This window comes from Curtobacterium sp. PhB170, assembly GCF_003752345.1.
Classification (GTDB): domain Bacteria; phylum Actinomycetota; class Actinomycetes; order Actinomycetales; family Microbacteriaceae; genus Curtobacterium.
Genome location: NZ_RJUM01000008.1, coordinates 684,223 through 741,893, shown reverse-complemented (window position 1 = coordinate 741,893; position 57,671 = coordinate 684,223). Strand labels below are relative to the sequence as shown.

51 protein-coding genes and 2 tRNA genes (2 of these 53 only partly in view) are annotated in these 57,671 nt (G+C 71.5%); 24 read left to right on the top strand and 29 right to left on the bottom strand.

Features of this window, described 5'->3' with window-relative positions:
- Positions 1 to 1,506, bottom strand: the 5' portion of a protein-coding gene (gene ligA / locus EDF40_RS03990) for an NAD-dependent DNA ligase LigA (RefSeq protein WP_123340735.1). It extends 828 nt beyond the left edge of the window; the window shows 1,506 of its 2,334 coding nt (coding positions 1-1,506); it begins with the start codon at positions 1,504 to 1,506; the stop codon falls past the left edge of the window.
- A gap of 66 nt (positions 1,507 to 1,572) precedes the next feature.
- Positions 1,573 to 2,679, bottom strand: coding sequence for a tRNA 2-thiouridine(34) synthase MnmA (mnmA, locus tag EDF40_RS03985; RefSeq protein WP_123340734.1), 1,107 nt, complete (start codon positions 2,677 to 2,679; stop codon positions 1,573 to 1,575).
- 56 nt (positions 2,680 to 2,735) lie between these two features.
- On the opposite strand from mnmA, the gene EDF40_RS03980 reads away from it, so the two are divergent.
- From EDF40_RS03980 to EDF40_RS03970, 3 genes are all read left to right on the top strand, one after another.
- Complete coding sequence (locus EDF40_RS03980; protein ID WP_123294070.1) at positions 2,736 to 4,028, top strand: MFS transporter; 1,293 nt, start codon at positions 2,736 to 2,738, stop codon at positions 4,026 to 4,028.
- 538 nt (positions 4,029 to 4,566) lie between these two features.
- A tRNA-Leu gene (locus EDF40_RS03975) sits at positions 4,567 to 4,647 on the top strand.
- Positions 4,648 to 4,765: 118 nt separating this feature from the next.
- Positions 4,766 to 5,467 carry a DedA family protein gene (locus EDF40_RS03970; protein WP_123294071.1) on the top strand — a complete coding sequence of 234 codons (702 nt, stop codon included), beginning with the start codon at positions 4,766 to 4,768 and terminating at the stop codon, positions 5,465 to 5,467.
- Between the two features lie 71 nt (positions 5,468 to 5,538).
- Here the strand turns inward: EDF40_RS03970 and rdgB are convergent, their stop codons facing one another.
- From rdgB to murI, 3 genes are all read right to left on the bottom strand, one after another.
- Positions 5,539 to 6,129, bottom strand: a complete 591-nt coding sequence (gene rdgB / locus EDF40_RS03965) for an RdgB/HAM1 family non-canonical purine NTP pyrophosphatase (RefSeq protein WP_123340733.1) — start codon at positions 6,127 to 6,129, stop codon at positions 5,539 to 5,541.
- Complete coding sequence (gene rph, locus EDF40_RS03960) at positions 6,126 to 6,857, bottom strand: ribonuclease PH (RefSeq protein ID WP_123340732.1); 732 nt, start codon at positions 6,855 to 6,857, stop codon at positions 6,126 to 6,128. The genes rdgB and rph overlap by 4 nt, the downstream gene beginning before the upstream one ends.
- Positions 6,858 to 6,931: 74 nt before the next feature.
- Positions 6,932 to 7,771 (bottom strand): glutamate racemase, encoded by an 840-nt coding sequence (murI, locus tag EDF40_RS03955; RefSeq protein ID WP_123340801.1) that lies wholly within the window; start codon positions 7,769 to 7,771, stop codon positions 6,932 to 6,934.
- A 78-nt stretch (positions 7,772 to 7,849) separates the two neighbouring features.
- On the opposite strand from murI, the gene EDF40_RS03950 reads away from it, so the two are divergent.
- Positions 7,850 to 9,100: a nicotinate phosphoribosyltransferase gene (locus EDF40_RS03950; RefSeq protein WP_395861795.1), complete on the top strand. Its 1,251-nt coding sequence runs from the start codon at positions 7,850 to 7,852 to the stop codon at positions 9,098 to 9,100.
- A gap of 114 nt (positions 9,101 to 9,214) precedes the next feature.
- Here the strand turns inward: EDF40_RS03950 and EDF40_RS03945 are convergent, their stop codons facing one another.
- The 3 genes from EDF40_RS03945 to EDF40_RS03935 form a co-directional block, all read right to left on the bottom strand.
- Positions 9,215 to 9,475, bottom strand: coding sequence for a DUF3039 domain-containing protein (locus EDF40_RS03945; protein WP_123340731.1), 261 nt, complete (start codon positions 9,473 to 9,475; stop codon positions 9,215 to 9,217).
- Between the two features lie 75 nt (positions 9,476 to 9,550).
- Positions 9,551 to 11,122, bottom strand: a complete 1,572-nt coding sequence (locus EDF40_RS03940) for an ABC transporter permease (protein ID WP_123340730.1) — start codon at positions 11,120 to 11,122, stop codon at positions 9,551 to 9,553.
- Positions 11,098 to 12,423 (bottom strand): ABC transporter ATP-binding protein, encoded by a 1,326-nt coding sequence (locus EDF40_RS03935; protein ID WP_260213510.1) that lies wholly within the window; start codon positions 12,421 to 12,423, stop codon positions 11,098 to 11,100. Before EDF40_RS03935 ends, EDF40_RS03940 begins: the two co-directional genes overlap by 25 nt.
- A gap of 298 nt (positions 12,424 to 12,721) precedes the next feature.
- On the opposite strand from EDF40_RS03935, the gene EDF40_RS03930 reads away from it, so the two are divergent.
- From EDF40_RS03930 to EDF40_RS03915, 4 genes are all read left to right on the top strand, one after another.
- A complete protein-coding gene (locus EDF40_RS03930) occupies positions 12,722 to 13,417 on the top strand; it encodes an NTP transferase domain-containing protein (RefSeq protein WP_111085011.1) in 696 nt (231 codons plus the stop codon).
- 44 nt (positions 13,418 to 13,461) lie between these two features.
- Positions 13,462 to 14,286, top strand: coding sequence for an ABC transporter permease (locus tag EDF40_RS03925; protein ID WP_395861451.1), 825 nt, complete (start codon positions 13,462 to 13,464; stop codon positions 14,284 to 14,286).
- Positions 14,286 to 15,056: an ABC transporter ATP-binding protein gene (locus tag EDF40_RS03920; protein WP_111085010.1), complete on the top strand. Its 771-nt coding sequence runs from the start codon at positions 14,286 to 14,288 to the stop codon at positions 15,054 to 15,056. Before EDF40_RS03925 ends, EDF40_RS03920 begins: the two co-directional genes overlap by 1 nt.
- Before the next feature lie 116 nt (positions 15,057 to 15,172).
- The gene (locus EDF40_RS03915) at positions 15,173 to 15,475 is read left to right on the top strand and encodes a hypothetical protein (RefSeq protein WP_111085009.1); all 303 of its coding nucleotides are present in this window, start codon (positions 15,173 to 15,175) and stop codon (positions 15,473 to 15,475) included.
- A gap of 17 nt (positions 15,476 to 15,492) precedes the next feature.
- On the opposite strand, the gene EDF40_RS03910 is transcribed toward EDF40_RS03915, so the two are convergent.
- The 5 genes from EDF40_RS03910 to EDF40_RS03890 form a co-directional block, all read right to left on the bottom strand.
- On the bottom strand, positions 15,493 to 16,725 hold the full coding sequence (locus EDF40_RS03910) for a hypothetical protein (protein WP_123340729.1): 1,233 nt from the start codon (positions 16,723 to 16,725) through the stop codon (positions 15,493 to 15,495).
- Between the two features lie 42 nt (positions 16,726 to 16,767).
- The gene (locus EDF40_RS03905) at positions 16,768 to 17,676 is read right to left on the bottom strand and encodes a glycosyltransferase family 2 protein (RefSeq protein WP_123340797.1); all 909 of its coding nucleotides are present in this window, start codon (positions 17,674 to 17,676) and stop codon (positions 16,768 to 16,770) included.
- 56 nt (positions 17,677 to 17,732) lie between these two features.
- Entirely contained in the window at positions 17,733 to 18,554 is an 822-nt protein-coding gene (locus EDF40_RS03900) for a CDP-alcohol phosphatidyltransferase family protein (protein ID WP_123340728.1), read from the bottom strand.
- 4 nt (positions 18,555 to 18,558) lie between these two features.
- Positions 18,559 to 19,602 carry a glycosyltransferase family 2 protein gene (locus tag EDF40_RS03895; RefSeq protein WP_123340727.1) on the bottom strand — a complete coding sequence of 348 codons (1,044 nt, stop codon included), beginning with the start codon at positions 19,600 to 19,602 and terminating at the stop codon, positions 18,559 to 18,561.
- Between the two features lie 183 nt (positions 19,603 to 19,785).
- Entirely contained in the window at positions 19,786 to 21,855 is a 2,070-nt protein-coding gene (locus EDF40_RS03890; RefSeq protein ID WP_260213509.1) for a S1C family serine protease, read from the bottom strand.
- A gap of 191 nt (positions 21,856 to 22,046) precedes the next feature.
- Between EDF40_RS03890 and EDF40_RS03885 the strand changes: the two genes are divergently transcribed.
- Positions 22,047 to 23,249, top strand: a complete 1,203-nt coding sequence (locus EDF40_RS03885; RefSeq protein ID WP_123340726.1) for an aminotransferase class I/II-fold pyridoxal phosphate-dependent enzyme — start codon at positions 22,047 to 22,049, stop codon at positions 23,247 to 23,249.
- A 54-nt stretch (positions 23,250 to 23,303) separates the two neighbouring features.
- Here EDF40_RS03885 and EDF40_RS03880 read toward each other — a convergent pair whose 3' ends face one another.
- The 4 genes from EDF40_RS03880 to EDF40_RS03865 form a co-directional block, all read right to left on the bottom strand.
- The gene (locus tag EDF40_RS03880; RefSeq protein ID WP_123340725.1) at positions 23,304 to 24,188 is read right to left on the bottom strand and encodes a carbon-nitrogen hydrolase family protein; all 885 of its coding nucleotides are present in this window, start codon (positions 24,186 to 24,188) and stop codon (positions 23,304 to 23,306) included.
- A gap of 123 nt (positions 24,189 to 24,311) precedes the next feature.
- Positions 24,312 to 24,388: transfer RNA gene (locus tag EDF40_RS03875), tRNA-Met, on the bottom strand.
- A 63-nt stretch (positions 24,389 to 24,451) separates the two neighbouring features.
- Positions 24,452 to 27,418 carry a UPF0182 family protein gene (locus EDF40_RS03870; protein ID WP_185002726.1) on the bottom strand — a complete coding sequence of 989 codons (2,967 nt, stop codon included), beginning with the start codon at positions 27,416 to 27,418 and terminating at the stop codon, positions 24,452 to 24,454.
- Positions 27,419 to 27,583: 165 nt separating this feature from the next.
- Positions 27,584 to 28,693, bottom strand: a complete 1,110-nt coding sequence (locus tag EDF40_RS03865; protein WP_260213508.1) for a PDZ domain-containing protein — start codon at positions 28,691 to 28,693, stop codon at positions 27,584 to 27,586.
- Between the two features lie 152 nt (positions 28,694 to 28,845).
- On the opposite strand from EDF40_RS03865, the gene EDF40_RS03860 reads away from it, so the two are divergent.
- Complete coding sequence (locus EDF40_RS03860) at positions 28,846 to 30,327, top strand: zinc-dependent metalloprotease (RefSeq protein ID WP_260213507.1); 1,482 nt, start codon at positions 28,846 to 28,848, stop codon at positions 30,325 to 30,327.
- Between the two features lie 75 nt (positions 30,328 to 30,402).
- Positions 30,403 to 31,260, top strand: coding sequence for a hypothetical protein (locus EDF40_RS18800; RefSeq protein WP_123674718.1), 858 nt, complete (start codon positions 30,403 to 30,405; stop codon positions 31,258 to 31,260).
- Here EDF40_RS18800 and EDF40_RS03850 read toward each other — a convergent pair.
- Together EDF40_RS03850 and nudC are read right to left on the bottom strand one after the other, a co-directional pair.
- Positions 31,151 to 32,974 (bottom strand): ATP-dependent helicase, encoded by a 1,824-nt coding sequence (locus tag EDF40_RS03850; protein WP_260213506.1) that lies wholly within the window; start codon positions 32,972 to 32,974, stop codon positions 31,151 to 31,153. The two genes, EDF40_RS18800 and EDF40_RS03850, sit on opposite strands and share 110 nt — an antisense overlap.
- Positions 32,971 to 33,906 (bottom strand): NAD(+) diphosphatase, encoded by a 936-nt coding sequence (gene nudC, locus EDF40_RS03845; RefSeq protein ID WP_123340722.1) that lies wholly within the window; start codon positions 33,904 to 33,906, stop codon positions 32,971 to 32,973. The genes EDF40_RS03850 and nudC overlap by 4 nt, the downstream gene beginning before the upstream one ends.
- A 142-nt stretch (positions 33,907 to 34,048) precedes the next feature.
- On the opposite strand from nudC, the gene EDF40_RS03840 reads away from it, so the two are divergent.
- The gene (locus EDF40_RS03840) at positions 34,049 to 35,047 is read left to right on the top strand and encodes a phosphotransferase (RefSeq protein ID WP_123294087.1); all 999 of its coding nucleotides are present in this window, start codon (positions 34,049 to 34,051) and stop codon (positions 35,045 to 35,047) included.
- Positions 35,048 to 35,264: 217 nt separating this feature from the next.
- Here the strand turns inward: EDF40_RS03840 and EDF40_RS03835 are convergent, their stop codons facing one another.
- On the bottom strand, positions 35,265 to 38,522 hold the full coding sequence (locus EDF40_RS03835; RefSeq protein WP_260213505.1) for an ATP-dependent DNA helicase: 3,258 nt from the start codon (positions 38,520 to 38,522) through the stop codon (positions 35,265 to 35,267).
- A complete protein-coding gene (locus EDF40_RS03830) occupies positions 38,519 to 41,674 on the bottom strand; it encodes a UrvD/REP family ATP-dependent DNA helicase (RefSeq protein ID WP_185002724.1) in 3,156 nt (1,051 codons plus the stop codon). The genes EDF40_RS03835 and EDF40_RS03830 overlap by 4 nt, the downstream gene beginning before the upstream one ends.
- Positions 41,675 to 41,801: 127 nt before the next feature.
- Between EDF40_RS03830 and EDF40_RS03825 the strand changes: the two genes are divergently transcribed.
- Together EDF40_RS03825 and EDF40_RS03820 are read left to right on the top strand one after the other, a co-directional pair.
- On the top strand, positions 41,802 to 42,026 hold the full coding sequence (locus EDF40_RS03825) for a DUF3107 domain-containing protein (protein WP_111084998.1): 225 nt from the start codon (positions 41,802 to 41,804) through the stop codon (positions 42,024 to 42,026).
- A 4-nt stretch (positions 42,027 to 42,030) separates the two neighbouring features.
- Positions 42,031 to 42,327 (top strand): hypothetical protein, encoded by a 297-nt coding sequence (locus EDF40_RS03820; RefSeq protein ID WP_123340720.1) that lies wholly within the window; start codon positions 42,031 to 42,033, stop codon positions 42,325 to 42,327.
- Between the two features lie 22 nt (positions 42,328 to 42,349).
- On the opposite strand, the gene EDF40_RS03815 is transcribed toward EDF40_RS03820, so the two are convergent.
- Complete coding sequence (locus tag EDF40_RS03815; protein ID WP_260213504.1) at positions 42,350 to 43,066, bottom strand: ferritin-like domain-containing protein; 717 nt, start codon at positions 43,064 to 43,066, stop codon at positions 42,350 to 42,352.
- A 90-nt stretch (positions 43,067 to 43,156) separates the two neighbouring features.
- Between EDF40_RS03815 and EDF40_RS03810 the strand changes: the two genes are divergently transcribed.
- Entirely contained in the window at positions 43,157 to 44,659 is a 1,503-nt protein-coding gene (locus tag EDF40_RS03810; protein WP_123340719.1) for a DEAD/DEAH box helicase, read from the top strand.
- 177 nt (positions 44,660 to 44,836) lie between these two features.
- Here EDF40_RS03810 and EDF40_RS03805 read toward each other — a convergent pair whose 3' ends face one another.
- Complete coding sequence (locus tag EDF40_RS03805) at positions 44,837 to 45,709, bottom strand: PHP domain-containing protein (RefSeq protein ID WP_123340718.1); 873 nt, start codon at positions 45,707 to 45,709, stop codon at positions 44,837 to 44,839.
- A 69-nt stretch (positions 45,710 to 45,778) separates the two neighbouring features.
- On the opposite strand from EDF40_RS03805, the gene EDF40_RS03800 reads away from it, so the two are divergent.
- Together EDF40_RS03800 and EDF40_RS03795 are read left to right on the top strand one after the other, a co-directional pair.
- The gene (locus EDF40_RS03800; protein ID WP_123340717.1) at positions 45,779 to 47,263 is read left to right on the top strand and encodes an aminopeptidase P family protein; all 1,485 of its coding nucleotides are present in this window, start codon (positions 45,779 to 45,781) and stop codon (positions 47,261 to 47,263) included.
- Positions 47,264 to 47,272: 9 nt separating this feature from the next.
- Positions 47,273 to 47,761: a GNAT family N-acetyltransferase gene (locus EDF40_RS03795; protein ID WP_123340716.1), complete on the top strand. Its 489-nt coding sequence runs from the start codon at positions 47,273 to 47,275 to the stop codon at positions 47,759 to 47,761.
- Between the two features lie 31 nt (positions 47,762 to 47,792).
- Here EDF40_RS03795 and EDF40_RS03790 read toward each other — a convergent pair whose 3' ends face one another.
- Positions 47,793 to 48,719: a general stress protein gene (locus EDF40_RS03790; protein ID WP_123340715.1), complete on the bottom strand. Its 927-nt coding sequence runs from the start codon at positions 48,717 to 48,719 to the stop codon at positions 47,793 to 47,795.
- Between the two features lie 83 nt (positions 48,720 to 48,802).
- On the opposite strand from EDF40_RS03790, the gene EDF40_RS03785 reads away from it, so the two are divergent.
- The 5 genes from EDF40_RS03785 (at position 48,803) to EDF40_RS03765 (ending at position 54,142) form a co-directional block, all read left to right on the top strand.
- On the top strand, positions 48,803 to 50,122 hold the full coding sequence (locus EDF40_RS03785) for a magnesium transporter MgtE N-terminal domain-containing protein (protein ID WP_111084991.1): 1,320 nt from the start codon (positions 48,803 to 48,805) through the stop codon (positions 50,120 to 50,122).
- Positions 50,123 to 50,174: 52 nt separating this feature from the next.
- Entirely contained in the window at positions 50,175 to 50,675 is a 501-nt protein-coding gene (locus EDF40_RS03780) for a DUF1003 domain-containing protein (protein WP_111085044.1), read from the top strand.
- Positions 50,668 to 51,828 (top strand): Mrp/NBP35 family ATP-binding protein, encoded by a 1,161-nt coding sequence (locus EDF40_RS03775; protein WP_123340714.1) that lies wholly within the window; start codon positions 50,668 to 50,670, stop codon positions 51,826 to 51,828. The genes EDF40_RS03780 and EDF40_RS03775 overlap by 8 nt, the downstream gene beginning before the upstream one ends.
- Positions 51,829 to 51,838: 10 nt before the next feature.
- Entirely contained in the window at positions 51,839 to 52,687 is an 849-nt protein-coding gene (locus EDF40_RS03770; RefSeq protein ID WP_123340713.1) for a bifunctional 2-polyprenyl-6-hydroxyphenol methylase/3-demethylubiquinol 3-O-methyltransferase UbiG, read from the top strand.
- Between the two features lie 168 nt (positions 52,688 to 52,855).
- Positions 52,856 to 54,142, top strand: coding sequence for a carbohydrate-binding protein (locus EDF40_RS03765; protein ID WP_185002721.1), 1,287 nt, complete (start codon positions 52,856 to 52,858; stop codon positions 54,140 to 54,142).
- 80 nt (positions 54,143 to 54,222) lie between these two features.
- On the opposite strand, the gene EDF40_RS03760 is transcribed toward EDF40_RS03765, so the two are convergent.
- Positions 54,223 to 54,597, bottom strand: a complete 375-nt coding sequence (locus tag EDF40_RS03760; RefSeq protein WP_123340711.1) for a twin-arginine translocase TatA/TatE family subunit — start codon at positions 54,595 to 54,597, stop codon at positions 54,223 to 54,225.
- Positions 54,598 to 54,661: 64 nt separating this feature from the next.
- Here EDF40_RS03760 and EDF40_RS03755 point away from each other — a divergent pair, with 64 nt between their 5' ends.
- The gene (locus EDF40_RS03755; protein ID WP_123294100.1) at positions 54,662 to 55,294 is read left to right on the top strand and encodes an O-methyltransferase; all 633 of its coding nucleotides are present in this window, start codon (positions 54,662 to 54,664) and stop codon (positions 55,292 to 55,294) included.
- A gap of 2 nt (positions 55,295 to 55,296) precedes the next feature.
- Here EDF40_RS03755 and EDF40_RS03750 read toward each other — a convergent pair whose 3' ends face one another.
- From EDF40_RS03750 to EDF40_RS03735, 4 genes are all read right to left on the bottom strand, one after another.
- Complete coding sequence (locus EDF40_RS03750) at positions 55,297 to 55,845, bottom strand: PIN domain-containing protein (protein WP_123340710.1); 549 nt, start codon at positions 55,843 to 55,845, stop codon at positions 55,297 to 55,299.
- A 2-nt stretch (positions 55,846 to 55,847) separates the two neighbouring features.
- Entirely contained in the window at positions 55,848 to 56,348 is a 501-nt protein-coding gene (locus tag EDF40_RS03745; protein ID WP_123340709.1) for a helix-turn-helix domain-containing protein, read from the bottom strand.
- Positions 56,349 to 56,390: 42 nt separating this feature from the next.
- Positions 56,391 to 57,119 (bottom strand): AAA family ATPase, encoded by a 729-nt coding sequence (locus EDF40_RS03740; protein ID WP_123294101.1) that lies wholly within the window; start codon positions 57,117 to 57,119, stop codon positions 56,391 to 56,393.
- Between the two features lie 127 nt (positions 57,120 to 57,246).
- Positions 57,247 to 57,417, bottom strand: coding sequence for a DUF3117 domain-containing protein (locus tag EDF40_RS03735; protein ID WP_017887054.1), 171 nt, complete (start codon positions 57,415 to 57,417; stop codon positions 57,247 to 57,249).
- Between the two features lie 127 nt (positions 57,418 to 57,544).
- Between EDF40_RS03735 and EDF40_RS03730 the strand changes: the two genes are divergently transcribed.
- Positions 57,545 to 57,671, top strand: partial view of an AI-2E family transporter gene (locus EDF40_RS03730; protein ID WP_243692372.1) — the 5' end (the start) only. It continues 1,109 nt past the right edge of the window; 127 of the gene's 1,236 nt are visible here — the first part of the coding sequence; the start codon lies at positions 57,545 to 57,547; the stop codon falls past the right edge of the window.

The window sequence follows — 57,671 nt, the reverse complement described above, 5'->3', positions numbered from 1 at the left end:
CTCCGGGTGCAGCGGCTGCGTGAGCGCTGCGGCTGCGACCTCGCCGAGGCCCTCGATGTCGAGGGAACCGCGCGATGCGATGTGCTCGACACGACCGCGGACCTGCGCGGGGCAGCTCTTCGCGTTCGGGCAGCGGAGGTCGATGTCGCCTTCCTTCGCGGGGGCGAGCTCGGTGCCGCACTCCGGGCAGTGCGTCGGCATCACGAACTCGCGCTCCGTGCCGTCGCGCAGGTCGACGACCGGCCCCAGGACCTCGGGGATGACGTCGCCGGCCTTCCGCAGCACGACGGTGTCGCCGATCAGGACGCCCTTCGCCTTGACCACCTGCTGGTTGTGCAGGGTGGCCTGGCGGACGACCGACCCGGCGACCTCGGCCGGGGCCATCACCGCGAACGGGGTCGCACGCCCGGTCCGCCCGACGCTGACGACGATGTCGACGAGCTTGGTGTGGACTTCTTCCGGCGGGTACTTGTACGCGATCGCCCACCGGGGTGCACGAGACGTCGAGCCGAGTTCTTCGTGCAGGGCGAGGTCGTCGACCTTGATGACGACGCCGTCGATCTGGTGCTCGACCGAGGCACGGCGGTCGCCCGTGGAGCGGACGAAGGCGTTCACCTCGTCGATGGTGTCGAAGACCCGGTAGTGGCTGCTCGTCGGCAAGCCCCAGGTCTCGAGCAGCTCGTACACCTCGGACTGCGAGCGGACGTCGGTCTCCTGCTCGAGCTCGCGCACGGGCCACGCGCCGATGCCGTGCACGAGCATCCGCAACCGCCGGAGCCGGTCGATCATGAGTGCGCGCTTCGCCTCGGACTTGCCCTCTTCCTTCTGGCGGAGGGACCCGGCGGCGGCGTTGCGCGGGTTGGCGAAGACGCGCTCCCCCGCCTCGCGCTGGTTCGCGTTGAGCTCGTCGAACTCGGCGACCGGGAAGAAGATCTCGCCGCGGACCTCGACCAGGGGCGGGTGGCCCGTCCCCGACAGCCGGTCCGGGATCGTGCCCATCGTGCGGACGTTGCCGGTGACGTCCTCGCCCACGACGCCGTCACCACGGGTCGCCGCCGACACCAACCGGCCGTGCTCGTAACGCAGGTTGATCGCGAGGCCGTCGATCTTCAGCTCGGTCAGGAACCGGACGCGCTCGGCACCGGCGTCGCGCTGCACCTTGACGGCCCACTCGGTGAGCTCGTCCGGGCTGAACACGTTGTCGAGCGAGAGCATCCGTTCAGCGTGCTCGACCGGCGCGAACTGCGTCGTCTGCGCCTGGCCGCCGACGGTCTGGGTCGGGCTGTCCTCGGTCAGGAGCTCCGGGAACCGCTGCTCGATCGCGTCGAGCCGGCGGACCAGCACGTCGTAGTCGGCATCGGCTTCCGGTGAGCCGTTGTCGCCCTGGTAGTACGCCTGTCGCAGCTCGTTGATGCGGGCCCGCAGCCGGTCGACCTCGCGCCCGGCCTGGGCGGCGTCGAGCCCGTCGGGGTCGATGGTCTCGAACGTGGCGTCGGTCTCGCTCATGCCATCAGTTGTACCGTGTGCCACCGACGGCGCGTGCAGCGGACCCACCGCCCGGGAGCGGCGGTCTCAGGCGTCGACGGGGACGGCGCTGACGGTGCTGTCGATCGTGCACTGTCCGAGCACCCGGGTGCCGACGTAGACCACGGCCGTCTGGCCTGGTGCGACCCCGTGCAGCGGCTCGTCGACGTCGATGACGAGCACGTCGTCCTGCACCCGCGCGGTCGCCGGCACCGGGTCGGCGTGCGCCCGGATCTGCACGTCGCACGCGAACGGCGTCTGCGGGTCGGCGGGTGCGGTGCCGGCCCACGTGAAGCGGGAACCCGACATCGACGACACGGCCAGGGCCTCCTTCGGACCGACCACGACGGTGTTGTCCTTCGGGCGGATCTCGAGCACGAACCGGGGCTTGCCGTCGGCGGCGGGGCGCCCGAGCGACAGTCCGCGGCGCTGCCCGACCGTGTAGCCGTGCGCGCCGTCGTGCGAACCGACGACGGTGCCGTCGCGCTCGACGACGTCACCGGTCTCGCTGCCGACACGGTCGGCGAGCCAGCCGCGGGTGTCGCCGTCCGGGATGAAGCAGATGTCGTAGGAGTCGGGCTTCTGCGCGACCGTCAGCCCACGCTCGGCGGCCTCGGCCCGGACCTCGTCCTTCGACGGGGTCGCCCCGAGCGGGAACATCGCGTGCTGCAGCTGCTCGGCGGTCAGGACCCCGAGCACGTAGGACTGGTCCTTCGCCCACGCGGCCGATCGGTGGAGTTCGCGGGAGCCGTCCGGGCCGGTGACGATCGAGGCGTAGTGCCCCGTCGCGACGGCGTCGAAGCCCAGGGCCAGCGCCTTCTCGAGCAGCGCCGCGAACTTGATCCGCTCGTTGCACCGCATGCAGGGGTTCGGGGTGCGGCCGGCCTGGTACTCGGCGACGAAGTCGTCGACGACGTCCTCCTTGAACCGGGCCGAGAAGTCCCACACGTAGTAGGGGATGCCGAGGGCGGACGCGGCGCGCTGGGCGTCCATCGAGTCCTCGATCGTGCAGCACCCGCGACTGCCGGTGCGGAGCGTGCCCGGCATCCGGCTCAACGCCAGGTGCACACCGACCACGTCGTGCCCGGCGTCGACCGCCCGGGCAGCAGCCACCGCCGAGTCGACCCCACCGCTCATCGCCGCCAGAACACGCATACCTCCAGGGTAACCCGCCGACGAACCCGTACCGCTGGCGTACCGTTGTCCCTGCGATGGCCACGACGGGGAACGACTCATTCGACTTCCGGTCCGTCCTGTTGTCCGGGTTCCTGCCCGCGGCACTGTTCGCCATCGGCGAGGGCGCGATCATCCCGATCATCCCGATCGCCGCGGACTCCCTCGGCGCGACCCTGGCGTTCGCGGGCTTCGTCGCGTCGCTGATCCTGGTCGGCGAACTCATAGGCGACGTGCCGTCCGGCATCGTCGTCGCGCGGATCGGCGAGCGGAACGCGATGATCGGCGCCGCCCTGGTGTCGGTCGGCGGCCTCGTCGTCTGCACGACCGCGGCGAACGCGTGGGTGCTCGCCCTCGGGGTGTTCCTGGTCGGCGTCTCGACCGCGGTGTTCGCCCTGGCACGGCACGCCTACATGACCACCGCGATCCCCGTCCGCATCCGAGCCCGGGCGCTGTCGAGCCTCGGCGGGGTGTTCCGCTTCGGGTACTTCGTCGGACCGTTCCTCGCCGCCGGCGTGATCCACCTGACCGGCACCACCGCGAGCGCCTTCTGGATCCACGTCGTGTGCTGCCTGGCGGCGGCGACCGTGCTCCTGGTGCTGCGCGACCCGGCGACGGGCGCACGCGGTCTGCGGTTGCCGCCACGGGCCTCCCGGTCGGGGTCGGACGCGACCGGCGTGACCGAGCCGTCCACCGACACCGGAGCGGTCTTCGTCGGCAAGGAGGCGCACGGCCTCTTCCGCACCCTGCGCACGAACCGGGCCGTGCTGCTGCGGCTCGGTAGCGGCGCCGCGCTCATCGGCGCGATGCGCGCCGGACGCCAGGTGATCCTGCCGCTGTGGGCGGTCAGTGTCGGGCTGAACGACTCGACGGCCGCGTTGATCATCGGCATCGCCGGTGCCGTCGACTTCGCGCTGTTCTACACGAGCGGCCAGATCATGGACCGCTGGGGGCGGTTGGCGAGCGCACTCCCCTGCATGCTCGGGCTGAGCATCAGCTACTTCCTGCTCGCCTGGAGCGGGCACCTCGACGCGCGGGTCGGCTGGTTCGTCGGGATCGCGATGGGGATGTCGCTCGCCAACGGCGTCGGCTCCGGCATCCTCATGACGCTCGGCGCCGACCTCGCCCCGCGCGACGACCCGGCGCCGTTCCTCGGAGCCTGGCGCTTCACCGGCGACTTCGGGTCCGCTGCTGCGCCGCTCGTGATCTCCGGGGTGACGGCCGTCGCGACGATCGCGGTGGCCAGCGGCGTGATGGGCGTGCTCGGCCTGATCGGTGCCGGTGTGCTGCTGCGGTACGTGCCGCGGTACCTGCCGCGCCAGCTGCGCTGACGCGCGCGCCGCGCGCTGCGCGCTGCGTGCTGCGCGGCCGGCGCACGGTGCGCGTCCCGCCGCTCCGTGCGAGGTTCCCCGCTCCGTGCGCACCTGCTGCGGCGCACGGAGCTGCCAAACCCGCACCACGTGACGTCCGGCGCACCGTGCGCACGGGCGCACCACCACCGCCCGGGAGGCCCGGCGCACCCCCGCCACGAACACCGCACCGTGTCGACACGGTCACCCACAACGCCGCTGGCCGCTCCGTGCGCACCTGCTGCGGCGCACGAAGCAGCCAAACCCGCACCACGTGACGTCCGGCGCACCGTGCGCACGGGCGCACCACCACCGCCCGGGAGGCCCGGCGCACCCCCGCCACGAACACCGCACCGTGTCGACACGGTCACCCACAACGCCGCTGGCCGCTCCGTGCGCACCTGCTGCGGCGCACGAAGCAGCCAAACCCGCACCAGGTGACGTCCGGCGCACCGTGCGCACGCACCGACGTCCGCCGACGTCGGCCGACCAGGCGCCGCTCGGTAGACTGCCGCTGCTCGCGGGAGTGGTGGAATCGGTAGACACGCAGGATTTAGGTTCCTGTGCCCCAGGCGTGAGGGTTCGAGTCCCTCCTTCCGCACCGACCGTTGCGCGCTCGCGCATCTCATACCACCGAGGGACGTTCCGGTCACGCGCGGACGGTACCCTCGTCGTGCGGGTGACCCTCCCGTCACCGCATCTGCACGACCGGAAGAGACATGCACTCCGTCGCACTCGCCCTGATCCCATGGCTGGATCCGCAGTACATCCTCGACCACTTCGGGGCGGTCGCAGTGCTCGTCGTCTGTGCGATCGTCTTCGCCGAGACCGGTCTGCTGATCGGCTTCATCTTCCCGGGCGACAGCCTGCTCGTCATCACCGGCCTGTTCGCGTTCGACCGCGGCGGCGAGATCGGCGGCATCCCGATCTGGGTCGCTGCCCTGATGATCGGCGCTGCGGCGTTCCTCGGTGGGGAGCTCGGCTACTACATCGGCAAGAAGGCCGGCCCGCCGATCTTCGAGCGCAAGGAGAGCGGTCTGTTCTCCAAGGCGAACGTCGAGCGGACCAACGCGTTCTTCCACCGGTTCGGCCCGCTCGCGGTGATCCTGGCGCGCTTCGTGCCGGTCGTCCGCACCTTCGCGCCGATCGCCGCCGGCGTCGGCCGCATGGACTACAAGAAGTACTCGCTCTACAACGCGATCGGCGCCGTCGTCTGGGGTGTCGGTGTGACGTTCCTCGGGTACTTCATCGGGCACATCCCGTTCGTCGCCCACATCGTGCGCGAGTACATCGACATCATCCTGCTCGCCGCAGTCCTGGTCACCGTCGTGCCGATGGCGCTGACGTACATCCGGAACGCCCGCAAGGCGAAGAAGCGCGAGCACCAGGCCGAGTCGACGGCCGTCGACCCGCAGCTGTAGCGGTACGCCGGACCGGATGCGACAGGCCCACACCGTTCGGTGTGGGCCTGTCGTCGTCGCAGGTGGGCAGTTCAGAGGCCGAAGTGCTCCCGCACGACCGGCGCGATGCCCCGGAACGCCTTGCTGCGGTGCGACAGCGCGTTCTTCTCGTCGCGGGTGAGCTCGGCCGACGAGCGGTCGGCGTCGTCCGGCCGGAACACCGGGTCGTAGCCGTGTCCGCCGTCGCCGACCGGCGCGGTCAGCACCTCGCCGTTCCACACCGCTTCGACCACGTGCTCGAACCCGTCGGGCGTGACGAACGCGGCCGCGCACACGAAGGCGGCGGTCCGCTCCACGACGCCGTCGAGGTTCTGCAGCAGCAGCGCGATGTTGTCGGCGTCCGACCGGGTGCCCGCGTACCGCGCCGAGTGGATGCCCGGGGCACCGTCGAGCGCGTCGACCGCGATGCCGGAGTCGTCGGCGAGCGCCGGCAGTCCGGTGTGGGCGACCGCGGCACGGGCCTTGATCAGGGCGTTCGCGGCGTAGGTGTCGCCGTCCTCGACCGGCTCGGGGCCGTCGTACCCGACCAGCTCGACACCCTCGCCCAGCGCCGACCCGAGGATCTCGCGGAGCTCGACGACCTTGCCCTGGTTGTGGGTGGCCAGGACGACGGTGCCGGTCACGCCAGCCCCAGCACGGTCTTCTGGATCGCCGCGAGCGACTGGTTGCCGGCCAGCCCCAGGTCGAGCAGGACGTTCAGCTCGTCGCGGTCGAAGGGCGCGTGCTCGGCGGTCCCCTGCACCTCGATGAACTTGCCCGACCCGGTCGTGACGATGTTCATGTCGGTGTCGGCGGCGGAGTCCTCGGTGTACGCCAGGTCGAGCATCGGTTCCCCCTTGACGATGCCGACCGAGATCGCCTGCACGCTGTCGGTGAGCGGGGTGGCCTTCTTGCCGATGAAGCCCTTGCCCCGGCCCCACTCGATCGCGTCGACCATGGCCACGTAGGCGCCGGTGATCGACGCCGTGCGGGTGCCGCCGTCGGCCTGCAGCACGTCGCAGTCGATGACCAGGGTGTTCTCCCCGAGGGCCTTCGTGTCGACCACGGCGCGGAGCGAACGCCCGATCAGCCGGGAGATCTCGTGGGTGCGGCCGCCGACCTTGCCCTTGATCGACTCGCGCTGCATGCGCTCGTTCGTCGACCGCGGCAGCATCGAGTACTCGGCGGTGACCCAGCCGGTGCCCTTGCCGGCGAGCCAACGGGGCACGCCGTTCGTGAACGAGGCGGTGCAGAGCACCTTGGTGTTGCCGAACGAGATGAGCGCGCTGCCCTCGGCCTGCGTGCTCCACCCCCGCTCGATGGTGACGGGACGGTGTTCCTCGGCCTGGCGGCCGTCGATGCGGGTGGTCATGGTGTCCTTTCGGTCCGGCCTGGAGGCGCGGTGCGGGTCATCGGGGCGGGCGGCGGCTGGCGGCTGGTCGCCGCTCAGGCCCGCCCACGGGGCAGCGTGATGGCGCCGGTCTCGAGGTGGCCGACGCGGACGATCTCGGGGCCGAGGAACCGGCGGGCGAGCCGCAGGAACCCGTCCTCGTCGTCGCCGGTCGACTCGAACGAGTACGTCGGGGCGGTGGTGGAGGTGCGTTCGAGGCCGTGCTCGACGAGCCGGCGGTACACGTCACTGGCGGTCTCCTCGGCACTCGACACCAGGGTGACGTCCGGGCCCATCACGTACTGGATGGCAGCGGACATCAGCGGGTAGTGGGTGCAGCCGAGCACGAGGGTGTCCACGTCGGCGGCGCGGATCGGGTCGAGGTACCCGGCGGCGACCTCGCGCAGCTCCGGCGACGAGGTGTCCCCCGCCTCGACGAACTCGACGAAGCGCGGGCACGCCGCCAGGGTCAGGCTGACGTCCGAGGCCACGGCGAAGGCGTCCTCGTAGGCGCGCGAGGTGATGGTGCCGACCGTGCCGATGACGCCGATGCGCCCGGTCCTGGTCTGCTTCACGGCGGCGCGGGCGGCGGGCTGGATGACCTCGACCACCGGGATGCCGTACGCCTGCTCGTACCGTTCGCGGGCATCGCGGAGCACGGCCGACGACGCGGTGTTGCAGGCGATGACGAGTGCCTTGACGCCGAGTTCCACCAGGTCGTCCATGACCTCGAGCGCGTAGCGGCGGACGTCCGCGATGGGCTTCGGGCCGTACGGCGAGTGCACGGTGTCGCCGACGTACCGGATGCTCTCGCGCGGCAGTTGGTCGATGATCGCGCGGGCCACCGTGAGCCCGCCGACCCCGCTGTCGAAGACTCCGATCGGTGCATCCGTCACGGTGACCAGCGTACCGACGCTCGCAGTAGTGTCGGGGAGGTGACCAGCGCGCTCCTGACGGACCAGTACGAACTCACCATGGTCGACGCGGCCCTGAAGGACGGGACCGCCCACCGGCGCTGCGTCTTCGAGGTGTTCGCCCGGCGACTGCCCGACGGTCGTCGCTACGGCGTCGCGGCCGGCCTCGGCCGGTTCCTGACCGCCCTCGGCGACTTCCGCTTCGGCGACGACGAGATCGGGTTCCTGCGCGACCGCGGGGTCATCGACGAGGGCACCGCAGCCTTCCTCGCCGACTACCGGTTCACCGGGGACGTCCGGGCGTACCGCGAGGGCGAGGTCTACTTCCCCAACTCCCCGATCCTGCAGGTCGAGGGCACGTTCGCCGAGGCCGTCGTGCTCGAGACGCTCGCCCTGTCGGTCTTCAACGCCGACTCCGCCATCGCCTCGGCCGCCGCGCGCATGGTCTCCGCCGCCGACGGTCGTCCGCTCGCCGAGATGGGCTCGCGCCGCACCGGCGAGTGGAACGCCGTCGCCGCAGCACGGGCCGCGTACATCGCCGGGTTCGGCGCGACGAGCAACCTCGAGGCCGGCCGCACCTGGGGCATCCCGACGATGGGCACCGCGGCGCACGCCTTCACCCTGCTGCACGACTCCGAGGAAGAGGCGTTCCGGTCGCAGCTCGACGCCCTCGGCAACGGCACGACGCTGCTCGTCGACACCTACGACATCGAGCAGGCCGTCGAGACCGCCGTCCGGCTGACCGACGGCAAGCTCGGCGGTGTCCGCATCGACAGCGGAGACCTGCCCTCGGTCGTCGCGGCCGTCCGGGCGCAGCTCGACCGGCTCGGCGCGACCGACACGAAGATCACGGTCACGAACGACCTGGACGAGTACACGATCGCGGCCCTCCGTGCGGCCCCGGTCGACTCGTACGGCGTCGGCACCTCGGTCGTCTCCGGCTCGGGGCACCCGGCCGCCGGCATGGTCTTCAAGCTCGTGGCGCACCAGTCCGCCGACGGCGACGACTGGGTCGCCGTGGCGAAGAAGTCAGCGGACAAGGCCTCGATCGGCGGGCGCAAGGAAGCCGGCCGACGCCTGCGCAACGGTGTCGCCACGGCCGAGGTCGTGCTCACCGCCGGACAGGTCGGCCCCGACGAGCGCCCCCTGCTCGTGCCCGTGGTCACCGGCGGCGTGGTCGATCCGGCGTTCCTCGGAGCACAGGGCGTCGAGGCCGCGCGGGCGCACCACAAGCGGGCGAAGGCCGAGCTGCCGGCGGACGCCGCGCGCATCGGTCGCGGCGACCCCGCGATCCCCACCCTGGTGATCTAGCGCGCCGCTGCGCGCCGCTGCGCCGCAGCGCCGCTGCGCATCGCTTGGTGAGCAGAAATGGTCGGGTCCCCGAAGGCGACCCGACCATTTCTGCTCACGATGCGCAGGCTGCGCCTACTCGGACTTCATCTTCTCGTAGATGGCCTTGCAGTCCGGGCACACCGGGAACTTCTCCGGGTCGCGGCCCGGGATCCACTTCTTGCCGCACAGCGCCTTGACCGGATTGCCGGACAGGGCGGACTGCAGGATCTTGTCCTTCTTGACGTAGTGCGAGAACCGCTCGTGGTCGCCGGGTTCGATCGCTTCGTCTTCGAGGAGCTTCTCGAGCTCCCGGTCCATCACGTCGAGGCCGCCGCCTGGTTCCGTCATGCTCATGGGTCCAGGGTACGACGGTCTGCGCACGTTGGTCTGCGCACGTTGGTCTGCGCACCTCGCGCTCGTTCCGGAACGCTAGTTGCGCTGCGCCGCGGCCAGCAGGTCCGGGCCGCGCCGGTCGAACAGCCGCCCGCCCGCGAAGATCCCGATGACGAGCACGACCACGCCGATCCCGATGCCCACCGCGAGCGTCAGCATCGACCACGGCTCGGCGCCGCGGACGAAGGCCAGCACCGCGAGCCACGCCGCCGGGACGGTGCAGAGCACGATGCCGATCACCATCATCGACTGCGCGACCGTCGCCGTCACTCCCGCGGCCTGTGGCTGCTGGAACGGGTGGTCACCCGGCCGCACGGTCGGGTAGGGCAGCAGGACGGACACGACGCTCGACAGCCCGAGTCCGGACAGCAGGGCACTGGCGCTCACGCCGATCAGCAGCGGGAACACCGTCCAGTCGTCGAACAACCAGGCGGACACCGCCGAGCCAGCCACGATCGCCGGCGCACCGACGACGAGCACCGGGACGACACGGCCGAGACGGTCGCTCCACCCGGGAGCCCCGGAGGCGACGTGCAGCCACACCGCGGTGTTGTCGTACGAGACGTCGTTGTGCGGCAGGAACCCGGCGATCAGCGCCATGAGCGGCAACGGCACGAGCGCGGTCCAGTGCCACGGCACCCCGGCGACCCCGAGCGGGATGACGACGAGCGGGACGAACAGGATGATCAGGTACGAGGTGCGGTACCGCGGGTCGCGCATCCAGTAGGTCAGGGCGCGGGCGGCGACGGCGGCGACCGGCGTCGAGCCGAGCCGGTCGAACCAGCCGAGCCCCTGGTAGCGCCGGGTCCGGGTGCGACCGTCGACGGTGTCGAGCGCCCGACCGACGAGCGCCCACCACGCCCAGGTCAGCAGGGCGACGACGGCGATCGCGACGAGCAGCTTGAGGAACCCGGTGCCGCCGTGGCCGCTGGCGACCTCGGCGGGCACGGCCCAGGCAGCGCCCCACGGCGTCCACCCCGCGACGTCCGCGATGCGTTGCATCTCGGTGCCCTCGGGGTCGAGCCAATCGACGCGGAGCAGCAGCGAGACCGCCGGGATCGCGAGCACGATGATCACGAGCGCGACGAGCCACCCGGCGTCGCGGGACCGGTGCGGACCGATCAGCCGCGAGCCGACGGTGCAGCACACGCGGACCAGGAGCGCGCAGGTGGCGATCGCGAGCAGGCCGCCGATCACCGCGAGCACACCGGTGCCGGCGTCACGCGCCCAGGCGATCGACTGGGCGACGGCCACGACGACGACCCCGATCACCGGGACGCCGATCAGGCCTGCGACGACGAGGCCGATCGCGAGCCCGCGACGGCCGATGCCGAACACCGCGAAGCGCCGCGGGTCGAGCTGGTCACTCCGTCCGACGACGAGCGGGACGACGGTGAACGCGAACGCGATGAGCGTGCCCACCGGCACGGTGACCGCGCGGGCCGTGTCGGGGTCGGCGGAGCGCAGCGCGACCGTCTGCGTCGCGACGAACACGGCGGCGAGGAGCCCGACGAGGCTGCCGAGCACGACGAACACGGACCGGCGGGCGCTGCCGCGGACCTCGCCCGCGAGCAGGTCGGCCCTCAGCCGGAGAAGCTGTGCAACCATTCCATGCTCTCTGCCACGACGCGGCCGCCCGCGAGTTCGACGAACTTGTCCTCGAGGCTCTTGCGACCGCGCACCTGGGCCATGGTCCCCGAGGCGAGGACCTTGCCGCCGACGATGATGGCGACGGAGTCGCAGGTGCGCTGGACGAGCTCCATGGAGTGGCTGGAGAGCACGACGGTGCCACCCCCGCGCGTGTAGCGGCGCAGGATGTCGGTGATGGTCGCAGCGCTCACGGGGTCGACCGACTCGAACGGTTCGTCGAGCACGAGGACCCGCGGCGAGTGGATGAGCGTGGCGGCCAGGGCGATCTTCTTCGCCATGCCCACCGAGTAGTCGGCGACCTGGCGACCGAGCGCCTCGCCGAGCCCGAACGCCTCGGCCAGGTCGGTGCTGCGCTCACGGGCCGTGGCACCGTCGAGGCCGCGCAGGGTGGCCGAGTAGTAGAGCAGCTGCGCACCGGTGAGGCGGTCGAACAGCCGCAGGCGGTCCGGCAGCACGCCGAGGCTGCGCTTGGCGGCCGTGGGGTCGGCCCAGACGTCGTGGTCGAGGACCGTCACGGATCCGGCGTCGGGACGCAGCAGACCGGTGATCATCGACAGGGTGGTCGTCTTGCCGGCGCCGTTGGGGCCGACCACGCCGAAGATCGAGCCCTGGCGGATCTCGAGGTCGACCTCGTCGACGGCGAGGGTCTGTCCGTACCGCTTGACGAGGCCGTCGGCGGCGAGCACGACGGGCTGCAGCTTCTGCGGGGTCTTGGGCGCCGTGGCCCGGGGGGCACGCTTCTTCGCGGCGGGGCTCGACGCGGTGTCGTTCTCCGGTGCGTCCGCCTCCGGTGCGCCCTGGGCCGTGTGCGCGGTCGCGTCCGTCGCGGACGTCGCGTCGCTCGCCGTGGGGCCGGGAGGCACGGTGCCGGACGTACCGGCAGCGTTCGCCGGTCGCTTGGTGCGTTGCTTCGTGGTGCGCGCCTTGGCGGGTCGGGCGCCGGTGGTCGTCGTCGGGGCCGCTGCCGCGGCACGTGCCGCGGGACCGGGTGCTGCGTCCGACTGCGGCTCGGTGACCGGATCGGTGGCGGCGGCCGTGGTGTCGGCGGCCGTGGTGTCGTCGGTCATCTCGTCATCAACGGAGGCGTCGCGCGCATCCGGTTCCCCCATGTCGTCGTCGTCGGCGTCGTCCCCCGCCGCGGCGTCCACCCGGTCGGCGGCACGCTCGTCGGCGTCCTGCTCGTCGGTGTCACTCGCTTCGGTCATCCAGGCAGCGTCGGTCGTGGCGTACACGTCCTCGTTCTCTGCTCTGGCGGCCATCGCCCAACCGTACCAACGGTCTCCGGACAGCGGGGAACCGCCCGCTCCAGTGTCACGAAATGAGTACGAAGCGCGGCAGACCTACCCCTTGAGCGGGTGTTTCCGTATCATTCACCAGGGCACGAAGGAGTGTTCACCACTTGGAAACCTGCTCCGGCGGGCTCTCCGACACCGCGCAGCAGCCGGCCCCCGTGGCCAGCGGCGTCCGGTTCTCGGCGAACTCGGACGTTCCGCGAGCAGACTCGACGAGGCCCGCCCGTGCCCCAGGGCGCGCGGGCGGACACCAGAAGGGACCAGCATGACCACGCAGATCGTGATCCTCGCAGCGGGGATGGGCAGCCGGCTCGGCCGCAGCCTGCCGAAGCCGCTCACGGAGCTCAGTGACGGCCGAACCATCATGCAGCAGCAGTTCGACAACATCCGCGCCGCGTTCGGTTCGAGCGCCCGCGTGACGATCGTCGTCGGCTACAAGTCGGAGCACATCGTCGAGGCCTTCCCCGACGCGTCCTTCGTCTACAACGAGTCCTACGACTCCACCAACACCTCGAAGAGCCTGCTGCGCGCCCTCAAGGCGACCGGCAAGAGCGGTGTCCTCTGGATGAACGGCGACGTGGTCTTCGACCCGATGGCCCTCGTCCGTGCGGCCGACATGATCGACGAGGACCACTCGTTCGTCAGCGTCAACACCGACAAGGTCTCCGACGAAGAGGTCAAGTACACCGTCGACGCCGAGGGCTTCATCCACAAGCTCTCCAAGCAGGTCGTCGGCGGGCTCGGCGAAGCCGTCGGCATCAACTACGTGTCGGCGAACGACAAGCAGGCCCTCATCCGCCAGCTCGGTCGCGTCGACGACCAGGAGTACTTCGAGGGCGGCATCGAGGCTGCCATCGCCGAGGACGGGCTACGCTGGTCCCCGATCGACATCTCCGACCTGTACGCGGTCGAGATCGACTTCGCCGAGGACCTCGAGCGCGCGAACAACCTGTTCGCCTGAACCTCCGTCAGGACCCCTTCGGCGGTTCCGCCCGAAGGGAAACCGTGACCACAGCGAGCGCGCCGACCGTGCCCGCGGCTGCCGCACCACCGCCGACCCGGAGCGCCGGTCGGCGCTATCGTCATGCCCTCTGGCTGCTGACCGTCCGTGACCTCCGGGTCCGGTACTCGACGTCGGCGCTCGGGTACGTCTGGTCGATCCTCGACCCGCTCGTGATGTCGGCGATCTACTGGTTCGTCTTCACCCAGGTGTTCCACCGCGGCTCGGTCGGTGAAGACCCGTACATCGTCTTCCTGCTCTCCGCGCTGCTGCCGTGGATGTGGTTCACCGGAGGCGTCTCGGACTCCACCCGGGCGTTCATCAAGGAGTCGAAGCTCATCCGCTCGACGACGATCCCCCGCACCATCTGGGTCGCGCGGATCGACGCGTCGAAGGGCATCGAGTTCCTGCTGAGCCTGCCGGTGCTGGCGGCCTTCGCGATCGCGACGGGTGCGCACCTGCACTGGCAGGTCGTCTTCTTCCCGCTGGCGATCGTGCTGCAGTGCGCGCTGGTGTACGGCCTCGGCCTGATCGTCGCGCCGCTCGTCGTCTTCTTCCGGGACCTCGAGCGGGCGACCAAGCTCGTCCTGCGCTTCCTGTTCTACGCATCGCCGATCATCTACGGCACGCACGCGCTGCCCGACGCCCTGCGCCCCATCGCCGCGGTCAACCCGCTCACCGGCATCTTCGGGATGTACCGCGCCGCGCTCTTCCCGAGCCAGCTCGACTGGCTCGAGGTCGGGGCGTCGGTGGTCATCACGGGCATCGTCCTGGCGATCGGCTTCGCGGTGTTCCGACGCAGCGAGCACCGCGTGCTGAAGGAGCTGTGATGACCGCCACCGACCAGACCCGACGTACCGAGACCGTCGCGCCGGTGATCTCCGTGCGCGACGCCGGCATCTGCTTCAAGCGCAACCGACGGGCGAGCCGCAACTTCAAGGACCTCTTCGCCGGACGCGGCCGCCGCAAGCGTGCCGACGAGTTCTGGGCGCTCCGCAACGTGTCGTTCGACGTCCGTCCGGGCGAGGCGATCGGCGTCGTCGGTCGCAACGGTCAGGGCAAGTCCACGCTCCTGAAGCTCGTGGCGCAGGTGATGCTGCCGGACGAGGGCCGGATCGACGTCGGGGCCGGTGTCGCGCCGCTCATCGAGATCACCGGTGGGTTCGTCGGCGACCTGTCCGTCCGCGACAACGTCTACCTGACCGCCGGCCTGCACGGCATGTCGCGCGCCGAGATCCGTGCCGCCTTCGACGAGATCATCGACTTCGCCGAGATCGCGGACTTCGTCGACACCCCGTACAAGCACCTGTCGAGCGGCATGAAGGTGCGCATCGCGTTCGCGGTGATCTCGCGGCTCGACGAGCCCGTCATCCTGGTGGACGAGGTCCTCGCCGTCGGCGACAAGGCCTTCCGCGAGAAGTGCTACAAGCGGATCGAGGAGCTCCTGGCCGGCGGTCGGACGCTCTTCTTCGTGTCCCACAGCGACAAGGACCTGCGCCGCTTCTGCGACCGCGGTCTGTACCTCGACAAGGGCCGACTGCAGCTCGACGGCACCATCGAGGAAGCGCTGGCGCAGTACTCCGCCGACTACGGCGTCTGACCGGGCGGGTACTCCCCCTCCACAACCAGGGCGCCACGGTGCCCCCTCCACAGCGATGGGTTCCCGGGTGCTGCGCCGGGGCCCCACCGTCGGACCCTCCCCCTAACGTTCCCCCCATGCACCACCCAGCACCCGCGTACGCCGTCCCGTTCACCATCGACCGCTCGCAGGCCCCGCGCCGGTACGACCTCGTCAACACCGGGGACGAACCGGTCGACGGTCTGACCCTCACCCACCTCGGCAACGGCTACAGCCCGCCGCTGGCGGTGCACCGGCTCGAACCGGGTCGACGTCTGTCCGTCGCCGTGTTCGGCGCGGATCCGCAGGACACCGGCGTCGTGATCGTCCGCTGGCGCCGTCCGGACCGCTCCGAGTACGTGTGGCGGATGTCACTTGTCGGTCAGGGGCTGCACCCGTGACCGGCTCCAGACGCGGCTCAGCGTTCGCCGCGCTCGGCAGCGACGGTGCGCCAGCGCTCCAGCAGCCACTCGACGGCGGCGTGGAACCTGGCCGTCGCGGCACCGGGCGTGGTGTCGCCGAAGTAGCGCGCCACCCACTGCTGCAGCTTGGCGAGCTCGGCGGCGTCCCCCACGGCGGCATCGATCCGCGCGAGCACCGACGGCGCGTCGGCCGCGGTCAGCCAGTTGGCATCGCTCAGGTAGCCGCGTTCGTCCACGTCGGCCTCCGGCGACACCGGGCGGGTCACGATCAGGGGCTTCCCGACCGCCAGGCGGTCGTAGATCATCGCGCTGATGTCGGTGATCGCCACGTCGGCGTCGGCCAGCTGCCAGCCGAGCTCCCCGCCCTCGTCGTGGACGTGGTGCGCAGTGGGGTCGGCCGCGTTCGCCGCCGTGATCGCCGCGACGATCCGCTCGTGTGCCGTTCGGTACGCCGGGTCGAGCACACCGCTCCGCGGGTGCGGTCGGTACACCAGGCGGTGTCGGGGCGACGCGAGCACCTGCTCGGCGATGGTGATGCCGTGGGACGCGATCGAGCCGTACGCAGCGGCGCCGCGGTCGCCCTCCCACGTCGGTGCGTACAGCACGACGGTCCGGTCGTCGGCGGGGTACGGTGCCGCGCCGGCGAAGTGGTCGGCCTGTGGGCGGCCGATCGCGATGGTCCTGGCGTCGAGGTCGTAGTCCCACAGCGCCTCGGCGAGCCTCCCACGCGCGGCGTCCCCGGCGATCAACGCGTAGTCGTACGCCTTGAACTGGTTCGTCGTCATGTACATCTTGTCGCTCTCGCCGTGGTTGACGAAGACGTGCCACATGCGCCCGTACCGCATCATCTGGAAGTTGCGGGCGTTCTGGTTGACGTACAACACCACCTTCGGCGCCTGGGTCTCGACGAACTGCTCCAGGTCGACGACCTGACGGGCGTACACGGCGGGGACGGGCGACTCGTCGATGAGCGTGGTCATCGTGCCCGGGCTGCGCGCGATGATCACGACCGGGTGCGTCTTCGCCAGTTCAGCGAGCGGCGCGTACCACTGGCGCACCTGGTACATGTTCACGGGGCCGTCGGCGAAGTACACCGCGATCTCGATCGTGCCGGGCGCCGGCACCGCGACCGAGGGCAGGCGACGGGCGAGCGCCCGGCGGCTCCGGCGCGAGGCGAGCAGGCGCTGGGCCAGGCGCACGGCGGTCCGCACGTCACTGGTGATCGGCATGGACTGTCTCCCGTTCTGCGGTGGCGGTGGGGTTCGGGGTGGTCAGACGACGGGCGGGCGCCCAGCGAGCGTCATCCGGGCGACGGTCAGCCAGCTCATCGGTCGGGCCGGTCCGCAGTCGGTGGTCCGTCCTTCGCGGATGCCGGCGAACCACGTCGTCAGGCGCCGCGGGTGTCGCCACCAGCGCGCGACCTGGATCGCGGCCCACGAGCCGACGTAGAGCGGCCGGAGCGGTGCCGGCAGGTTCCGTCGGGCCAGCCACACCCGGTTGCGGGCGTTCAGGCGGTAGTACTCGGTGTGCCGCGCCGGGTCGATGGCCGGGTGGTGGGCGACCAGGTCGCCGGCGTACCAGGCACGTCGACCGGCGTCCCACACGCGCCACGCGAGTTCGATGCCCTCGTGCGCGTAGAAGTACTCCGCGCCCCAGCCCCCGACCACCCGGTACACGTCCATCGGCAGCACGACGGCGCCCTCCCACACCGAGAACACCGGCGACGAGTGGTCCGGCTCGCCCTTGCGGATGCGCGGTACCCAGCGCCGTGGGTTCGCGGCGCCGGTCGGGTCGACCACGCGGGGCTGGACCAGGCCGAGCGACGGGTCGCGTTCGAAGCGGCCGACGGCGTCCTGCAGGAACGTCACCGAGGGGATCGAGGCGTCGTCGTCCAGGAAGAACACGTAGTCCCCGTCGACGACCTCGGCACCGGCGTTGCGGCCGGCCGGGATCCCGAGGTTCTCCGGCAGCGCCAGCGTCCGCACTCCGTCGGGCAGGCCGGTCGGCTCCCAGCCGTTGCCGACGCAGACCACGTCGAGTTCGACGCCCTGCTGCGCGAGCACGCTGTCGAGCCCACGGCGCAGGTCGTCGGGCCGGGTGCCCTGCGACAGGCTCACGACGGCGACTCGGGGTCGCTTCGGGTGCGCGACCGCGTGGCGGCGGACGGTGCTCGGGGTCACGGTGCCATCGGTCACCGTGTCGTCGGCCACCGCGTCGTCGGTCACCGCGTCGTCGGTCACGCCTTGACCCGCTTGGACGCGATGATCGCCAGGAAGTGTCCGACGGCCGCCAGCACGGCCAGCGGCAGCAGCGCCCCGACCAGGATCCGGCTGGCGAGCGTGTCGCCGATCGCCAGTCCGATGAGCGCGAACAGGAACGCGAGCATGCTCAGCTCGACCGAGTGGTACAGGCGGTGGAACGGCAGGAACCGGGCCAGGCGGCGGAGCGAGGCGAGCTTCCGGCCGGACGGCGCGGTCGAGGCGTCGCGTCGGTCGACGAGCTTGTCGAGCCCCGCGTTCGCCCGGGCGACGTGCACCATGTCGTTGAGGGCCTTGTTCAGCACGATCACCAGGCCGAGGGCGCAGCCGATCGTGGTCCACATCCAGTCGGCACCGTGGATCGGCCATGTGGCGGCCCGGATGCCCAGCGCGACCGGGATCAGTCCCTCGGTCGTGTAGTGCCCGACCTTGTCCAGGAACACCCCGGCGGGCGAGCGGGTGCCACGCCACCGTGCGACCTCGCCGTCGCAGCAGTCCACGAGCATCTGCAGCTGTCCGAGCACCAGGGCGAGCGCTGCGCCCCAGATGCCGGGGATGAGCAGGGCCGCGGCGATGCTCCACCCGACCAGGATCATCAGGCCGGTCACCTGGTTGGCGCTGACGCGGGTCTTCAGCAGCACCCAGGTCAGGTACGGCGAGACGTCGCGCAGGTACAGCGACGCCGTCCAGTGCTCGGCATTGGCGCGGGCGCGGACCTCGTCCGGCTGGGCGACGGCCCGCAGCTCGGCGATCGACGTCGGGCGTGCGGATCCGCGGCCGTGGGTGGCGTGGTCGGTCATGGGGTCACCGTCCGGTGTGGGTGGTCAGCTCAGAGGTACGGGTGAGGAACCCGATGATGAAACCGAGCCCCCATCCCACGTGGATGCAGGGCAGCACCACGAGCAACCAGAGGAAGGTCGCCACCCCGGACCGGCGCGCGACGGCGACCGACCCGAGGACGACGAAGAGCAGGTACACGGCGGGCACGGCGAACCCGAGGAGCGCCCAGGCGATCGGGCTGCCGAGGGCTGCGCCGACGACACCGACGACGCCGGCGAGGATCCCGACGGCCATGGCGGCGACCATCGCCGGCGGCACGAAGTACCGCAGGCCGTTGTTCGCGGGGAACCGACGGGCGAGCTCGCCCCGCCACAATCCGGTGGCGACGAACTGCCGGACCAGGCGTTTCAGGCTCGGTCGCGGGCGGTACGTGACGACCAGCTCGGGCGTGAACCACACGGTGCCGCCGGTCTGGCGCAGGCGTCGGTTGAGCTCCCAGTCCTGGCCGCGCTTGATGCCCTCGTCGAACAGGCCGACCTCGAACAGGCGGTCGCGGCGGAAGACGCCGAGGTACGCGGTCTCGGCGGGGCCGGCGGTCCCACCGACGTGGTGCGGGGTGCCGCCGAGTCCGACGCGGCTGCCGTACGCCAGCGCGACGGCCCGCTCGAACGGGCTGCGGCCCTCGGCGCGCATGATGCCACCGACGTTGTCCGCACCCGACTCGAGCAGGGTCCGGACGGCGATGCGCGTGTAGTCCGGGGGCAGCACCGAGTGCGCGTCGACGCGGACCACGACGGGGTGCACCGACGCCGTGATCGCGACGTTCAGTCCGGCCGGCGTGGACCCGGCCGGGTTGTCGATCGCCCGGATGCGGGGATCGGCGGCGCTCATCTCGGCGACGAGCTCGTTCGTGCCGTCGATCGACGGCCCGAGCGCGAGGATGACCTCGAACACGCCGGCGTAGTCCTGATCGAGCAGGCTAGCGACCGCAGCGCGGACCTCGGTGACCTCGTTGAGCACGGGCATCACGTACGAGACGCCCGGCAGGGGCTGTCCGTCTGTCTGCATGCGTACCTCGGGGTGCTGGCTGGGTGCACGGGACGCACCGGGGCGGTGCCGCCCCGCAGAGCGACCATGAGCCTATCAAGACCCGAACCCGGAACCTGCGGGGCGCCCGCGACGCGACCCGCAGACGGACGGGAGGCCCGGCGCACGTCGTGCACCGGGCCTCCCGTCTTGTCCGTGGTGGCGTCAGCCCTTGCTGTCGTACGTGCCCAGGGTCACGTCCGCCTCGCGGGACTGCCCGTTCCGGAGGTAGCTGATCGTCGTCGACGCGCCGCCCGCGAAGTACCGGACCTGTGCCGTCAGGTCGGTGGCGTCCGAGACGGTCGCCGAACCGATCTTCGTGACGACGTCACCCTTCTGCAGACCGGCCTTCGCCGCCGCACCGCCGGACGAGACCGACTTGATGAGCGCACCCATCTGGGTCGCGCTCGCGTTCTCCGAGGCGTCGCCGACGGTGGCACCGAGCAGGCCGTGCGTGGCCGAGCCCTTGTCCTTGATCTCGTTCGCGACGCGCTTCACCAGGTTCGACGGGATCGAGAAGCCCACGCCGATGCTGCCGGCCGCCGAGTCCGACGACGACGAGCTGCCGGCCGAGGCGATGGCCACGTTGATGCCGATCAGCTTGCCCTTCGCGTCGAGCAGGGCGCCACCGGAGTTGCCCGGGTTGATCGATGCGTCGGTCTGGATGACGGGCAGCGAGACCGTGGTGTTCGCGGACGAACTGCTGCCGTTGTCGCCGTTGCCCCAGAAGTCGAACGGGCCGCTGCCGCCGTTGCCGCCCTCGTTCGAGTCGCCGCCCTCGCTGGGAGCGCTCGACGTGACCTGGATGCTGCGGTTCAGGGTCGAGACGATGCCGTCCGTGACCGTGTTCGACAGGCCCAGGGGCGCACCGATCGCGACCGCGGTGTCACCGACGTTGAGCTTCGTGGAGTCGGCGAACTCCATCGGCTTGAGGTCGGTCGCGTCGATCTTGATGACCGCGAGGTCCACCGTCGGGTCGGTGCCGATGAGCTTGCCCTCGTAGATCTTGCCGTTCGAGGTCGTCACGGTGATCGAACCGTTCGAGCTGTCGCCGTCGAGCGTCACCACGTGGGTGTTCGTGACGATGTAGCCGTCCTTGCTCATCACGACGCCCGAACCGGTGCCGGCCTCGTTGCTGGACGAGACGTTGATCGTCACGACCGACGGCGTCGCCTGAGCAGCGACCGCGGTGACGACGGTCGCGGAGTCGTAGTCGTTGACCGTGAGGTTGCCGCCCTGCGACGAACCGGACGACGACGTGACGGTGCCGCCCTGCGACGACCCGGCGAGCCACCCGGCGCCGCCGCCGACCAGACCCGCGACGACCAGTCCGGCGATGATCGGCAGGACGAGCTTGCTGCGCCCGGAGCGGGTGGTGGTCGTGGTGGCCGCTGCACCCGCCGTTCCGTCGGCGAAGTAGTGGCCGTTGCGCTGGTTCGCGCCGTCCACGTCGCCGAAGGCGCTCGTGGCGGACTGCGGCGCCTGCGCCGACGCCGTCGCGTACTCCGACGAGGACGCGGGGGCAGCGGCGGAGGCTGGCTGGGCGTACTCGCCGTACCGCGGCTGGCCCGCGGTCGGCTGCTGGCCGGACTGCGGCTGCTGGGCCTGGCCGTACTGGCTCTGCTGGCCGTACTGGCTCTGCTGGCCGTACTGGCTCTGCTGGCCGTACTGCGACTGCTGACCGTACTGGGACTGCTGGTTCGGCTGGTTCTGGCCGTACTGGGGCTGCTGGCCGTACGGGCTCTGCTGGGCCTGCCCGTACTGCGGCTGCTGGGCCTGCCCGTACTGGCTCGTCTGGGCCTGCCCGTACTGGCTCGTCTGGTCGGCGGCGGGCTGCTGGCCGGACTGGGACGCCTGCCCGTACGGGGAGGTCTGCTGGCCGTACCCGGCCGGCTGCTGGCCGGCATCGCGCTGCTGGCCGGTATCGCGCTGCTGGTCGCCCGAGAGCGTCGGGTACGGCGCCGTGTAGCGGTCCGTGGGGTGGTCGGTCGCCGACGGGATCACGTCGGTGTGGTCGGCGCTCGTGGCGTCGTCGGACGGAGCCGCGTGCTGCGCGGAGTCGGCGGACCGCTCGGCGTTGTCGGGCTGCTCGGCGTCGTTGAACTGCTCGGAGTCGTTCGGCATCGACGTGGTCCCCTTCGTGGCCGCTACGGCGGCGTCCTCACTGGCGGCAGGCGATGCCGCATCGTCCGGACGGCGGTCGTCGCCCTGCCCGTTGGGCGTGGTGTCGGTCATGCTGGACGTGCTCCTTTCAAGCTCGTGCAGTCTGTCGCAACCACCTGAGCGGTGCTTCTGGCGACGCTGGAAGCATCCTCTGCCGATCTTATGCGTGGGCTGTGGGTCCGTCCCCGGATCACCGTCGGACGGCCAGCTAGGTTGGGGTCCGTTCAGCGCGACACGTCGTCGCCGTCACCGGAGGGAACCACATGCGGCACGCAGGACCCTGGTTGCGAGCAGCCGAGGGAGCGATGCTCCTGGGACCCGACGGCGTCCCCGCGCCCACCGTCTTCGCCGAGATGAGCGCCCTCGCCGCGAGCACCGGCGCGATCAACCTCGGGCAGGGCTTCCCCGACCAGGACGGCCCGGCCGAGGTGCTCGAGGCCGCGGTCCGCGCCGTCCAGGACGGCGTCAACCAGTACCCGCCCGGACGCGGGACGGCCGACCTCCGCACCGCCGTGGCCGAACACCAGCAGCGGTGGTACGGCCTCGAGGTCGATCCCGACCGGCAGGTCCTGGTCACCGCCGGCGCCACCGAAGCCCTCGCCGCGACGCTCCTCGCCCTGGTCGAACCGGGCGACGAGGTCATCACGTTCGAACCGTTCTACGACGCCTACGGTGCACTCGTCCGGCTCGCCGGCGGCACCCACGTCACCGTGCCCCTCACCGCTCCGGACTTCCTGCCGGACGAGGACACCCTGCGCGCGGCGTTCACCGACCGCACCCGCGTCGTGCTCGTCAACACGCCGCACAACCCGACCGGCCGGGTCCTGCCCGACGAGGTCCTGCGCACGATCGTGGAACTCGCGACGCGGTACGACGCCCTCATCGTCACCGACGAGGTCTACGAGCACCTGACGTTCACCGTCCCGCACACGCCGATCGCGACACTGCCCGGAGCCGCCGAGCGGACGGTGTCGATCTCGAGCGCGGGCAAGACCTTCAGCACCACCGGCTGGAAGATCGGCTGGCTCACCGCTCCCCCGACGCTCGTCGACGCGATCACGACGGTGAAGCAGTACCTGACCTTCGTCAACGGCGCACCGTTCCAGCCGGCCGTCGCCGTCGGACTGCGGTTGCCCGACGCCGTCTTCGCCGGGATCGCCGCCGAACTCGCCGCCAAGCACGAACTGCTCGCCTCAGGGCTCCGGTCAGCGGGCTTCGACGTCATGCGCCCGGACGGCGGGTACTTCGTCATCGCCGACACCGCGCCGCTCGGGTACGACGACGCCCGGGCCTTCTGCCTCGAACTGCCCGCCCTGGCCGGGGTCGTCGGCGTGCCGGTGTCGGCCTTCGTCCGGCCGGACCACGCCGCGGGCTACCGGTCCCTCGTGCGCTTCGCGTTCTGCAAGCGGCGTTCCGTCCTCGAGGACGCCGCCGGCCGCCTGGCACGCCTCCACGCGCCGTCCTGAGCCCGGTCCCGCCACCGGCGCAGTCGCGACCACGGATCGGGCGGGAGGTGCCGGTCAGTGGCGAGCCGCGCCTCCAGGCCGGGCGCGCATCGCGACGTCGTACCGGCGGAGTGCCAGCGACGGGTTGACCTGCCGGACCGCCTCGGTCACGGCGGTGTCGACGGTCGCGACGAGCGTGCCGGGCGTGGAGCCAGCTGACGCCACGGCGACACCGGAGGGGTCGAGCACCACCGAGGCGCCGATGCCGATCGGCGGCGTCTGGCCGACACCGACGACCCACACGGTGTTCTCGATCGCCCGCGCGGTGAGCAGGATCCGCCAGTGGTGCTCCTTGCCGGGGCCGCGCACCCACTCGGCCGGCAGCACGACGACGTCGGCCGCACCGTGCTCGGGTGCCGCCAGCCGCCGGGTGACCTCGGGGAAGCGCAGGTCGTAACAGGTCTCGAGCCCGATCCGGAGGCCTTCGAACTCGAAGACCGGCAGCTGCTCCGGGTCGCCGGACTCGATGCGGTCGGACTCTCGCGAGCCGAAGGCGTCGTAGAGGTGCACCTTCCGGTAGATCGCCGCGAGCTCGCCGGTGGGGAGCACCGCCACCAGGGTGTTGCGGAAGCGCGTGGGGCCTGCCGGGGTCGCCGCGTCGGTCGTCTCGGCGTCGGTCGTCTCGGCGTCGGTCGTCTCGGCGATCCCGACGATCAGTGCGACACCGGTGTCGCGGGCGATGTCGCGGAGCCCGGAAACGAACGGGCCGTCCAGCGGTTGCGCTGCGGCGACGAACCGGTCGTCGATGTCGGCGGTGAAGTACGACGAGTACTCCGGCGTGACGAGCAGGGCCGCTCCCCGCGCCGCTGCGTCGGCTGCCGCGGCCCGGACGGTCTCGAGGTTGGCTGCCGGGTCGTCCACGGGAGCGAACTGTGCGGCGGCGATCGTGAGGGTGCCCATCCGCCGAGCGTACTCGGCGGGATCCGACGCCCTTGGGCGCGCTCCGGCATGCACGAGTCCAGGGATGCGTCCACAAACGAGGAAAGCCCCGGTCCTTTCGGACCGGGGCTTTCGTGTGACGCTTGGTTGCGGGGGCAGGATTTGAACCTACGACCTCTGGGTTATGAGCCCAGCGAGCTACCGAACTGCTCCACCCCGCGGCACATTGAATAGCCTACACACGGCCGTGGCGGGGCACAAATCGTGTGCCCCGCCACGGCGTGTCAGCTGCCGTCTTCGGCCGCGGTCGCGGCCTCGATCGCGTCCTGCAGGCGCTTGTCGGCCTCGGCTGCGGCCACCAGATCGTTGTCGGCGTAGGCGTCCTGACGGTCCTGCAGTGCGGCCTTCGCGTCGGACAGCGCCTTCTGGAGCGCGTCGTTGTCGACGGTGCCCGAGCCGGTCGAGCCACCGGTCGAACCGGAACCCGAGTCGGAGCCGGAGCCGGCGTCGGACGAGCCCGAACCGGAGTCGCTCCCCGAACCACTGGCATCGGAGTCTCCGGCAGCAGCACCCGAGTCACCGCCGAACAGCGAGTTGAGCGCCTCGTCGAGGGTGTCCTCGAACGCGATCTTGTCGCCGAACGCGACGAGCACCTTCTGCAGGAGCGGGTACGAACCGCTCGACGTCGACTGGACGTACACGGGCTGCACGTACAGGAAGCCGCCGCCGACCGGCAGGGTGAGCAGGTTGCCCTGCTTCACCGTCGAGTTGCCGCGCTTCAGGATGTTCAGCTCCTGCGACACCGTGGTGTCCGAGTTGAACAGGTTCTGCACCTGCGCCGGGCCCGGGATGTTGTCGGTCTTCGGCATCGTCAACAAGGTGAGCTTGCCGTAGCCCGACGCCTTCTTGCCCTTGCCCGCACCTCCCGCGTCGGAGTCGGCGGCCAGGTACCCGGTCAGCACGTTGCGGTTGTTCGCCCCGGCGGACTGCTGGGGGATGTAGGTCGTGTACAGGTTGTACGCGGTCTCCTGCCCCGGCACCTTCATCGTCAGGTAGTACGGATCCTGCAGGTTCGCCTTGCTCGCGGTGGTCGTCGTCTGCGCGCCCAGGGCGTTCGTGGTCGTCGACGTGTCCGCGGCGCTCGCATCCGTGTCGGTCGACCCAGTGGTTGTGGGCTCCTGTGGCGTGTTCCACGCGTCGTCACCCGAGTAGAACGAGTTCGCGTTCGTCACGTGGTACGTGCCGAGGATCGACCGCTGCACCTTGAACAGGTCCGTCGGGTACCGGACGTGGTCCAGCAGCTCGGCGCTCATGCTCGACACCGACTTCACCGACGTCGGGAAGATCTTCTCCCACGTCTTCAGCACCGGGTCCTTGGTGTCCCACGCGTAGAGGGTCACCTTGCCCGTGTAGGCGTCGACCGTGGCCTTCACCGAGTTGCGGATGTAGTTGACCTGGTCGGTGCGGTACGCCGAGGACTCCGAACCGGCGATGCTGTCCGACAGGCTCTGGCTCTGCGAGTACGGGTAGGCGTCGCTCGTCGTGTAGCCGTCGACGACCCACTGGATGCGGTGGTCGACGATCGCCGGGTAGGCGTCGCTGTCGACCGTCAGGTACGGAGCGACCTTCTGAACGCGCGTGATCGGGTCGCGGTCGTAGAGGATCTGCGAGTCCTTGTTGACCGCGTCCGACAGCAGGACCTGCTCCGACTGGAACTTCGCCGCGTAGACGAGTCGGTTGAAGAAGTTGCCCACACTCGGTCCGCCGTCGCCGGAGTACGTCGTGGTGGCGTTGCCGCCGTTGTCGTCGTCGGAGCCGGACGGGTAGTCGAGCTCGACGTCCTTCGACCCCTTCGGCGCGCCGACGATCGAGTACGCCGGCGAGGTCTCGCCGAAGTACACGCGCTGCTGGAAGTCACCCAGCGCACCGTTCGAGGGGATGCCCGACTCGAGGAAGACCGGCTTGCCGTCGCTCGCGCGCTGGTTGCCGAAGGCCGCGGTCACGCCGTAGCCGTGGGTGTACACGAACGCCCGGTTGTACTGGGTGTTCGCAGCCGAGCTCAAGCCGTCGAGGTCGATGTCGCGCACCGCGATGACGGTGTCCTCGGTCTCGCCCTTGACGTCGTACCGGTCGACGTCGAGCTCGTCCGGGAACTGGTAGTACTGCCGGTACTGCTGGAGCTGGCTGAAGGTGTCGGAGACGATCTTCGGGTCGATGAGGCGGATGTTCGCCGTCGTCTGGGCGTCCTGCGCGAGGGCGCCGGAGCTGGCCTCGGTCGTGGCGTCGTAGTTCTGTTCCTTGACGTCGGAGACACCGTAGGCGTCACGCGTGGCCTTGATGTTCCGCTCGATGTACGCGGACTCGTACGTACGCTCCGAGGGCTTGACCTGCAGGCGCTGGACGATCCAGGGGTAGATGCCACCGATGACGATCGCGGCGACGAGCAGCAGGCCGGTGCCGACGATCGAGATGCGCCAGCGGCCGATCACCGCGGTGACGATGAACAGGATCGCGACGATCGCCGCGATGCCCGCCATGATCTCGCGACCCGGGATGACCGCGTTGACCTCGGTGTACTGGGCACCGGTGATGAGCGAGTTCGACTTGGTGAGCGCCGCGTACTGGTCGAGCCACAGGCTCACGGCCTGCAGCGCGATGTAGAGCGCGGCAGTGACGGCGAGCTGGATGCGCGCTGCTCGGGAGATCCGGACTTCACGTCCCCCGAAGCGCAGCGCGCCGTACAGGTAGCAGGCAGCGAGGGCGGCGAGCCCCGCGATCAGCACCACGGCCGACGAGTACGCCACGATCGAGCGCCAGAACGGCAGCTCGAAGACGTAGAAGCCGATGTCCAGGCCGAACTGCGGGTCCGTCTTGCCGAACGGGGTCCGGTTGAAGTACTCGAGCACCATGCTCCAGCGCCCCGAGGTCGACAGCCCGGCGAAGATGCCGAGCACCACCGGGATGCCGATCATGACGGCGCGGCGCAGTGGTTCGATGACCTGCTGGTACCGGTCCAGCTGCGAGTTGAGCTTCGCGTAGACCGGGCGGTACCGGAAGGCCAGTCCGATGCTCAGGAAGACCGGGATCGCCATTCCCAGGAAGCCCGCGAGGAACATCAGGGTCCCCGCGATCCACCGCGTCGTGAGGACCTGCTGGAACCCGAGCTGCGCGAACCACGCGTAGTCGGTGTACAGGCTGGCGAAGATGAAGAAGCCGATCACCAGTGCGGCCAGCACGATGATCGTGACCACGATCGGGACCCGCGGCGAACGCCGCCCCGAGGTGGACGAGGTTGTCGTCACTTGATGTGCTCCAGACGTGTCGGACCGGCGGGCCCGGCTCGCGGCGGGCCGTCAGTGCACTGATCCTATTGGACCGGGCGGACTGTGAAACTGTGCGAGGACTCAGGAACCCGGTCAGGAACCGCAGCGGGCGAGCTTCGCGGTGCTCTTCCCGTCGGCGATGGTCTGCAGGTCGGTGACGGCCTGGTCGAGCGTCGACACCTTGTAGACGTCGAGCCCGTCCGGCACGTGCCCGACGACCTCGCCGCAGTTGTCTGCCGGGGCGAGGAACACCGTCGCTCCCGCTTCCCGCGCCCCGTAGAGCTTCTGCCGGATGCCGCCGATGGCTCCGACCTCGCCGTCGGCGGTGATCGTGCCCGTGCCCGCGACGTGCTTGCCACCGTTCAGCTTGCCTGGTGTGATCTCGTCGATGATCCCGAGCGCGAACATCATGCCGGCCGAGGGGCCGCCGACGTCCTGCAGCTTGATCGAGACGTCGAACGGGAAGTCGTACTTCTCCGTGACGCCGACGCCCAGGAGCGCGGTGCCCTGCTCGTCGCGCGGGGTCACCCGGACGTCCTTCGTCGCACCGTCGCGCTCGATGGTGACGGTGGCCGGGGTCGAGGTGCCGTGCTTCGCGACGAGCTCCCGCAGCGAGGTGGCGTCGGCGTTCGTCGTGAGCGAGGTGCCGTCGAAGGCCGTGATGACGTCGCCCTTCTCGATCGGGCCGTCAGCAGCCGAACCCTTCTGCACGGTGCCGACCTCGAGCTCCGTCGGCAGGTCGTTGCCCTGCTGGATGAGTGCTGCGGCCACGGCGGACTGCTGCGACGCCTGCATGTCGGCGGAGTCCTGCTGGTTGACCTGCTCGGTGGTGGTGCCGGTCGGGTAGATCGCCTCGACCGGGATCACGGCCTCGGACTTCGTGAAGATCGCCCGGACGACGCTGGTCCACGACGGACGGTTCGTCGCGTCGCCCTGGATGCCGACCGTCAGCATGTCGAGCGCCCCGGCGGTGGGGTAGGTCTCGTGTCCGGAGACCTGGATCAGCTTGACGTCCTTCGCGTCCTTGCCCGTGCCCTGCTTCTGCGTCCCGATGGTGTTGTAGACCGGTCCGGGGACCTCGATCAGGTACGGGCTCGGCAACACGCTCGCCAGGATCCCCAGCACGACGGCGCCGATCACGAACGCCCACCCGACGGTCCTGGCACGCGAGCGACGACGGGGCGCGGGGGTGAAGAGGGTCACGCGGGGTCCTTCCAGGGGCGGTCGCCGGGCCTGACGGCGGGGCGGTCGTCCGCGCCGTGTGGCGGGACTGTTCGCCCTCGGCGCAGCGGTTCGGGCGTTCCCACGGGGGCATCCCAGGTGCGGCCCCGTGAGCAGCGATTAGCGTAGTCGGCATGCCTGATGAACCACAGCCGGGGCCGGACGACGACTTCCAGGAGATGCTGCGCAAGCTGCTCTCGGGCGAGGGCCAGATCGACCCGTCGCAGCTCGCCGGTGCAGCCGGCCTGCCGAACGACCCGGCCTTCGTCGCGAACCTGATGAGCCAGCTGCAGCGGGCCGCGCAGTCCGGCGGCGACGGCATCGACTTCTCCGCGACCGCCGAGCGCGCCACCGCGATCGCCCGCGAGGGTGGGCACGCCGTCGACCCGGTGGCCTCGCAGGCGGCCGACCAGGCGTTCCAGGTCGCCGCGCTGTGGCTGGACGAGGTCACCACCGTGGCCGAGCTCACCGCCACGCCGAGCCTGTACACGCGCGAGCAGTGGGCGAAGGCGACGGTGCCGGTGTGGACCCAGATCGCCGAGCCCGTCGCGTTCAGCATCGCCGATGCGCTGACCGAGGCCATCGACCAGCGTGCTCCCGAAGAACTCAAGGCGATGCTCGGCGACGTCTCGAAGGCGATGCGCGGCGTCGGCGGGGCCCTCTTCGCCATCCAGCTCGGCCAGGTGGTCGGCCAGCTGTCGAAGGAGGTCGTGTCCGGCGGCGACGTCGGTGTCCCGCTGCTGGACGAGCAGGTGGCCGCACTCCTGCCGCAGAACGTGGCCGAGTTCGCCGAGGGGCTCGACGTCTCCGAGGACGAGGTCCGCATCTACCTGGCGGTCCGCGAACTCGCCCACGCACGGCTCTTCCGCTCGGCCCGGTGGCTGCGACTGCACATCATCTCGTCGATCACGGACTACGCGCGGGGCATCCACATCCCCTTCGACCGCGTCGAGGAGCTCGCTGCGGACATCGACCCGACCAACCAGGAGCAGCTGCGGGACGCGCTCGCCTCGGGTGCGCTCATCCCGCCGCGCACGCCCGAGCAGGACGCTGCGCTGGCACGTCTCGAGACCATGCTCGCGCTCGTCGAGGGCTGGGTCGACACGGTGACCGCCGCCGCAACCGTCCGGCTGCCGAAGAGCGGTGCCATCGCCGAGATGGTCCGCCGTCGCCGGGCAGCCGGAGGACCCGCCGAGTCCGCGTTCGCGACGCTCGTCGGCCTCGAACTGCGACCCCGCCGTCTGCGCGAGGCCGCCGCGATGTGGCAGCGGGTGACGGACGAGCTCGGTGCCGAGCAGCGTGACGCGCTCTGGTCGCACTTCGACCTGGTCCCCACGTCCGACGACGTCGACGCGCCGGACGCCCTGGTCGCCCGACTCCGGAACCCCGCGCAGACGGAGGAGGACGACGCGTTCGACAAGGCGCTCGAGGACCTGCTCAACGACGCCACCGGCGCCCGTCCGCACGAGGACGAGTCCGGCCGGATCGACGACGGCGCCCCGGGCACCGACGGAACGGGCACCGGCGAGAGCGGCCCCGACGGAACGGGCACCGGCGAGAGCGGCTCCGACGGAACAGGCACCGACGAGGACCGCCCCGGCGACCAGCCCCGCTGAGTCCGGCCCCGCCGAGTTCTCCACAGATCCGCCACCCGGCCCCACGCGTGCCCCCGACTCGGGCACCGTGGGGTCATGGGCATCCGCATCGATCCGACACTCGAGTTCGTCTGGCGCGACCCGACGACGGTGCAGCTCGGGGTCGATCCGCCTCGTGCCGTCGTCGACGTCCCGACCACGGGCGAGGAACGGTTCCTCAGTGCCCTGCGGCGTGAGACGGGGCGCGAGGCGCTGAGCGGCCTCGCCGTCAGCTCGGGCTGCCCACCGGACGTCGCCGCGCGCGTGCTCGGGGCGGCGTCCCCCGCGGTGATCGACGTCCTGCCTGAACCGCTCGAACGGGTCGAGGTGCACGGGGCCGGCGGGTTGGCGGACACGATCGCGGCGCACCTGTCCGGCGAGGGCGTGACCGTCGCTCGGACCTCGTCCCCGCGGGGCGGCCCCGTCGACCTGCCGGAGCACGAACCCCGGATCGCCGTGGTGGTCGCCGACCACGTCGTCGACCCGGCGCTCCGCGCCGCCTGGACCCGCAGGGGCGTGCCGCACCTGGCGGTCGTGGTGGGCGACGGACGCATCCGCCTCGGGCCGTTCGTGGTCCCGGGGGCCGGCCCGTGCCTCCAGTGCGCGGAGCTCACACGCGTGGACGACGACCCGGCGTGGCCCGCGATCGCGTCGCAGCTGTGGGGACGACCACCGGCGCCACTGTCACCGTGGCGGTCCGCCGCGGTGGCCGCGGCCACCACCCGGCTGCTCGTGCAGCGCCTGCCGCTCCGGTCGCAACGTGCCGACCCGGACCAGGTGGTGTTCGACCGCGACGACCTGGCCGTCAGCCGCTGGTCGGTGCCGTTCCATCCGCGGTGCGCGTGCCGAGCGCTGCCAGGAACCGACTCGGAGCACGGGCTCCCCCACGCGTGGAACCCTGTCTCGACCACGTGATCGTCACGGTCCGCCGGGCACGGGTCAGGCCGACGTAGAACAGGCGCCGTTCCTCGTCCACCTCGGTGTCGGTGGTGGCGTGCGAGATCGGCAAGAGGCCCTCGGCGGCACCGGCGATGACCACGTTCGGCCACTCGAGGCCCTTGGACGAGTGCAGGGTCGCCAGGGTGACGGCGTCGACCTCGGGCTCGTGGTGGGTCGCGGCACGGTCCACCAGGTCCTGTGTGAACTGCTGCATGGTCGTCCCGGCGGGGGCGTCCTCGGCCAGGCCCATGATCGCCTGCAGCGCTTCCCACTGCTCGCGGACGGCGCCGGTGCCCTCGGGGGCGGTCGACGTCCACCCACTGACCTGCAGCACGAGGCGGACACGGCGGGTCAGTTCGTCGTCGGTCTGCCGGATCGCCTCGCCGCGCATGTGGTGCACCGCGAGCTTGACCTCGGGCCGGTTGAAGAAGCGTGTGCCGCCCTGCACCCGGTAGGGGATGCCGTTGCGGCCGAGCGCGGACTCGAGGGCCGCGGACTGGGCGCCGACGCGGAACAGCACCGCGCAGTCGCCGTACGACGCTCCGCCGGCGACGAGTTCCGCGATCCGTCGGGCGATGGTCTGCGCCTCGTCGCCGTCGTGCACGCACGGCACCACGACGGGGTCGGGACCGGACTCGTCCGTCTGGGCGACCAGGTCGAGCGCGCCCGGTTGCCCGCGCATCAGGGAGTTGGCGGCGTGCACGACCTCGCGGGTGGAGCGGTAGTTCCGCTCGAGTCGCACGACCGATCCGCGGGGGAACTCCGAGCCGAAGCCGAGCAGGTAGTCGCTCGACGCACCGGCGAACGAGTAGATCGTCTGGCTGGCGTCGCCGACGACGCACAGGTCGTCGCGGCCGCCGAGCCAGGCCCGCAGCAGGTCGTGCTGCACGGGCGAGACGTCCTGGTACTCGTCGACGACGAAGAACCGGTACTGCTGCCGCACGTAGGACGCCACCCGCGGCTCCGACTCGACCATGCCGAGCGTGGCGAGCAGGACGTCCTCGAAGTCGAGCTGTCGGCGGTCGTCCTTCAGGCGCTCGTAGGCCTTCATCAGGTCGATCACCCGGCGCGGTGAGGTGTCGCGCGGCATCACGCGCCCGGCGGCAGCGGCCTCGTACTCCTCGAGCGAGAGCATCTGCACCTTGCGCCACTCGACCTCGGCGGCCAGGTCGCGCAGCACCGGGGTGTCGACCGACATCCCGACGGTGTCCGCGGCGTGCGCGATCATCCGGCCCTTGGACTCGACGATCTTCGGTGCGTGCCCGCCGACGGTGTCCGGCCAGAAGTAGCTGAGCTGCGCCATCGCCGCGGCGTGGAAGGTCCGAGCCTGCACCGTGCCGGCGCCGAGCGAGCGGAGCCGCGACCGCAGTTCCCCGGCGGCGCGGGTGGTGAACGTCAGCGCGAGGACGTGGTTCGGCGCGTAGGTGCCGGTCGCGACCCCGTAGGCGATGCGGTGGGTGATCGCACGGGTCTTGCCGGTGCCGGCGCCCGCCAGGACCGCGACGGGGCCGAGCAGGGTCCGGGCGACGGTTCGTTGCTCGGTGTCGAGAGCGGCGAGGAGTTCATCGGGCGACGGCGGACGGACCTCGGCCGAACCGGCCGAACCGGCCGACCCGGTCGAACCGGTCGAACCGGCCGACCCGGCCGACCCGGCGCCAGCTGGCACCGGCCCACGACCAGCGCTGCTCACGGCAGGTCCAGCGGCCCGCCGTACCACTCCTCGATGATGGCGCGGGCGATCGAGGTCCGACCGGGCAGCAGCAGGGTCTCCCCCGCACGCTCCCGGATGTCCTCGCGCGAGAACCAGCGCACGTCGAGGATCTCGACGCCGTCGGGCCGGGCAGTGGACGGGTCGCCGTCCACCGCGCGGGCACGGAAGCCGACCATCAGCGACGCGGGGAACGGCCACGGCTGCGAGCCGAGGTACTCGGGCTCCTCGACGTGCACGCCGGACTCCTCGAAGACCTCGCGGCGGACGGCGTCCTCGAGCGACTCCCCCGGTTCGACGAACCCGGCGAGCAGCGAGTAGCGGTTGGCGTCCCACGCGGCGTTCGAGCCGAGCAGGATGCGGTCGTCGGCGTCGACGACACCGACGATGATCGCGGCGTCGGTGCGCGGGAAGTGCTCGTGTCCTTCAGGGTCGCGGCGCACCCACCCGCCGGTGACGACGTCGGTCGCGGACCCGGTGCGGGGCGAGAAGCCGTGGACGGCGTGCCAGTTCGCCATCGCCACGGCCTCGACCGCCAGGCCCTGGTCGCGCGGGGACAGCTCGGTGCCGAACATGCGCAGGCTCTCCCACGCGTCGTCGGACGGTTCGATGGCCGACGCGGTGGCGTCGTCGACGAGTGCCGCGACGAAGCGGGTGCCGGCGGGGGCGTCGGCAGCGTCGGACACGGCGCGGCCGAGGTACAGCGTCACGGTGCCGTCGGGGACGTCGGCCGCGGTCACGAAGCGCAGGGTGCCGTCAGCGTTCCGGAGCATCTCCGAGCCGTGCACCGGCAGGTACCGGGTCGCGGAGTCCTCGCGCAGGACCCGGTCGAGGTCCGGCGTCGTGCGGAACTCGGCGTCGCGGTCGAGTTCGTTGCGGGACAGCGGGAGCCGGGAGGCGAACTCGACGGTCACGGCAGAGGGCTCCTCGGTTCAGGTGCAGGCGAGGCCTGCGGGCGGGGCGTGCGGGCGGGGCGTGCGGCAAGGCGTACTGGGAAGGCTTCGGGAACAGCGTGGCGTGCACCGGTGCAGGCGTCACGCACCTACCCTGAGGGGCATGGCGGGATCCCAGTTCACTCTAGCCGCGTTGGCGACGACGGCCGTGCCCGGTCTCGTCGTCACGGGCACGCGCACGCTCGGCTCGGCCGCGGCCGGCGACTACGAGTCGGCTCTCCTCCGCGACGCCGACGGCGCCCTGACGGTCATCCGACGACCCCGGAACCAGCGGGCGGAAGCCCGGCAGTCGGCCGACCTCGTCGCGATCCGTGCGCTGAGCGCCGGGATCCGCACGCGCCTCCCGTTCGGTGTGGCCGAGTACCGCGGTCAGGCGCCGATCGGATCGACCCGCGCCATCGTCACCACCCGGCTGCCGGGCGCGCACCCGACGCTCGCGTCGTTCGCCGAGCGCCCCGAGCTCGCCACGAGCGTCGGCCGCGCCCTCGCCGCGATCCACCAGCTGCCGACGAGCTTCGTCTCGGACGCCGGCCTGCCGTCGCTCACCCCGTTCGAGGTGCTGCGCTCCGCCGTGTCCGTGATGGACCGCGCCGTTGCCACCAAGCTCGTGCCCGCCGCCCTGGTCGAACGGTGGGAGGGTGCCGCGCGCGACCAGCAGCTGTGGCAGTTCACCCCGACCGTCGTGCACGGATCGATCGGCACCGGCGTGCTGCTCGTCGACGGCGACGCCGTCAGCGGGATCCTCGACTGGGGCGAGCTCCGACTCGGCGACCCGGCGAAGGACCTCGCCTGGGTGCTCGCCGGCCGACGCGACGCCTTCGACACCGTCCTGAGCGCCTACGAGGCGAACGGGGGCGGACGGGACCGCCAGCTCGCGCAGCGCGCCCGCGTGCACCACGAACTCGAGACGGCGCACTGGCTGCTGCACGGCGTCCAGGCGAAGAGCACCGAGGTCGTCGATGACGCGGTCGCCATGATGCACCGGCTGGTCGACGCGGTGCACGCGCCGAGCGCGGAGCCGCTGCAGTCGGTGTCCCCCGAGACGATGGAGATCGGCGAGGTCGAGCAGCTGCTGTCGTCGACCGAACGCCGACACGGCTGACCCCACGCGTCGGCCGGGCGGCCGACGACGGTCGCACGGGACGCGGTGTCCGCGACCGCCTGGAGGCCCGGTGCCGGTCCGGCGGGCCGGCACCGGGCCTCCAGTGCGTTGCCGGACGGGCGCGGGGCGCTCCGCCGAGCGGTCACGTCTGCCGGGCGGTCACGTCGTCGATCAGCCGGGACCCGGCGACCCGGCAGCGCGGTGGCCCGAGTGCCCGTCAGCCGATCGCGGCCGTCCAGGCGCGCTCGAGTCCGGCACGGTCCAGCAGCTCGGTCGGGCGCACCTCGAGGTCGTCCGCGACGAAGTAGAAGACGGCGTCGACCTGGTCGAGCGGTCGACCGGTGAACTCGGCGTAGGCCACCCGGTACAGGGCGAGCTGCAGCGTCCGTCGGGCCAGGTCGTCGGCACCGGACGGTGCCTTGCCCGTCTTCCAGTCGACGACCTCGGCACGCCCGTCGATCTCGTAGACGGCGTCGAGCTTGCAGACGACGCTGTGCCCGAGGAACGGGATGTGGATCTCCCGCTCGACCTCGACCGGCGTGCGGCCGGCCCACCGTGAGCGGGCGAAGGTGGCCTGGAAGTCGGCCAGTCGTCGGGCGTCGTCGTCCGTGACCACGGCGTCCGGCGAGGCGTCGACCAGGTCATCGGCGTCGAGGTCGAGCTCGTCGCCCCACACGTCGAGGGTCTCGAGCGACCCGCCCGTCCGGGCACGCTGCTCCACCCACTGGTGGAAGAGCGTGCCGAGCCGGGTCGCTCGGTACGGACGCTCCGGCATCGGCCGCCGCAGGCGTTCGGCCACCGTGTCCGGCTCGGTCAGGTAGTCCTTGAAGCCGGAGGCCGGCACGCGGTGCGGGACCACGACCGCGTGCTTCGCGTTCCGGGTCGCGCGTCGTTCGGCGAGCAGCAGGTCGATGTCGGCCGCGTACCGGCCGGAGGCACCGGGGTTGGCGTTCCGCACCCGCTCGGCCGCCGCCAGCACCCGGGGCGCACGCTGCCCGAACGGCACGTGCGGCCAGAGCTGCTGCGCGCCGTCCTCGCCGAGGGGGTTCTCGTCGTACACGGTGGTCTCCGGGACCGCGGTGCCGTCGACGACCCCGGCGTCGACCAGGTCGTGCAGGTACCGGCTCGGCTCGGTGGGGCGCACGCCGCCGGCCCAGAACGAACCGGACACGAGCAGGTCGTGGCGGGCACGGGTCAGCGCGACGTACGTGAGTCGGCGTTCCTCGTCCTCGTTGCGGGCCTTCACCTGCTCCTTGAAGGCGTCGATCGCGGTCGTGACGTCCTTCTGGGTCTCCTGCCCGCGCCACGCCAGGCTCGGCAGCTCGGCGCCGTCCCCCCGGAACTCGTACGGCAGACGGCCGAAGCCGAGCCACCCGGACGAACCCTCCTGCGGCCGCGCGGGCAGGCCACCCTCGACCATGCGCGGCACCGCGACCGCGTCCCACTCGAGGCCCTTCGAACCGTGGATCGTCAGGATCTGGACCGTGCCGGCTTCGGGTTCCTCGGAGCGCGGGCCCATGTCGTCACGGCGGGCGGCGGCGTCGATCCACCCCAGGAAGGAGCCGAGGTCGGCACGGTCGTCGGTGGACACGAACCCGGCGAGCTCGTCGATGAAGGCATCGAGGTACGCCCCGCTGCCCTGCTCGTGCGCCGCGACCTCGATGTCGAGCCGCATCTCCTGCACCACGAGCGTCACGAAGTCGACCAGGTCGCTGCCGGCCCGCGACCGCAGCATCGCGAGCTGCGTGCCGAGCGCCCGCATCCGGCTGCGGCCGGCGGGCGTGATGCCGTCGAGCGCCCCGTGCTCGTCCGGTGCGGTCGCCACGAAGTCCAGGGCGTCGACGATCGAACCGTGCTCCCCCGCGGCCACCGAGGCGCGGAACGCCGCCGTCAGCTCGTCGTCGAGCCGCTGCTGGGTGTGGTCGCGCTGGAACAGCCACCGCGCGAGGTGGTGCAGGGCGACGACGTCCGCGGCGCCCACCCGCCACCGGGCACCCGCGAGCAACCGGATGAGGTCGTTGCCGGCAGCCGGGTCGTGCAGCACCCGCAGGCACGCGACCAGGTCCACGATCTCGGGGCGCTGGAGCAGGCCGCCGGTGCCGAGCACGTGGAAGGGCACCGCGCGCGCTCCGAGCGCCGCGGTGAACGACGCCAGGTCCTTGCGGGCACGGAGCAGCAGGGCCATCGACCCGGTCGGGTTCCGCTTCCGGTGGCCCTGGAACCACGCGGCGACCTCGTCGGCCTCTTCCGGCAGGGTCTCCGGGAACACCGCCCGGACCGTCCCGGCGTCCGCACCGGGTCGCGGTGACAGGCGCTCGACGTCGACCTCGGACGCCTCGGACAGCGGCGCCACGATCGCGTTCGCCCCCGCGAGGACGTCGACCGGGTTCCGCCAGCTCGTCGACAGCGCGAACGTCACCGGCCGGACCGCATCCGGCTCGGTGCCGCCGAAGTCGTGCGGGAAGCGTGCGAGGTTCGCGGCGCTCGCACCGCGGAACCCGTAGATCGACTGGTGCGGGTCGCCCACGGCCATCACCGAGTGCCCGCGGAACAGCCGGGCGAGGAACCGGGTCTGCACCACCGAGGTGTCCTGGTACTCGTCGAGCAGCACGACGCCGAACCGCTGCCGCAGGTCCGTGACCACCCGCGGCGCGGACTCGGCCGCGGCCAGCGCCAGGGCGATCTGGTCGGAGAACTCGACGAAGCCGCGGTCGACCTTCTGCCGCCGGAACTCCGCGACCAGGTCGGCCAGGGGCTCCAGCGCACCGATCGCCGCGACGGCGTCGGTGATCGCCTTGTACGGCTTGCCACGGTTGCCGGGCAGTTCGAGCAGGTCGGAGAACTCGACGGCGAACCGGCGGAGGTCCTCGGGTTCGACGAGGTGCTCGGACGTGGCCCCGGCGAGCGCCACGACGGCCGCCGTGAGGGTGTCGACGTCGCGGTCGAGTCCGGCCAGACGGTCGTCACGCGCGGCCACCACGACGCGGCGGGCCAGCTGCCAGGCGGACGGTTCGGTCAGGACCTGGGACTCGCCGTCGCGGCCGACGAGCAGGGCGTTCTCGCGGAAGACGGCGTTCGCGAACGCGTTGTAGGTCGACACCGTGGGCGCTTCGAAGGCGTCGCCCGGGGTGATCAGACCGACGTCCTCGAGCGCACGGATGCGGTCGTTGATGCGCACCGAGAGCTCGCCTGCGGCCTTGCGGGTGAAGGTCAGACCGAGGACCTCGTCAGCGCGGACCATTCCGTTCGCCAGCAGCCAGACCACGCGCGACGCCATCGTCTCGGTCTTGCCGCTGCCGGCTCCGGCGACGACCAGGGCGGGGGTGAGCGGGGACTCGATGACGGCGCGCTGCTGAGCGGTCGGGCGCGGGCGGCCGAGGGCGTCGGCGATGGCGTCGGCGCCGTGCTGGACCACAGGCGCAACGAGGACGTCCGTCGCGTCGGTCGCGTCGGTCGTGTCGGTCGTGTCGGTCACCAGGTCACCTCCGAGACCACGTGGATGCGGCACTCGACGCCGGTCCGGGCCTTCTCGCAGTGGTCGTCCACGTTCGCCAGGAAGGTCCGTCCGGCCATGCCGCGCGCGACCCCGTGCAGGCGCTCCCGGTACGCGTCGCGCGCCTCGGCGTCGAACGCGTGCTGGGTGCGCTCCGAGTAGGCCTGCCCGCCGCGGGGGTTCTGCACGAACACGAGTCGGGCGTCCGTCATGGGCGAGCCGGCCGGAACGCCCTCGACCGCGCCGTCCTCGATCGCCAGCTGGTACGCGCCGAGCTGCGGGTGCTCCGGCATGTCGTTCTTCTCGCTCGGCATCGAGCGTCCGGTCTTGAGGTCCACGACGCTGACGCGGCCCTCGGGGTCGACCTCGATGCGGTCGATGCTGCCGCGCATCCGGGCGGGGCCGGTGACCAGGGCGAACGAGGTCTCGGCGCCGAGCAACCGGCGGCCGGCGCCCGCGAAGGTTCGCAAGTAGTCGCTGAGCCCCTCGATCATGCGGCGGGTGCGCGCGCGTTCCCGATCGGCCACCCACGGCGACTCGAAGGTCAGTTCGTCCCACCGGGCCTCGACCCGCTCCCACAGCGACTCGACGTCGATCTCGGTCGCGTGCTCCATCGCCTCGTGCACGATCGTGCCGATCCCCATCGCCGGACTCGGCGCACCGCCCCCGAAGGTCTGCACGAACCAGTGCACCGGGCACTCCTCGAACGTGCCGATGCGCGACGGTGAGACGGACACGGTCGGTGCGACGGGTTCGCCGCCCTCGACCTCGGGCACAGGGTCGGCGTCGAGGTCGACCAGCGGCTCGTCGGTGGTGGGCTCGGCGAGGCCGTACCAGTCGTCCGGTGCGGCCCCGGGGACCTCGGCCTCGGCCAACCGGGCCAACGCCGAGGCGGCCTCGTGGTCGCCGGACAGGACGACCCGACGTCGCAGGGACCCGGCCAGTCCGCGCAGGGACAGCGGGTGCACGGTCGGCTGCCGGTCCGGCGGCACCGGCACCAGGCGGACGAAGGGCGACGGGGACTCGTCGTCGTTGGCGACGGTGCCGATCACGACCTGCGTGGTCGCTCGGGAGACGGCGCGGGCGAACAAGCGGAGTTCGTCGGCGACCACCGCGGCGCGGTCGTCGATCGGCGAACGCTCGGCCCCCGACGCCGCACGGACCAGGCCGTCCGGGTCGAGCAGACTGCCACGCACCCGGGTGTTCGGCCACACGCCGTCCTGCAGTCCGAGCACCACGACGACGTCGCACTCGAGTCCGATGGTCGCCGAGGGGGTGAGCACCCGGACCCGGCCGGCGGTGCGGTCGGGGCCGATGGAGTCCTCGGGCAGGTCGGCGCCGAGCAGGTCGTCGACGAACACCCGGGCCGGGGCGTCCGGGGTGCGTTCGACGAACCGCTTGGCGGCGGTGAACAGGCCCACGACGGCGTCGAGGTGCCGGTCCGCCTCGCCCGCTCCGACCCCGCCGGCTGCGGACTGCCCGCCCCACGACTTCGCGAGGCCGCTGCGTTCCCACAGGCCCCAGAGGATCTCCTCGATGCTCGATCCGGCCACGGCGTCGGCGTGTGCCTGCACCAGACTGCGTGCGAGTCGGGTCGCACGTCTGGCGAAGCCGGCGTCGACCGTGGCCAGACGCTCCGGGGCACCGAGCGCGTCGATCAGGAGTTCGTCGGCCGTGCGGGTGCCGTCGCCGGCGAGCTCTTCGCGCCGCAGGGCGAGCCGCAGCCGGCGCATCGCCAGGGTGTCGAGTCCGCCGAGCGGCCCGGTGGCGAACGCCGTGGCCAGGGCGGCGTCGAGGGGCAGGACCCCGAGGGCGACCGCCGCGGCGTCGAGCAGCGCCCGCGCCGCCGAGTCGTCACGGGGGCGGACGGGCGCGGCACCGGCGGTCGCGGGGACCTCGGCCACCGAGAGCGCACGCACGAGCTCGGGGATCGCGGCGCCGCTGCGGGTGACGACGGCCATCCGGTGCCACGGCACACCGTCGAGCAGGCGGTGCTCCCGGAGCCGTCGGGCGACGGCCACCAGCAGCGCCGACCGGCTCGCCGCCTCGAGGTGCACGACGGCGTCGGCTCGGGCGTCCTCGTCACTCGCCGCCGCCGCGCGCTGCCGACCGGCCGCCGCCGTGCCGATGCGCCCCGTGATCCCGGAGACCAACGACCGGATCGGCGCGGGGTACCGGTGCACGGTGCCGAGGAAGAGTTCGTCGACCCGGTCCACGCCGAGCCGCACGGCCAGGCGCCCGAGCACGTCCGGTTCGGCCCCGCGGAACGCCGAGGCGGCGATGTCCGGGTCGCCGAACGCGACGACCTGCACACCGGACCGGGCGAGCGCACCGAGCAGTGCCACCTCGCCCTCGACGAGTTCCTGGGTGTCGTCGACCACGATGAGTCCGAGGGCGGCGACGCTCGCGGGCAGCTCCCCCCGCAGCACGGCGGCGGTGGCGAACGCGACGAGCTCACCGGAGTCGAGGCTGGTCGCACGGAACGCGGTGACCGAGGCCCGGTACTCGTCGACGAAGTCACCGACGGCCCGCCACTCGGGTCGACCGCTCTCGTCGCCGAGCTCGCGCATGTCCTCGGGCTCGACGCCCGCCGCGACCGCACGCATCATGACGTCGCGCAGCGCGGTCCGGAACCCGGCGCGCTCGCGCACCACCGCGGTGATGGGTTCGGGCCAGTCCGGACCGGTGCCGTCGAGCTCGTGACCGGCGAGCAGGTCGGCGATGATGCGGTCCTGCTCGCCACCGGTCAGCAGCGTGGGCGCTTCCTGCCCCTGGACCGCGGCGGCGCGCGCGACGATCTGGAAGGCCAACGAGTTCACGGTCCGGGCGAGCGCTCCGGGCACCACGCGGTCGACGACGGCGGCGAGGCGGTCACGCAGGGCGGTGGCAGCGGTCCGCGACGAGGTCAGCGCGAGCACGGTGGCGTGCCCGTCGGGGCTGATCGCGTGCGGTCCGCGCAACCGGTCGGCGACGAGCCGGGCGAGCGTGGTCGTCTTGCCCGTGCCGGGAGCGCCGATGACCGCCGCGTGTCGGCCGTCGGGCAGCGCGAGCACGGCGGCCTGGGACGGGTCGTCGACCAGGGCGCGTGCGACGCCGACGTCTGCGGGGGCTGGCGTCAGCGTGGTCTGCGGCACGCTCGTACGGTACCCACGACCGCCGACACCACCCGGCCCGACGCGGGCGCGGCGCGTACCCGGGCCGCCGAGTGCGCCCGCGGCGAACGTCCGATGTCCTCCGGGACCGCTCGGATACGCTGTGCTCGTGGACATCAAGATCGGCATCATCAACAGCCCGCGCGAGATCGCGTTCGAGACCGCCCAGACCGCCGACGAGATCGAGAAGGCCGTGTCTGAGGCCCTCGCGTCGAAGGCGACGCACCTGTCGCTCCAGGACGAGAAGGGCCGTCGCTTCATCGTTCCGGTCGCCGCCCTGGCGTACGTCGAGGTCGGCGCGGAAGAGGCACGCCGCATCGGCTTCGTCGCCTGACGACGTGGAACTGCTCTTCGCCGTCCTCGGCGGCCTGATCATCGGCGGGATCGCGCACGTGGTCCTGCCGTGGCGCGCCAGTCGTGGCGTCCTGATCGGGCCCGCCGTGGGCGGCATCGCCGCTGCCGTGCTGTGGGAGGCACTGACCTGGGCCGGCTGGCGGTACGACGCCACCTGGATCTGGGTCGTGGCCCTGGTCGGCGCGGGCGTCGTCGCCCTCGTCGTCGAGTGGCTGCTCGGGACGCGCCGCAACAAGAGCGACGTCGAGTACTACGAACGACTCAAGGCCCGCGGGGCCTGAGCCGAGCACGGGACCGCCGCGCCTAGGCCGTCAGGCCGAGTGCGTCCATCCGTCGGGTGTGCGCCGCGATCAGTTCGGTCCAGACCGGCTCGAGCCGCTCCTGGTCCTCGCGCGCGTGCGACGCCAACGCCGACCGCGCCACGAGCAGGGTGTCGCCGACCAGACGCCGACCCCACATCGCCAGGCGCGAGCCGACCTCGGGGTCGTCCTCGATGCGGGCGGTCAGTTCCTCGACGACCGCGGGTTCCTCACGCGCGTCGAACACGGAGCGCAACCGCTGCCGCACGTCGTTCGGCAGCGACCGCAGCAGGTTGCCGAACAGGTCGTTCAGGATGCCGGCCGTGACGTAGCCGGTCAGCATCGACTCGTACCAGTCCGCGCCGCTCGTGCGCTCGAGGAACCGGTCGATCGCCTCGCGGTGCGGCGCCATCAGTTCCGCCGGGTCCGAACCGCCCCGTTCGATCTCGGCGACGATCGTGCGGTGCCGGTCGAGCGCCGTCGTCGCGAGCACACCGGTCACCAGGCGACCGGACAGCGTCGGCGCCGAGGCACCGGCGCGACCCATCGTCTCGTAGACGGAGAGCTGCAGGTACGCCGCCTGGCCCAGGTAGACGTCGAGCTCGGGGGTGACGTCGTCGAGCGCCAGACGCTTGACCTGGCTTGCGTTGCGCGGGTTCCGCGACGCGAGCCACGCTGCTGCGAGCTGCGCCGCGCGCTTCCGGTTCCACCACGACACCACCCGGAGAGCATAGCGGGAACCGCCTCGCGCCCCGCTCCACCCGCCCATCGGTAGACTGGCCCGGACTTCCACCAGAACTAAGGTGATTCTTTGACTTTCGCAGACCTCTCCATCGAGCAGGACATCGTCGACGCGCTCGCGGGCAAGGGCATCCTCGAGCCCTTCCCGATCCAGCAGCAGACGATCCCGCTCGCCCTCACCGGCCAGGACATCATCGGCCAGGCCAAGACCGGTACCGGCAAGACCTTCGGGTTCGGCCTCCCCCTCATCCAGCGACTCGGCGCCGACCCGGCCCCCGGCGTCAAGGCCCTCGTCGTCGTCCCGACCCGCGAACTCGCGGTCCAGGTGACCGAGGACCTCGAGGTCGCCACCTCGAACCGCCCGACCACCGTCGCGGCGATCTACGGCGGCAAGGCGTACGAAGGCCAGATCGAGCAGCTCAAGGCCGGCGCCCAGATCGTCGTCGGCACGCCCGGGCGCCTCATCGACCTGCAGCGCCAGCGACTCCTCGACCTGTCCCACGTGCAGGAAGTCGTCCTCGACGAGGCCGACCGCATGCTCGACCTGGGCTTCCTGTCGGACATCGAGCGCATCTTCCAGGCCATCCCCGAGGTACGGCACACGATGCTGTTCTCGGCCACGATGCCCGCGCCGATCGTCGCCCTCGCCCGCCGGTTCATGAGCCGTCCGGTGCACATCCGGGCGACCGACCCGGACGAGGGCCTCATGCAGGCCAACATCAAGCACCTCATCTACCGCGCGCACTCCCTGGACAAGGACGAGGTCATCGCCCGCATCCTCCAGGCCGAGGGCCGCGGCAAGACCGTGATCTTCACCCGCACCAAGCGTGCGGCGGCGAAGCTGGTCGAGGAGCTCAAGGACCGCGGGTTCAACGCCGCAGCGGTGCACGGTGACCTCAACCAGGAGCAGCGCGAGCGCGCGATGGCCGCCTTCAAGGCCGGCAAGCGCGACGTGCTCATCGCCACCGACGTCGCCGCCCGCGGCATCGACGTGGACGACGTCACGCACGTCATCAACCACACGATCCCGGACGACCCGGACACCTACCTGCACCGCGCCGGTCGTACCGGCCGTGCCGGCAAGACCGGCATCGCGGTCACGTTCGTCGACTGGGACGACCTGCACAAGTGGACGCTGATCGACAAGGCCCTCGAGTTCGGCATCCCCGAGCCCGTCGAGACCTACTCGTCGTCGCCGCACCTGTTCGAGGAACTCGACATCCCGAAGGGCACCAAGGGCCGTCTGCCCGGTGCCTCGTCGCACGCCGCGTCGGCCGGTGCCCCCGCCGAGAAGCGCAGCAGCGACCGTCCGGCCTCCGGTCCGCGTGACGCGTCGCGTTCGCGGTCGCGCAGCCGCACCCGGCCAGGAGGCTCGGAGCAGCCCGCCTCGCAGGCTCCCGCCGCCGAGTCCGCGGCTCCGACCTCCGCGCCCACCGACGACACGTCGGCCACCGAGGGCGGGACCACCGACGGCGCCGCGAAGCGTCGCCGCCGTCGCCGCCGTCGCGGAGCCGGCACCGGCGATGCCTCGGCGACCGCCTCGGCACCGCAGGGTTCGTCGGACGGCGAGTAGCGCCTCCAGACCGAAGGGTCCGTCGCTGACGCGACGGGCCCTTCGTCGTCCCCACCCGCCGACTGCGTCCGCGAAAGCGACAGATCGCCGCGAACTGTCGGCGGGAATCTGTCGCTTTCGCGGAGGGGTCAGGGCGCGCCGAGCGACAACTGTCGCTTCGGTGAGACGAGCCTCGGGTCAGGACAGGCGCGAGCCGGGGCCGACCACGGGCGCGCTGCCGGTGGCCTCGGACAGGATGGCGTCGAACGCGACCCGCGCCGTCCGGTGCTCGCCGAGCCGGTTCGGCTTGCCCGTGCCGTGGTAGTCGCTCGAACCGGTGACGAACAGGCCGTAGCGCGACGCCCAGTCGAGCAGGGTGCGCTTGCCGTGCGCCAGGTTCTCGCGGTGGTCCACCTCGAGCCCGCCGAGCCCGGCGTCGACGAGGTCGCGGAGCATCGGCTCGTCGATGACGATCCCCCGCGACGAGGCTGCCGGGTGCGCGATGACCGGCACACCGCCCGCCTGTCGGATGAGTTCGACGCCGCGCAGGGGCGACGGCGCCGCGTGCGGTTCGTAGTAGCCGGACGCCGGGTGCAGGATGCCGCGGAACGCCGCGCTCCGGTCGGACTCGAGGCCCCGCGCGACGAGCGCGTCGGCGATGTGCGGGCGGCCGATGGTGGCCCCGGGGCTCGCCTGCGCCAGGACGTCGGCCCAGGTGATCGGGTGGTCCTCGCCGATGCGGTCGACCATGCGGTGCGCGCGCGAGAGGCGGCCGGAGCGGATGCGGTCCGTCTCCTCGACCAGGCCCGGGTCGTGCGGATCGACCAGGTAGCCGAGGACGTGCACACTGCGGAAACCGATGCGCGTGCTGAGCTCGAGACCCGGCAGGAGCGTCAGCGGCAGCTCGCGTGCGGACTCCGACGCGTCGGCCCAACCGGCGGTCGTGTCGTGGTCGGTGAGCGCGACGGCGTCCAGGCCGGCGGCCGCGGCCGCTCGGACGAGCTCCGCGGGTCGCTCGGTGCCGTCGGAGACACTCGAGTGCGCGTGCAGGTCGATGAACGGGTCGGGCACGTCGACAATGCTATCCACAGGTGAGGGGCCGCACAGGACGCCGGTGCAGCGCGGTGCGATGATGGGGGCATGGCCGACACGACTCCCCGCGCGACGAGCAACCGTTCCACGACCCCCGGGTCCTCGACCTTCAAGGACTTCATCGGGTCGCAGTGGGCCGACCGCGAGCAGACGATCCCCGAGCCCCGCGAGCAGGCCGCCTTCGCCGCCGCGCGTCGGGCCCGCATCTCCGAGCTGCACCCGGGCCGCACGATCGTCGTCCCCGCCGGGCAGGCCAAGGTCCGCTCGAACGACTGCGACTACCCGTTCCGCCCGCACTCCACTTTCGCGCACCTGACCGGGTGGGGCACCGACACCGTCGTCGGTTCCGTCCTCGTGATGACGCCGAACGGCTCCGGGCACGACGCCACGCTCTACTTCCGCGCCACGGCCGGTCGTGATTCGGAAGAGTTCTACGCGAACCCCGAGATCGGCGAATTCTGGGTCGGCCCGCGTCCCTCGCTCGACGCCGTCGCCGCCGACCTCGGGCTGGCCACGGCCGACCTCGGCTCCTTCTCGGACGTCGCCAACGGACTCGACGCCTCGGCGCTGCTCGTGCGCGAGGCCGACGACGACCTGACCCGCACCCTCGACGCACGACTCGGCAGCGCCGTCGGCGGCGCTCCGGAGACCGACGACGCACCGGCGACCGACGACGTCCTCGCCCGTGACCTGTCCGAGCAGCGCCTGGTGAAGGACGCGTACGAGGTGGGCGAGCTCCGCAAGGCCGTCGACGCGACGAAGCACGGCTTCGACGACGTGATCGCCGACTTCGACGCCGTCCTGGCACACCAGCGGGGCGAGCGCATCGTCGAGGGCACCTTCAACCGTCGGGCTCGCGCCGACGGCAACACGGTCGGCTACGACACGATCGCCGCCTCGGGCCACCACGCCTGCATCCTGCACTGGACCCGGAACGACGGCGCCGTGCAGCCGGGTGACCTGATCCTCATCGACGCCGGGGTCGAGGTCGACTCGTTCTACACGGCCGACATCACCCGCACGCTGCCGGTCAGCGGCACGTTCTCCCCCGTGCAGCGCATGGTCTACGACGCCGTGCTCGAGGCAGCGGACGCCGCGTTCGCCATCGTCAAGCCGGGCATCACGTTCCGCCAGGTGCACGCCACGGCGATGGAGGTCATCGCCCGCAAGACCGCCGAGTGGGGCTTCCTGCCCGTCTCGGCAGAAGAGTCGCTCGAACCCGACAACCAGTTCCACCGCCGCTACATGGTGCACGGCACGAGCCACCACCTCGGCCTCGACGTGCACGACTGCGCGAAGGCCCGCCGCGAGATGTACATCGACGGCGTCGTGCAGCCCGGCATGGTGTTCACGATCGAGCCCGGTCTGTACTTCCAGCAGGACGACCTGACCGTGCCCGAGGAGTTCCGCGGCATCGGCGTCCGGATCGAGGACGACATCCTGGTCACCGAGGACGGCGCCGAGAACCTGTCGATCGGCATCCCCCGGACCCCCTCGGAAGTGGAGGGGTGGATCGCGCGCTCCGGCCGCTAGCCTGAGCGGGTGACGACGCCCGACGCCTCCTCCGACGCCCGCACGCCGCAGTTCTCGATCGAGGTCGAGCACTTCGACTCCCCCGACGCGCAGCGACTCCGGGCCGCGCAGCGCCTGGAGATCGACCGTGCCTACGGTGGCGACACCGAACCCGGCGACAAGCCGACGGCAGACTCCATCGCGGTGTTCTTCCTTGCGCGCGACGAGGCCGGCACTCCGCTGGCGTGCGGCGGACTGCGGGTCGTCGACGACGGCATCACCGAGATCAAGCGCATGTACGTCCGGCCGGAGTCCCGCGGCTCGGGTGTGGCGGCCACGCTGCTGCGCCGGCTCGAAGAGGCCGCGCTGGACCTCGGGTCACCGGCGCTCGTGCTCGAGACGGGGAACGAGCAGAAGCGCGCCGTCGGGTTCTACGAGCGCGAGGGCTTCACGCGCATCGCCAACTTCGGTCCGTACGTCGGCGCCCCGCTGTCGATCTGCTACTCGAAGGTGCTGTAGCCCGAGCACACCGGCCCCGAGCACGCAGGCGTCAGGCGCGCTCGTCGCCCTTCGGGGACGACGGCGACGACGGGGTCGACGAAGACGACGGTGCCGGCGGCGTCGCACCGGGCACCCGCTCGCCGTACTGCGGCGGGTCCTGCGGACGACGCTCCGGGATCGCCGGCCCACCCGCGGTGGGTCGGTCGGCGGGGGCGGCAGCGGACGGGTCTGCGTTCTCGCCGTACCGGGGCCCGTCGTTCGTGCCGTACCGCGGCGCGCTCGACGCACCCGGCGCCGTGGGCGCATCCGTCTGCCCACCGGGGGCCGACGTGCCGGGCTGCTGCGGGCCTCCTGGCTGCTGGTGGGGTGTGGCGTGTCCGCCGTACGGCGACTGCTGCTGCGGCGGGGCGGGCCGCCACGGCTGCTGTCCCTGCACCGGTGCGCCGGGAGCGCCCTGCTGGTGCTGCTCGTTCCAGTGCGTGGACGGCGTCGCGCCGTGCTCGCCGAGGATGCGCTGCGCCTGACCGGTCAGCTGCGGGTTGACGACGATCTGGTAGTTCGTGGCGAGCACCTGGTGGACGCTCGTGAAGTCGCGCTGCCGCTTGGTGATCGCGAACGAGACGATGCCGTAGAGCATGCCGAACGCGGCGCCGATGATCGCAGCGGCGAGGATCAGGCCGCCGGAGCTCGGCGAGAACAGGGTGAGCACGATGCCGAAGAAGATGCCGAGCCAGAGACCGGACAGTGCTCCGGCGATCGCCGCACGGCCGTAGGTCATCTTGCCGGTGACGCGCTCGACGGTCTTCAGGTCGTTGCCCACGATCGAGAGCTGGTTGACCGGGAAGTCGGCGTCGGCGAGCTTCGCCACGACGCGCTGCGCATCGGGGTAGCTGTCGTACGTGCCGAGGACGTCGCCCTTGGGCAGCGTCGGGAAGGCCTGGGCGGTCCTGCCGGCGAAGGGACTCTGATTGCTCACACAGCCATCATTCACCGCACACCTTGCAATCGCACGTGCACCGCCGGGGAAGCGCCAGCACGCAACCGACTACGCTGGGTCGGGTGAGCGCCACGAAGGTCTTCGTCGCCCGCCTCGCCGGGTGCTCCGTCTTCGACCCCGCGGGCGACCGCGTCGGCAAGGTCCGGGACGTTCTGGTGGTGTACCGCCGGGCCGATCCCCCGCACGTCGTGGGGTTGATCGTCGAGGTGCCGGGCAAGCGCCGCATCTTCGTCAGCGTCGGCCGCATCACCTCGATCGGTGCCGGCCAGGTCATCACCACCGGGCTGGTCAACATGCGCCGCTTCGAGCAGCGCGGCGGCGAGGTCCGGGTGATCGCCGAGATGCTCGGTCGCAAGGTCCTCATCAAGAACCAGCGCATCCGCGCCACCATCGAGGACGTCGCGATCGAGGACCGCGGGCAGGGCGACTGGGAGGTCGCGCAGCTCTTCCTCCGCAAGCCGAAGACCACCCCGTCGCCGTTCGGCAAGGGCCCGACGACCTTCGCGACGTGGAACGAGGTCACCGAGGACGAGCTCCCCGGCGAGGCCCAGTCCGCCGAGCACGTCATCGCGGCGTACTCCGATCTCGTGCCCGCCGACCTGGCGAGCACGCTGCTCGACCTGCCGGAGGAACGCCGGTTCGAGGTTGCCGAAGAGCTGCCCGACGACCGGCTGGCCGACGTGCTCGAGGAGATGCCCGACCAGGAGCGCGTCGAGATCCTGTCGCGGCTCGAGGACTCCCGCGCTGCCGACGTGCTCGACCAGATGCAGCCGGACGACGCAGCCGACGTCCTCGCGCAGTTCTCCGACGAACGGAGCGAGGCGCTCCTGCAGCTCATGGAGCCGGAGGAGGCGCAGGACGTCCGCATGCTCCTGGAGTACGAGCCGGACACCGCCGGTGGTCTGATGACCACCGAGCCCGTCATCGTCTCCGCCGACGCGACCGTCGCCGAGGGGCTCGCGCTCGTCCGCCGCCACGACCTCGCCCCGGTGCTCGGCGCCGCGGTGTGCGTCACGCTGCCGCCGTACGAGCCGCCGACCGGTCGGTTCCTCGGGCTGGTGCACTTCCAGCGCATGCTCCGCTACCCGCCGAACGAACGGCTCGGCACGCTCATCGACCAGCAGACCGAACCGGTCCGGGTCGACGCGAGCGCTGCCGAGGTCACCCGCGTGATGGCGACCTACAACCTGCTGTCCGTCCCCGTGGTCGACGACGCCCACCGCCTCGTCGGGGTGGTGACGATCGACGATGTCCTCGACCACGTCCTGCCGGACGACTGGCGAAGTCAGGGCGAGGGGGAACCCTCACCGCTTCCACGCCAACGCCCGCGCAAGACACCCGTGACGACGGGAAGGAGGACCACCCGTGGCCCGAACGGATGAGAACCGTCGTGATCGCGAGCGCTCCGACGTCCGCCTCGACTCCCCCAAGGGCATGCGCACGCGCGTGCTCCCGACCCGCCGTCGTGGCGGACGCGGTGACACGTTCGGTCGTGCGACCGAGGGCATCGCACGAGGCATGGGCACGCCGTGGTTCCTCATCGGCCTCACCCTGTTCTGTGTGGTCTGGATGGGTTACAACACCCTCGCGCCGAAGCCGTGGCAGTTCGACTCCGCCGCGATCGGCTTCACCGCGCTGACCCTGGTGCTGTCGCTGCAGGCCTCGTACGCCGCACCGCTCATCCTGCTCGCGCAGAACCGGCAGGACGACCGCGACCGCGTGCAGTTCGAGCAGGACCGGCAGCGTGCGGAGCGCAACCTGGCGGACACCGAGTACCTGGCGCGCGAGGTCGTCGCGCTCCGGCTGGCGATGCGCGACATGGCGTCGAAGGACTTCATCCGCGCCGAGCTGCGGTCCCTGCTCGAGGAACTCGACCGGCGCGACGCCGACGACGCCGGCTACGCGAACGAGCCCGGCAGCTCCACCCGTGGCTGAGGCGGCTCCTGCCGACGAGCAGCTGGGCACGGCGGTCCTCGCTGCGCTCGGCCGCGTGATCGACCCCGAGATCCGTCGGCCCGTCACGGAGCTCGACATGATCCGTGGGGTCGACGTGCAGCCGGGAGGCGCGGTGCGCGTCGACCTGCAGCTCACGATCGTGGGGTGCCCCGCCGCCGACACCATCGAGCGCGACGTGCGCGTCGCCGCCGGTTCCGTGGACGGGGTGTCGTCGGTCGACGTCGACGTGTCGGTGATGGCCCCCGCGACGCGTGCCGCGCTGACCGAACGACTGCGGGCCGGCCGGCCTCGCGGCGTGCAGTTCACCCCGGACTCGCTCACCCGGGTGATCGCCGTCACGAGCGGCAAGGGCGGTGTCGGCAAGTCGACGGTCACCGCGAACCTGGCCGTCGCACTCGCTGCGCGTGGCCAGCGGGTCGGGATCGTCGACGTCGACGTGCACGGCTTCAGCATCCCCGGGCTGATGGGACTGACCGACGAGCACGGCGTTGCGCCGCGTCCGACCCGGGTGGACAGCATGATCCTGCCGCCCGTCGCCCACGACGTGAAGGTCGTGTCGATCGGGATGTTCGTCGACGACGCCTCCACCGCGGTCTCTTGGCGCGGCCCGATGCTGCACCGCACCGTGAACCAGTTCCTGACCGACGTGTTCTTCGGCGACCTCGACGTGCTCCTGCTCGACCTGCCGCCCGGCACCGGTGACGTCGCGATCTCGGTCGGCCAGCTCCTCCCGCACGCCGAGGTCCTCGTCGTCACCACCCCCCAGGCCGCTGCGGCCGACGTCGCCGAGCGCAGCGGGATCGTGGCCCGGCAGACGGGCCAGCGGGTGATCGGGGTCATCGAGAACATGGCCGGGCTCGTGCAGCCCGACGGCTCGGTCCTGCACCTGTTCGGCGAGGGCGGTGGCGCCGAGACCGCGGCACGGCTCTCCCGCGGCCAGGACGCCCCCGTGCCGGTGCTCGGCAGCGTGCCGCTGTCCGTGCCGCTCCGCGAGGGCGGGGACACCGGCCTGCCGGTCGTGCTCGGCGCGCCGGAGGACCCCGCAGCCGTCGCCCTCGCCGCGATCGCCGACGGCATCACGACGATGGGGCGCGGACTGGCCGGACGGAAGCTGGGACTGTCGCTGTCCTAGGCTCATCAGCATGAGCATGGATCACGTCAGCGTCGACTGGGACCGCGCCCGCGACACGAACCGGGCGAACTGGGACGACCGGGTGCCGATCCACGAGGGCGCCTACGCCGTGGACGAGCTGTCCGACCCGGCGCACCGCTCGGACGTCGTGCGCGACGACCTGCCGGCACTGACGCCGTGGCTGCCGAACGGGTCGTTCACCGGGCTCGACGTCTGCCATCTGCAGTGCCACATCGGCACCGACACCGTGTCGCTCGCCCGTGAGGGCGCCCGGCTCACCGGCGTCGACTTCTCCCCCGCGGCGCTCGCCTCCGCCGCCGGCCTCGCGACGCGGCTCGGACTCGACGTCACCTGGGTGGAGACCGACGTGCTCGACGCCCGCGCTGCCGTCTCCGGCGACTTCGACGTCGTCTACACGAGCATCGGCACGATCTGCTGGCTCCCCAACCTGAACCGCTGGGCCGCACAGGTCGCCGCCCTGCTGCGCCCGGGCGGGGTGTTCTTCATCCGCGACGGCCACCCCGCGCTCTACGCCCTCGACGAGACCGCCGACGAGCTCGTCACCCGGTACCGGTACTTCCCGGACGGCACCGCGCAGCAGTGGGACGACGCCGGCACCTACGCCGGCGACGGCACCGTGGCGAACACCCGCACGTTCGAGTGGCCGCACCCGCTGTCCGAGATCGTGAACGCCCTGCTCGACGCCGGACTCCGACTCCGCCGCCTGGACGAGGGGCGCACGCTGCCCTGGCGCTTCAGTCCCCGCATGGAGGACACCGGCGACGGCTCGTGGGCGTGGCCCGACGCCGATCGCGACCGGGTTCCCCTGACCTACACGATCGTCGCCACCCGCGACTGACGACAGGCGTCCTGCCGTCCGCTCGGCGCACACCTGTACGTTCGTTCATGGACAGGTCGTTCCACCCCGGAGCATTATGCAAGGGCATTGCACAATGCCCTTGCGGAATGTGACCGCCTGGGCTCCACCCGCCGGACGACGACGTCCGGCCGAGGACAGGAGAACCGTGTGAACCAGAACACCCGAGTACGGATCGGCCTCGTGGCCACCGTCGCCGCAGTGATCGCCGGGGGATCACTCGCCGCAGCACCGGCCATCGCCGCGACGCCGTCGTGCGCCACCGCGTGGACCGCCGGCACCGCGTACTCCGGCGGTGCCACCGTCAGCGAGAACGGATCGAACTACACCGCGAACTGGTGGACGCAGGGCGACGACCCCGCGACGCACGCCGGGGCGACGGGCAGCGGCCAGCCGTGGACGTCGACCGGCGCCTGCTCCGGCACGGGCGGCGGCACCACTCCTCCCGGCGGGGGGACGACGACCCCCGGCACTGGCGGGAGCGGCGGCACGGCCAGCGGACTGGTGTTCAGCCCGTACAAGGACATCACCGTGAACCTCGACTGGAACACGAACGTCATGAACACCGCGGTCACCGGGACGCGGATCCCGGTGGTCGGCTCGAGCAACAGCCTGGTGTCGACCCGCGAGCCCGGCCTCAAGGCGATCACCCTCGCCTTCGCGACCGGCACGTGCGGCAGCGAGAACTGGGGCGGCGTCGCGGCGGATGCCTTCGCGAACGCCAACATCCCGAAGCTCGATGCCGCCGGGGTGAACTACATCGTCAGCACCGGCGGAGCCGCCGGTTCGTTCAAGTGCTCGGGCGCCGCACTGCAGTCGTTCATCGCCCGGTACGCGACCCCGCACATGATCGGCGTCGACTTCGACATCGAGAGCGGTCAGTCCGCCGCCGACGTGCAGAACCTGGTGAGCGCCGCAGCCCTCGCCCAGGCGAAGTACCCGGGCATGCGCTTCTCGTTCACGCTCGCGACCCTGGCCGCCAGCGACGGCTCGTACGGCGGGCTGAACAGCACCGGCGACGCCACCGTGAAGGCGATCAAGGCGTCGACCCTGACGAACTACACGATCAACCTCATGACGATGGACTTCGGCCGCGCGACCGCCGCGAACTGCGTGCTCTCCGGCTCCACCTGCCAGATGGGCAAGTCCTCGATCCAGGCCGTCACGAACCTGCAGCACACGTACGGCATCGCGTCGTCGAAGATCGAGGTCACCCCGATGATCGGCGTCAACGACACCACCGACGAGGTCTTCACCCTCGCCGACGTCGACACCCTGTCCGCCTACGCGAAGGCGAACGGCCTCGCCGGGATCCACTACTGGTCGCTCGACCGGGACACGCCCTGCGCCTCGTCGACGGCGTCGTCCACCTGCAGCTCCGTCCCGAGCGCACCGGCACTCGCCTGGACGGATCGTTTCCTCGCCGACCTGAAGTAGTCGTCACCACACCGAACACGGGAGGCCCGGTGCCAGCTGGCACCGGGCCTCCCGTCCGTCAGGTGGTCACGTGACGGGCGTCAGGTCGCTTCCGCGTCGAACGGCGGCGCTTCTCCCGCGGCCAGCGGCACGACGGGAGCCGTCGCGCGCACCTTGGAGGCGGTCACCTGCGCGGTCTGGACCGCGGCGGCGCTGCTGGCGCCGCCGGAGTCGAGGAGTGCATCGCGGATGATCCGGCGGGGGTCGTACTGTCGCGGGTCGAGCTTCTGCCACTCGATGTCGTCGAACTCGGGGCCCATCTCGTCGCGCATCCGCTCCTTCGCGGTGTCGGCGAACCGGCGGACGGCCTTCACGAACTCGGCCAACTTCTGGGCGTACATCGGCAGGCGCTGCGGCCCGAGCAAGAGCACGGCAATGATCCCGATGATCAGGATCTTGTCGAGCGGGATGTTCACGTGAGCGAGCCTAACCCGTACGGCTCCGATGCACCCCTAGAGTTGTCAACCGAACGGAGTGTGCGTGTCAGAGAAAGAGTCGAACTGGAAGTTCGCCGAGGACATCGTCTCGGAGTCCGAGGCGATCGCCCGCGCTCGTGAGCACTCCCTGGAGCTCGGTGTCGAGGCGATCTCGCCCGCGATCGGCGCGCAGATCGGTGTCATCGCCGCAGCCTCCCGAGCCACGAGCATCATCGAGATCGGGACGGGCCTGGGAGTCTCCGGGCTGTACCTGCTCGGCGGCGCGCCGGACGCGACCCTGACCACGATCGACGTCGAGGTCGACCACCAGCAGTTCGCCCGCGACGCCTACATCAGCGCCGGCACCGCCCCCGCTCGGATCCGGCTCATCCCTGGCCGCGCGAACCAGGTGCTCCCCCGGATGAACGAGGCGTCGTACGACGTCGTCCTGGTGGACGCCGACCCCGAGCACGTCATCGAGTACGTCGAGCACGGGCTGCGGCTCGCGCGCCTCGGCGGGACCGTCCTGGTGCCGCACGCGCTGTGGCGCGGACGCGTCGCCGACCCGGTCAAGCGCGACCGGGCGACGACCGACTTCCGGCTGCTGCTCACCGAGGTGTCGACGTCGGGGGCGGTGCGCAGTGCGCTCTCGCCGGCCGGTGACGGGCTGCTGCAGCTGACGAAGGTCACCGCGTAGCGTCAGAGGTACCGTCGGACGTCTATGGCGAAGCGTGGAACGCCCGCGCGACGGAGGGTGTCCAGGATGTCCTCGACCGACTGCGGCGGGTCCACGTAATCCTCGGCGAGCTCGCGGAGGACCCGGGTCACGACGCCGGGGAACAGGTCGAGTTGGTCGAGCAGGAAGTCATCCGGGTGGACCGTCTCGACGTCGAGTACAGCGAGTGATGCCGGCGGGAAGTCCCGCAGGTTGAAGGTCACGAGCACGTCCGCGCCGGCTCGCACCGCGGCTGCGAGCACGTGGCGGTCCTTCGGGTCACACGTCAGCCCCTCGGCCAGATCCTCGTGGCCAGTGACGAGCGCATCCGGGAAGTACGTCCGCATCATCGACAACCGTCGGTCGATCCGGCTCGGTGAGGCACCCGCCGCGACGGCGTTCCGCCGGACCTCGTCGAGGACCTGCTCAGACCACAGCGGCCGGAAGACCCCGTCATCGGCCAGTCGGAGCAGGAGGTCCGAGAGGGTGATCCCGTAGATCGCGCACGCGTCGAAGAACGCGGGGAACGCCACGGTCAGCGCTCCGCCGGCCCGTCACCGCGCTGCTGACGTTCGAGCGCTTGGCCCTCCCGCGCGGCCTCGCGCAGCGCGCTGCGGCGTCGATTGCGGAAGTGGTCCTGGAACGACACCAGGTCCCGGAGCAGGACGCGCCGGTGCCGCCCGCGCCTCTCGAAGGAGATCGCGCCGTCCTCGAGGTACTTCACGAGCGTCGGACGCGACACCCCGAGGAATTCAGCCGCCTGCTGCGTGGTCATCTGCGTGTCGTTCCGAGCGACCGTGACCCCGCTCCCACTCGCGAGCGCATCGGCGACCTGCTCGAGGACCTCGAAGACCTCGGCCGGGATCGTCCGGACCCGTCCGTCCGGCGCTCGGAGCTCGGCCACGCCACCGGCGAGGGCTTCGCGCTCGATCTCGTGCAGGAGTTTCGCCAGCCCGACGAGGTCGTCGCGGTCATCGCCTGGGAAGTACGTGCGGGATGCCGCGCGGCGGTCAGCGGGCTCGGTCGTGACGGTCATGCGACCAGCTTAAACGAAAGAACCGAAAGAACGGGTGGCCGGTCACTCGAGGTGCCGCAGGTACCGCTCCGGTGACTCGAGGAACGACCGCTGGTTGCGCACCAGGTCGAGGTCCTCCCACTCGGTGCGCCGGAACCCCCACTCGCCGACCTCGTGGATCGTCGCGCCGGGGAACGCCGCCAGGACCGGTGAGTGCGTCGAGAGCACGACCTGCCCGACCCCGCTGTCGACGATCGACCGCAGCAGCGCGATGAGCGTCAGACACCCGGAGAAGGACAGCGCCGACTCCGGTTCGTCGAGGATCCAGAGCCCCGGCCACTGCGCGCGGTCGATGACGAAGTCGAGGAACGACTCACCGTGGCTCCGCTCGTGGAACACCGGCTCGGGGCGGGAGTGGTTGGGGTGGTCCTCGAGGTAGGTGAAGAAGCCGTGCATGGTCTCGGCGCGCAGGAAGAACCCGCCGCGGGGCGCACCGAAGTCACGGCGGAGGACGATGTGCTGCCACAGCGACGACTCGGACGGACGCGTCGAGTGGTTCGCCAGGGTGGAGCCGCCCTCGGGTGACATGCCGAACCGGAGCGCGATCGCCTCGATCAGGGTGGACTTGCCGACACCGTTGTCGCCGACGAACACCGTCACCGGGTCGAGGTCGAGTCCCTCGTCGAGCAGCTGCCGCACCGGGGGCAGCGTCGCCGGCCACACGTCGCGCGGCATCGGGTCCGGGTCGCGGTACTCCTCGACACGGCGGATCGGCATGTGGGTCCTCGGCACGAGGCCATCCTGCCGGACCCGACCGACAGCGCGACGGGCGCGGACGCCGACGGCGCGGCACCCCGGACGCAGACGACGGGCCCGGCGCGTACACGCTCCGGACCCGTCGTTCTGGTGCTTTCGACTACTAGGCCGAGACGACCTCAGCGAGTGCGTCATGGAGTTCCTTGGCCTCGGCATCGTTGACCGAGACGACCAGGCGGCCTCCTCCTTCGAGCGGAACCCGCACAATGATGAGTCGACCCTCCTTAACAGCCTCCATCGGCCCGTCACCGGTCCTCGGCTTCATGGCTGCCATCAGATGTCCCCTTTCGTGCAGTACCTGCCCGCTCATTATCTCGTATTGATGGGGCAACTGCGAAACCGCCCAGGTTGGGGGTGTCGGATCGGCGGTTCTTCGCGGGTTCCGTTCGTAACCTTGGCGGATGCCGAACATCCGCTCCATGCGCCGTCAGTCCCCCAGCGGACGACCCGACCGGTCCGAGCCGACCGGCAGGTCCGACGACGCAGTGCCCGCCGGCTTGCGGATCGGCGCGGCGTTCACCTGGCGCA

Bases quoted from the DNA above. Each gene is read 5' to 3' on its own strand.
- EDF40_RS03945 (WP_123340731.1), bottom strand. From the start codon at position 9,475: ATGAGCATGACGGAACCAGGCGGCGGCCTCGACGTGATGGACCGGGAG.
- EDF40_RS03915 (WP_111085009.1), top strand. From the start codon at position 15,173: ATGCACCACCCAGCACCCGCGTACGCCGTCCCGTTCACCATCGACCGC.
- EDF40_RS18800 (WP_123674718.1), top strand. From the start codon at position 30,403: ATGGGCATCCGCATCGATCCGACACTCGAGTTCGTCTGGCGCGACCCG.
- rph (WP_123340732.1), bottom strand. From the start codon at position 6,857: ATGACCACCCGCATCGACGGCCGCCAGGCCGAGGAACACCGTCCCGTC.
- EDF40_RS03970 (WP_123294071.1), top strand. From the start codon at position 4,766: ATGCACTCCGTCGCACTCGCCCTGATCCCATGGCTGGATCCGCAGTAC.
- EDF40_RS03745 (WP_123340709.1), bottom strand. From the start codon at position 56,348: ATGACCGTCACGACCGAGCCCGCTGACCGCCGCGCGGCATCCCGCACG.
- EDF40_RS03840 (WP_123294087.1), top strand. From the start codon at position 34,049: ATGGCGGGATCCCAGTTCACTCTAGCCGCGTTGGCGACGACGGCCGTG.
- mnmA (WP_123340734.1), bottom strand. From the start codon at position 2,679: ATGCGTGTTCTGGCGGCGATGAGCGGTGGGGTCGACTCGGCGGTGGCT.
- EDF40_RS03860 (WP_260213507.1), top strand. From the start codon at position 28,846: ATGCCTGATGAACCACAGCCGGGGCCGGACGACGACTTCCAGGAGATG.
- EDF40_RS03980 (WP_123294070.1), top strand. From the start codon at position 2,736: ATGGCCACGACGGGGAACGACTCATTCGACTTCCGGTCCGTCCTGTTG.
- EDF40_RS03895 (WP_123340727.1), bottom strand. From the start codon at position 19,602: ATGCAGACAGACGGACAGCCCCTGCCGGGCGTCTCGTACGTGATGCCC.
- EDF40_RS03935 (WP_260213510.1), bottom strand. From the start codon at position 12,423: ATGGCCGCCAGAGCAGAGAACGAGGACGTGTACGCCACGACCGACGCT.
- EDF40_RS03900 (WP_123340728.1), bottom strand. From the start codon at position 18,554: ATGACCGACCACGCCACCCACGGCCGCGGATCCGCACGCCCGACGTCG.
- EDF40_RS03930 (WP_111085011.1), top strand. From the start codon at position 12,722: ATGACCACGCAGATCGTGATCCTCGCAGCGGGGATGGGCAGCCGGCTC.
- EDF40_RS03735 (WP_017887054.1), bottom strand. From the start codon at position 57,417: ATGGCAGCCATGAAGCCGAGGACCGGTGACGGGCCGATGGAGGCTGTT.
- EDF40_RS03890 (WP_260213509.1), bottom strand. From the start codon at position 21,855: ATGACCGACACCACGCCCAACGGGCAGGGCGACGACCGCCGTCCGGAC.
- EDF40_RS03885 (WP_123340726.1), top strand. From the start codon at position 22,047: ATGCGGCACGCAGGACCCTGGTTGCGAGCAGCCGAGGGAGCGATGCTC.
- EDF40_RS03950 (WP_395861795.1), top strand. From the start codon at position 7,850: ATGGTCGACGCGGCCCTGAAGGACGGGACCGCCCACCGGCGCTGCGTC.
- EDF40_RS03780 (WP_111085044.1), top strand. From the start codon at position 50,175: ATGCGCACGCGCGTGCTCCCGACCCGCCGTCGTGGCGGACGCGGTGAC.
- EDF40_RS03800 (WP_123340717.1), top strand. From the start codon at position 45,779: ATGGCCGACACGACTCCCCGCGCGACGAGCAACCGTTCCACGACCCCC.
- EDF40_RS03920 (WP_111085010.1), top strand. From the start codon at position 14,286: ATGACCGCCACCGACCAGACCCGACGTACCGAGACCGTCGCGCCGGTG.
- EDF40_RS03880 (WP_123340725.1), bottom strand. From the start codon at position 24,188: ATGGGCACCCTCACGATCGCCGCCGCACAGTTCGCTCCCGTGGACGAC.
- EDF40_RS03770 (WP_123340713.1), top strand. From the start codon at position 51,839: ATGAGCATGGATCACGTCAGCGTCGACTGGGACCGCGCCCGCGACACG.
- EDF40_RS03910 (WP_123340729.1), bottom strand. From the start codon at position 16,725: ATGCCGATCACCAGTGACGTGCGGACCGCCGTGCGCCTGGCCCAGCGC.
- EDF40_RS03940 (WP_123340730.1), bottom strand. From the start codon at position 11,122: ATGGTTGCACAGCTTCTCCGGCTGAGGGCCGACCTGCTCGCGGGCGAG.